Raw genomic sequence first — 54334 nt, 5'->3', positions numbered from 1 at the left:
GCGATGGGGTGCAACCTGGCGGCCTTCTTCACGGGTATTCCTCAGTTTTCCCTGCATGCCTGGTTTTTCGCCGTGGCGACCGCCATCGGTTCTTACTTTGGCGCGCGTTTTACGCTGCTGCCCATCTTCCGCATTCCGGTCAAAATGACCAAAGTCAGCGCCGCCTCACCGCTCACGCAAAAACCGGATCAGGCTAAGCGCCGTTTCCGTCTAGGGATGCTGGTCTTTTTCGCGATGATTGCGTGGGCATTGTGTACCGCATTTAATCAGCCAAAACTGGGGCTGGCGATGCTATTTGGCGTCGGTTTTGGGCTGCTGATTGAGCGCGCGCAAATCTGCTTTACCTCGGCGTTCCGCGATATGTGGATCACCGGGCGTACCATGATGGCAAAAGCGATCATTGCCGGGATGGCGGTCAGCGCCATCGGTATTTTCAGCTATGTGCAGCTGGGAGTGGAGCCAAAAATCATGTGGGCCGGCCCGAATGCAGTGATTGGCGGTTTGCTGTTTGGCTTCGGTATTGTGCTGGCGGGCGGATGCGAAACCGGCTGGATGTACCGTGCTGTAGAAGGACAGGTGCACTACTGGTGGGTGGGTCTCGGTAACGTCATCGGCTCGACTATTCTGGCCTATTACTGGGACGATCTCTCGCCTGCACTCGCCACTAGCTGGGATAAGGTCAATCTGCTGAACACCTTTGGTCCGTTGGGCGGGCTGCTGGTCACCTACGCCCTGCTGTTAATCACCTTTTTACTGGTTATCGCCCAGGAGAAACGATTCTTTCGTCGCACCGCGCGTAACACTGAAACACAGGAGAATGTGGCATGACGCAAATTGTCCCTGATTATCGCCTCAATATGGTTGGCGAACCTTGTCCGTACCCGGCCGTCGCCACCCTCGAAGCCCTGCCGCAACTGAGGAAAGGGGAAATTCTGGAGGTGGTGAGCGATTGTCCTCAGTCGATCAATAACATTCCGCTGGATGCCAAAAATCACGGCTATACCGTGTTAGATATTCAGCAGGACGGCCCAACCATTCGCTATTTGATTCAGAAGTAACGCCCCCCTGACAACGTTCCCCACCGGGAACGTTGTTCCCTCGCATTGCCGATGAAAAAACAACCAACACGTTGCGTTAGCTCTCATTTTCTTTTTATCGCGAAGAATACTGTATCCACAGTTTCCATGAGGATAATTTGATGAAAAAGTTACTGATATGTTGTCTGTTCGGCAATACCGCCCAGTCGCTTGCCAGGAAAATGCAGCATGCTGCTGATGCGCGCGGAATGAAACTGCTGATAAGCGCCGTCGGGCTGGATAATTTCGCCAGCGTCGCCCCGGCTTTTGACGCCTTCCTGGTCGCGCCGCATATTCAATATAAGCTTGAAGAATTACGGGCAGTGATTGGTGAAGGCCAGCCGATCACGGTTATCGAAAGCTATCCGTTTGCCTCACTGGACGGTGAGAAAGTGCTGGAGTTTGTACTTAAGCATATGCCGGAGCTGGTGGCATAGCGTTGATCAATGAAAACTGGCCGCAGTACGACCAGTTTTTTATAAGCGGTGAAGCGATCAGAAACGATAACCCGCCGAGAACATAAACACCCATGGGTCCAGGCGCGTATGGACGCTCTGCTGTTCGCCGCCAGCCTTGAAGCGCACGTCGGTGTCGATATCCATATACCAGACGGACATGTTCAGCAGCCAGTCGCGGTTGATCAGATAATCCAGCCCGACCTGCCCCGCAGCACCCCAGGAATCTTTCAGACTCAGATCGGAAAGACCATTCTCTTTACCCGTATCGTTAAACTTCTCGTCGAAGAAGGTGGTGTAGTTCACACCTGCACCGATATACGGACGCACTTTGCTGCTGGCATCACCGAAGTACCACTGCGCCATCAGGGTTGGCGGGAGCTGATGAACCGTTGCAATATTTCCCGTCGGACCGGTGCCGACTTTGTGGCGGAATGGCGTTGCCGCCAGAAGTTCAATACCGACATTTTCCGTTGCCATATAGGTGAACGTCAGGCCCAGTTGGGTATTGTTGCTGACGTTAAAGCCGCCCAGACTCCCCAGCACATTATCCGATCCCTCTGTCGGGCGAACCGTTGCCGAACCCGCACGAATAAAGAACTCGCCCGCTTCATGTGCGTACGCACCGCCAGAAATACTGCTTAAGATCAGGGCTGCCACTGCTAACTTTTTCATATCCGCTCCATCGTTGTGGTTTTATTGGCGCGGTGAATATACTCATAAATAAGTAACAAGTGATCTAACTCAGATCACACTTGGTCTGGTAATTTAACATTCATTGATCCAGATTAATTTTTGCCATGCAAACCGACACGCATATCCTCGTCTCAGGTCAATTTTGCAAAATGACCGAGGCTTTACAAAGATATGCTTTTCCATACAAGTCATGGTGCTGCCACGACAGAGTTATCCAGGGTACAATTGCCCGCTTATTAATACCTGCAATACTCAAGGAGAGTGCATGTCTATCACGGCGAAGTCCGTCTACCGTGACACGGGGAATTTCTTCCGCAATCAGTTCATTACTTTTTTACTGATCGCCTTGCTTTGCGCGTTTATCACGGTGGTGCTTGGCCATGCGTTTTCGCCGAGTGATGATCAAATTGCCACCCTGAGCCAGGGCGATCATCTCGCCGGCAGCGGCGGGCTGTTTGATCTGGTTCAGAACATGACGCCAGAACAGCAGCAGATTTTGCTGCGCGCCTCTGCGGCATCGACCTTCTCGGGTTTGATCGGTAATGCGATTCTGGCAGGCGGTGTCTTGCTGATGGTTCAGCTCATTTCTGCGGGACATCGCGTCAGCGCCCTGCGGGCCATCGGTGCCAGCGCGCCTGTACTGCCTAAACTGTTCATCCTGATCTTTTTGACCACCATGCTGGTGCAGATTGGGGTGATGCTGGTGGTCGTGCCGGGTGTACTGCTGGCAATTATCCTCTCGTTCGCCCCGGTGATGCTGGTGCAGGACAAAATGGGAATATTTACAGCCATGCGCAGCAGTGTAAAACTGGCATGGGCAAATATGCGCCTGGTGGCTCCGGCGGTGATCAGCTGGCTGCTGGCTAAAACCCTGCTGCTGCTGTTTGCACCGAACTTTGCGGTATTGACGCCAAACGTCGGTGCGGTGGTTGCAAACACGCTGAGTAACCTGATTTCAGCCGTGTTGCTGGTCTATTTATTCCGCCTGTATATGTTGATTCGCCAATAGTCTCCCTGAAAGCAGATAATGGAATCGAAGAATGAAGCAGTTTCTTGATTTTTTACCGCTGGTCGTGTTTTTCGCGTTTTACAAGCTCTACGACATCTATGCCGGCACAGCCGCGTTAATCGTCGCGACGGCCGTGGTGCTGATTTACAGCTGGGTGCGTTACCGTAAAGTCGAAAAAATGGCGCTGATCACCTTTGTACTGGTGGCGGTGTTTGGTGGATTAACCCTGTTCTTCCATAACGATGAATTTATCAAATGGAAAGTGACGGTCATTTACGCGCTGTTCGCGGGTGCGCTGCTGTTCAGCCAGTGGGTGATGAATAAACCGCTGATCCAGCGCATGCTAGGAAAAGAGATCACCCTTCCTCAGGAAGTGTGGTCGCGCCTGAATATCGCCTGGGCGCTGTTCTTTATCCTCTGTGGGCTGGCGAATATCTACATTGCGTTCTGGCTGCCGCAAAATATCTGGGTCAACTTCAAGGTCTTTGGCCTGACAGCGTTGACGCTGATTTTCACGCTGCTCAGCGGTGTGTATATCTATCGTCATATGCCTCAGGACGATAAGCACTAAAATTGAAGGCCAGGCAGCGTGCTGTCTGGCCTTTTCTCTTCCCGTTCGTCTGCTTTTCGTATTTCCCACCAGCTGTAAATCATAGTAGCATCCCGCCTGTCGTCTTCCGTAACGAGCTTAAGAAACAATGACAACAACGAATGACGCCCCTCAGGGTGAACTGGTTTTACGCACACTTGCTATGCCTGCCGACACCAATGCGAACGGTGACATCTTTGGCGGGTGGTTAATGGCCCAGATGGACATGGGTGGCGCGATACTCGCAAAAGAGATCGCACATGGCCGCGTGGTGACGGTCAGAGTCGACGGGATGACGTTTTTGCGTCCGGTCGCAGTGGGTGATGTTGTGTGCTGCTACGCACGCTGCGTCAAACGCGGTAACACGTCGATATCGATCAATATCGAAGTCTGGGTGAAGAAGGTCTCTTCCGAGCCGATTGGCCAGCGCTACAAGGCGACTGAAGCGCTGTTTATCTATGTCGCAGTGGACAATCAGGGCAAACCTCGCCCACTGCCACAGGTATAAAAAAAGCCTCCATCTGGAGGCTTTCTTGTTTATTCCATCTGCGCCCCGCCGTTCAGGCGGAAGACGATGTTAACGATAAGTCCATTCCCCGGCTTGCCAGGCTCGTAGCGCCATTTACGCATCGCGGCTTTCACTTCTCGCTCGAACATGTTTGCTGGTTGCGCCGAGAGCACTTCGACGTTATCGACACGGCCATCCGCGGTCACGTCAAACTTCACACGCAGACGCCCCTCAATGCGCAGGGCCTGTGCACGCGCAGGATACTGCGGCTGATTGCGGCTCATCGCGCGCGGGCCAGAAGGAGCAGACACCACCGGCTTCGCCGTTGTCGGCGAACTATTCATGACCGGTTTTGCGGGTGCGGTGTTCTGCGTTGACTGTACCGCGCGGGGTTCGACCGGACGCTCTTCACGCTTCGGACGCTCCTCGACCTTTTTCACCGGCTTCGGTTTGGGCTTCGGCTTAGGTTTTGGCTCCGGCTTGTGGATCACCACGGGCGCTTCTTTCGGCGGTTCCGGAACAACTTCAGGTTCTGGTTCTGGCTCAGGCTCGACAACCGGCTCCGGCGGAGGCGGAACCACCTGCGGCTCCAGGTCTGCTGGCGACACCATCGTCACAGAAATCGGCTGCGCAGGTGCTGGCATTTCAATAACCTGATGAACCGAAGTGTAGAGCAGCGCCGCCACGACAGCGCCGTGGATCACAACGGACAGTAGCGTCGGCCAGGGAAAGCGGCGAGGTAAATCGAGGGTCATCGAAGTCATAATCGTTACAGTTAAAAAACCAGATCCTGATTTTAAATGCAAATAGCAATCATATTCAATAAGACACTCCATCTTCTCGCGATTTAACTGCTCGCAAGGCCAAAAAAGGCGCATCTTTGTTATGGTTTTAACAAGGTCGTTATCTTTACATTGCAGTCATCGATGCTTTCACATAACGTAATTGACACTTTTTATGGCTAAGGAGCTCCGCCGTGCTTTACGTGATTTACGCTGAAGATGTTGCCGATTCTCTGGAAAAACGACTTTCCGTGCGCCCTGCCCATCTCGCGCGTCTGCAACTGTTACATGACGAAGGAAAATTACTGACCGCCGGCCCGATGCCCGCAGTGGATAGCAACGATCCAGGTGCGGCTGGCTTTAGCGGTTCTACGGTCATTGCAGAGTTTGAATCGCTGGAAGCTGCACAGTCCTGGGCCGAAGCAGACCCGTACGTCGCGGCAGGGGTTTATGAGAAAGTGACTGTCAGACCGTTCAAGAAAGTGTTTTGAGGTGAGGGGGAAGGCTCCCGCAGGAGCTTTTTGAAACGCTTCAACATAATGAAATAAAAGGATTTATTTCAGGTCATGTCCACAGATTGACCACATCGATTTAATAATCCCCGCGCATTTGCGGGGATTTGTCCCGATTTGCCACTTCTAGCGCTACTTGATAAATTTTGAGCTTACTATTCCAATTGGTATAAAATTCTACAATCCTCTATCTCAAATCTCGTCTTTAAAATTCCAGTTCTTGATTAAGAATCATTTAAGTAAATATATAATTACAGGGATGACATACTTTATTTATTAATATTTTTGTTGTTAAATTCTTAAATTAAAAAATTAGCTTTGGTGAGTGAGTGAGTGAGTGAGTGAGTGAGTGAGTGAGTGAGTGAGTGAGTGAGTGAATGAGAATGCTAAAACGAATTAATAGTTAAAATATGGGTGCGTAAAAATTCATAAAACCCAAGGAATAGCACCCATTTTAACAAGAGCAATTCGCTAAAATTACCTTTTAAAAATCCTCAAAATTTGGTAATGAAGGAAAAGTATGATTTGCATACTTACCAGTATAAGGCTTGCTCGTATTCATCGAGCACTGAAATAAATATAATTGTGCAACCTTACTCAAAATTGGTATTTCTATTGTAAAGGGAGATAAATTAACAATTTCCAAGGTTATTTTACCCACAAAGCCTGGTTCTATCTGCCCATCACAACACGTTACTTGAACAAATAATCTAGCTAAACTTCCCTTTGTTTGAACTAATCCAAAAACATTCCTTGGTATTGAATATTTTTCTTGGCTACAAGCTAGAATGCGCCCCATTGGCTCAAGTATCACTGGAGTTATTTGAGGGTCAACCATTTCATAACCGTCATCTAGCGCATCAGAACTTGAGCCATATACAATTTTGACTCCACTATTTTTAGGCCTGTAATAAATACTATTTGATAATCGTATCTGTATACAGTAATCCTCTATCAGCTCTTCTCTATCACATACGCCATTCGCTTTTGATAAAGATTTTAAATTTTCATCAATGATCATCATTTTCAGCGGCCTTTTTCCATCATAACTTCTTGTTTATGCTGATGATCATCAGCTAATTTTGAATTACTGTATGAGCCAAATGCGACATAAAGAGATAAAAGCGATATTATAATCGGCACTATTTTAAACCCATGATTTACAAGAACTTTCTTCAACCCAAGCCCGAAAGCCTCCATTCTTCCTTTTTTCTTAATATTTGTTCTTTCAGAATTTGAAGCATAAGTGTACTGTGGCGTATGTTCTGTTCTAAAGAAAATAACAGAAGCAATTTTAGCACCTTTTTTTATTATGACAGATGTATCTGAATAATTTACCAACCTTAATATAAGTACACCTTCATAACCGGGTTCAATTTTAGCTGCTGGTGACTGTACACCATGCTGTAAAAATATACTACCTGTAGAGATAACTAGTCCAAACATATTATTAGGAACAATGATTTTTTCTCTAATACTGACTACTACTGAAGCTTTAGGTTTAATGGTAATTGAGTCACCTTCAATCAGAAAAAGACTTCTATCATTGTAGGAATAGTTCTCATTCCATGACATTCCCAAGGTTATATCCAACGAGAAATCATCACTACCTACATCAGAATTATCATCTGAATTTAGAGCAAGTAATTTACTGTTAAATGATTTTTTTAAACACTCAAAATCACTTCTTTTATTTGTTATTGACTCTTTCAGGAAAATCACACTCATTATACTTGCGTCTCTGATATAGGTTGCGAAACACGAGCCCCATTCCACTGGCCTCTATATTCATTCACATCACCTTCGACGGTCATAAATACAGCAGTTGCAAATCTAGCGCCTTTTTCGACCTGCATAGCATTTTTGCTAAAATTACTTAGACTAAAAATCATATTGCCTTCATAACCTGATGACAAAATACTTGATTGAAAAATTATCCCACTTCTAAATAACGTACTCCGTGGGTAAAAATTGCAACATATATCTTTTGGAAGATTAAAAACCTCTTCTGTTTTAATTAAGTACTGTGTATTCGCTTGCAGTAATAGGCGTCCATCCTCATTAAATGAGATTAATTTTGATGGAGGAGTTTTTCTTTGCTCCACACCGAGCAAAGAATCGGCTTCTTGGATCTCATAGACCTCACCAATAGAGAGGTCTAATCCTACACCTTCAGAATTATTTATTTCCCGAGGATTCACATTTGATATATGTCCTTTGGAAATCAAATAATCAATATGGCTTTTAATAGAGAGTATCATAGTAAATTCAACTAGTTAGTCTAAACCAGACATTATTTTATATAAAAAACCACTTAGCAGCAACGTTTTTGCGTCATCTTAAGAAAAAATCACAACCCATTGATAAGAATAACAAATAGCCATCCGCGTCATGTATAAGATTCACTTTATACAGAAAAATCTCATATTGGCAACTAAAGATTATTGCAGGAGAAGTTATTAAACAACGTACTTAACATGGCTGGCAACTGATAATTATTAAAACAGTTTTACTGTAAGGCCTTAAAAAACACCATAATGTTACTGATGTTTTTATCAAAACAATTCGCACTTTATTTATTATGGATTTAGTTTATAAGAAATTGAAACGATAATTCTTTTATAGCCGAAATAATAAACAGCATATGTTACCAAATGCCCCGCACCTCAACATGCGGAGCTTTATTGTTGATCACATCCAGTTAATCTGATGCTGGCCAGACCTTGTCGGATGCGGCGGCGCTGGTACTACCTCACCCGGTGAAACGATAAACCGCTCGACCGTCTCAGTGGTAACAAACGTACAACTGCAGTTGATGTTTGTGCACTGATGATAGCGCTCTTTGGTCGTGTCAGAGAAATAGCGGCTAGTGCGAGCGTGGGCGGCGTAGTGGCATTTTGGACAATGAAACATGATGAGCACCTTTAAGCGTTTTCAATGCGGTTATTTTACTCATTTTAATCATGTAAAACAAATACATACATTAAATTCACTCGCCTATCTCATCCGCTTCATACTCCACGTCTGAGACCTTCACCTCAAGCTCTAGGCCCGTCGTGTAGCCGTTCCCATTTAGGCTATGCACCACCCGGCTGATGATCCACGCCTGCTCGTCTATGACGCGCTTAAAGCCTTTTACCGCAACCGGCGTTTCAGGAAATAAATCTGCACGGCCAATAGCCAGCGAGATTGAAAACTCCGCCACCCCGCGCTGCAGTTTATCCCACTTCGCCTGGGCCGCGCGCATCGCCTGCGCTTTTGTCGCGTAGATGGTTGTAAGCTCCAGCACGTTGTCAGCCTCACCGGCCATATACTCACCCTCTCGCGCCTCCTGCTCTTTTTTGGCTTTAGCCTTTGTGGTGGTTTTGGCCGCTTTCGGATGCTGCAGCGCACGCAGGTGCTGCACTTTAGGTTTTCGTTTGAGCTTCACCTTTTGCTTTTGCGGTTTCGGGTCTTTGATGTGCAGCCATTTCGCCTTGACGCCGGTGTAGGCTTCGCGGTCAGCAATCGCAAACTGATGACGGTCGCCGTCGCCACGCTCAACGGTCATTTGTGGGATAGGTTTGCCGCTGGCCGTCATCCCGCTACCGGCTTTCAGGAATAACAGTTTCCCTGCTTTTACTGAGACAGACGCCCCGTTACGATCCGCCAGCCGGGATAAAAACGCCGTGTCTGATTCCTGCGTCTGGTCAATATGCGGGATCGCAATGGCTTTCAGAGCATCCGCGACGCTGGCCGTCAGTTTGTTGCGCTGCGCGATGGTCTCAACAATCACCCCGAGCGTGGTGTCATGCCATGACTGCTCGCGGCGAGAGTTCAGCGTACCGCGAAAATCCGCACTGCGCCCCCGGATGGTCAGCGTATCGGGCGCGCCACGGTGCTCGATTTCATCGACCGTAAAACTCCCCTTATTCACAAGCGCGGAGTCCTGCCAGCCCAGCCACAGCGTCAGCTTTGCCCCGCGCGGCGGCAGTTCGACAAGTCCGTCAGTATCATCGAGCTCGATATCGAGCTGGTCGGCCTCAAATCCGCGATTGTCGGTCATGGTCAGCCCGATGAGCCGGTCGCTAAAATTCTGCGTGATATCCACGCCATCGAGCGTGAGCTTATACGCAGGCGCCATGCGCGCCCCGGCCTGCACGTTCATTCCCGTTATCATCCCGCCAGCCCTCCCAGCCAGTTACCGGCAGACGTGACCAGACTGTCAGCCTGCGTTTGCAGGTCGCCATAAATGGCTGCGAGCGAATCATCGATGCGTTTCAGCGACAGGCTAAACTCGATTTTGCGCGCCTGGCCATCGCTGAAAAGCTCGGTGTGGGTATGGGTCACTTTCTCGATGACATACATGCCGTGGATCATGCCAGTGCCGTCAATCAACGGCCACGCGCGCCCCTCATTCGCCATCAGCTCGATGGCCGTCAGCGACAGGCGACCGCCGGTGATTTCAGGGTAAAGCGTACCCGACAGTGTGCGCGAGGTTTCCCCCTCCCCGAGAAACTGATACGCCGGTGGCTTGCCGATGCGGTCGTTCGACGCCCAGCGGTAATCCTTCGAATACTGCATCGACTGATACGGCAGAGTGCGCCGTTCAAACACAAAAAAGCCCAGCACCATTAACATGCTTTCCCTCCCTTAATCGTTTCTCATACTGGATCGCTGGCGCGCACGTTTCTCACGGTCGACCTTTTCGACGGCGTCGCGGAGCTGGCGGTCGAGGTCACTGCCCGACCCGACGCCACCCTGCAGGGTGATGTTGTACTCGCTTTTGCTCTGGTCGATGTAGGACCGGCCAGCGGGAGCCGTCACTGGCTGATAAGCCTGATACCCCCCATACCCCGCGCTCGCCGGAATATACCCGCCACCAGTGGCGGTCTTATCCGCTTTCGCGGCGGTCTGGTCGAGGTCGCTGGATTCCTTTTTGATAACCCCGAGCTTTTCCAGCAGCCAGCCGACCTTGCCGCTCAGACTGTTGAAGATATTCAGCAGAGCCATCAGCGCATCGGCCAGCCCCTGACCAAAGGCCACCCCGACATTTTTGCAGCGCTCGAAAATATCCTGCAGGGATTTCACTGGCGCAAACAGGTCAGTGAACCATTTCCAGACCGCACCGAGCTTTTCCGCGATAGCGTCAAACACCGGCGACAGCGATGCAAAGGCCGTTTTAATCCCCGCCACCACCTCCAGGAATAAGGCGCTTATCGGCTCCCAGAATTTATAGATGAGCAATGCAGCACCTACGACAATCCCGACCACGGCCAACACCGGCAGACTGATTGCTCCAATGGCCGTGACAATGGCCGTCCCGGCCGTGGTGAAAATCACACTCAGCAGACCTGCAGCGGCGATGATGCCGTTAATCCCGGCGATGACCGGCCATGCAATCAGGCCAATCCCGCCCAGCACACCGACCAGCGCCAGCGCACCGGCGGTCACGCTGAAAATAGTCTGCGTCAGCTCAGGATTCGCTTTCGCCCAGGCGGCAACCTTGCCGAGCATATCGGTCGCGGAAACCGTCAGGCGGCGCAGCGCGGAGTTCTCTTTATCGAATACCTCAATCTGCAAATCTTCATAAGCCGACTGCAGGTTTTTCAAATCGCCGTCGAGGTTGTCGGTCTGGATTTTGGCGATCCGTTCCGTGGTTCCCTTTGAATCCCCGATTTGCTGGCGCTTGCTGGCAAGCGAGCCATCACCGGCAGCGGCGACGAGTTTAATTGCCCCCTTCATCGCCTCCTCACCGAAAATGACTTTCAGGTATTCGCCCTTCTCCGCCGTGCCGAGTTTGTTTTTCACAAAGGATTTATGAATATCTTTGAGGATTTTCTCGACCGGCAGCATGTTCCCTTTGCCGTCGCGGGTTTTCACACCTAACTCTGAGATAGCATCGACCGCTTTACCCATCGGTGCCTGCAGGCGGTTGAAAATGGCACTTGCCCCGGTCCCGGCCATCGAGCCTTTAATCCCGTTATCCGCCAGAATGCCGAGCATCGATGTCGTGTCTTCAATACTCGCCCCTGCAGCTTCCGCAATCGGCGCGACGTACTTCATCGCCTCGCCCAGCTCGACGAGGCCGGTATTGGATGACGTAAAGCCTTTGGTCATCACATCCGCGACACGCTCAATCTCGGTCGTCGACAGGTTAAACGCTGATTGCATGTTGGTAATGATGTCGGCGGCTTCGGCGATATCGACATCCGCCGCAAGGCTCAGGTTGACGGTCGAGCCGGTCGCAGCCAGCACGTCGTCAGCGTTATAACCTGAGCGCGCGAGCGTGGTCTGCGTGCGCGCCACGTCACCCGGTGAAAACGCGGTAGTCGCACCGATATCACGCGCCTGTTTGCGGATGGCCGCGAGTTTGTCATCGCCCTTATCAAGACCGAGGATCGCCTGCGTGCCTGACATCTGCTTATCAAAGCCGATACCGGGCGCGATAAACCGTGACGCCCCGTAAAGCCCGGCGGACGCCACACCCACGCCAACCATCCCGGCATTGCGCGCCCCGGCGGCGAGCTGTTGCCCGGATTCGTAGCGTTTTTTTACCGCGCTCAGTCTGGCCTGTTGCTGACTGACCCGCGCCAGCGCGTCACGCTGACGGTTAAGCTGTGCGGTTGTCTCGCTGATGCGCGACTTAAGCCCCTGCTCATCGGTCGACAGCTTGCGGGTATTAATCCCCGCCTGCGTGAGCTCGGTGCGCTGGCGCTGCACGGACTGGCGCAGGCCGTTATATTTGAGCTGCAGGTCGGCGGCGGATTTCTTTGCCGCTTCCAGTGCGCGCGCTTGTGCGAGCGTCGGGGTCTGGGTGTTTTTAAACTGGACGGCCAGCGCGGCCGCTTCCTGTTTCGCCTTGCTGAGTGACTGGCCGGTGACGGCAAGCTGTGCGCTCGCTTTCCTGAATCCGTCAATACGGGATGCCTGCGCGTTAAGATCGCGCAGGCTTTTCTGTGAATTACGGATATCACCGGAAAGGGATTTGCTGGCGTTCTGGATAGCCTTAAGCGGTCGGCTTGCCCGGTCGACCGCGTTCAGCAGCACCTCAAGTCTGACGTTATTGCTCATGATGGTTTCCGCTACGTTGCAGCGCCTTCTCGCGCCACGTGAAGAGCTCAGTCACGCTCAGGGAATAAAGCGATGACGGCGGCCAGTGAAATATCACGGCGATATCCGCCATCAGGTCATCGACCGACAGGTCTTTTGGGAAATTTAACGTTCCGAAGCAGGCGACAAAAAACCGACCACCTTACCGGCGAACGACAGCAGATCGGATGCATCAAGACGGGTGATTTCATGCTCGGTGAGTGCCGGGTACGTCATGCGCGGCAGCACCTTAATCAGCGCATCGACGTCAGACTGCGCCAGCGCCGCCAGCGACACGCCGCGCAGGGTTCCCGCGTTCGGTTTGGTCAGGGTGATTTGCCCGATTTTCTGCTCGCCGCGCATCAGCGGGGTATCGAGGGTAACGATGTTCGGGTTTTCGGTTTCGTTGGTATTTTTCATATTTCTCTCTCAACAAAGTGAAATGACCGGCCAGCCCCGCTGACCGGGTCAGGTTTTACATGCCAATCGCCTTGCGGTGCTCCGCCAGACGGTCGACGCCGTCCACTTTCAGCACCATGTTAATGACGTCAATCTCGATGACTTCTTTGCCGTCAATCGTGAGCTGGTAATAGGCGCACTCGGTCGACATTTTGGTCGTCCCGCTTTCGCCCTGTTTATTCTCGCCGCCGTCGTACTCTTTGTGACGGCCACGCATTACCACCTCAACGGCAGAAATCGCGCCGGTGTCGTCGCGCTGGTATGAGCCGGTGAATCGCAGCGGCACGCTGTCAGCACCCGGCGAGGCGTACTGAGCCCACAGCCCGATGTCAGGCAGACCGCCGAGCGTCCACTCAAGCGACAGCGCGTCATCATCGAGGCCGAGGTCAATCGACACCGAGCCCGGCATCCCGCCGCCGCGATACTTCTCAAATTTGCGGGTCAGCTTTGGCAGGGTGACGGACTCCACGACGCCCATGTAGCTGAGGCCGTCGTTGAACATGTTCAGATATTTCAGTTTGCGGGGTAGTACCATGCTTGCAGCTCCTTAGCGGTTGACCGTGGACGACAGGTTCGCCAGATAGGTATCGGTGATGCGCTGGCGCAGGGTCAGATTTTCCAGCGGCGGGACGGGCGTGTAGTCGTAGTCAATATTCATTTTCCCCGCCCTGAGGGTCGCGGTGTCGTTTGCATCCGGGTCGTACCAGCACGAACCATCGACGATATAGCCGTTGTTTTTCAGCTCGCGGAATTTGGCATTGATACCGGCGACGATGTCGCGGATGAGCGTCGGGGTGATGGGTTTATCCATCGCCCACGCGTGCGCCTCCGCCATCGTGTCGGCCAGCACCTGCGCGGTGCGGGTGTAGTTCTCAAACAGGAAAAGCGGATCATCCGAGCAGCAGCGGTTGCCCCAGAACTTAAAGCCGTCGTTGCGAATAAGCGTGGTGACACCGGCCTGATTCAGCAGGTTCGCGTCGGTCGCGGGCTCCTGCAAATCCCATGAGACCGGGGTGCTGACGCCGGTGACGCCGTTCACGCCAACGTTAGACAGGGTTTTATGCCAGCCGACCGTCTGGTCGATTTTGGCACGCAGACCCAGCGCGCGCGCCGTTGCCCACGCGGTTGTGGTTTCATTCGCCGTGGTGTCCCACGCCAGAAAATCCGGGAAGATCACCATCAGCTCGCGCTGGCTGAAATTCTTGCGGTAGTTGATAGCCTCGGAAAGGGTTTTGCAGTTCCACGCGCTGATATAGCCAAAGGCGCGCAGGCTCTGACAGGTCGCCGCGAGCGCGGTCGCCACTTCCTGCGAGTCCAGCCCCGGCACGCCGAGAATGCGCGGTTTAACGCCGGTGACGGTCTGCGCCGTCAGCAGCGCTTTCAGCCCGGTATATTTGCCGTTTTCGTCGGTCGTGCCGATGATGTTCGAGAGGGTGTGCCTGTGCGCCGCATCCGCATCGTCGGGGTCGTCGTCACCTTCGGCCACGCGCACCACCACAATGACCGGTTTGCACTGGTCAGCAATGGCCTGCAGGGACGCCGACAGCGTGCCCTGTTTGCCCGCCTTGCCGATGGCGTTTTGTACGCTGGTAATCAGCACCGGCTCATTCAGGGGAAAGGTTTTCTCGTCGGCATCGCTGGCCGTGCAGACCATGCCGATGATGGCCGTCGAGACGGTGGAAATGGTGCGCACGCCGTCGTTAATCTCGATGACCTGCACGCCGTGATGATAGTCGCTCATCCGTTAAACTCCGTGGTGAAGTGGAGCCACTATTTTCTGTTGTGTCCTCCTTAAGCGCACCGGATAGCGCTTCGGCCACCGGCGACACAACAAACAAAAAGCCCTCCGGGTGGAGGGCTTCGGTTATTCAGGCCGCTCAGGCCAGTCGGCATATTCAGGCCCGACCCTGTTCAGGAGTACGCTGTACTTCTCCCACGCCTCAAGCCGGGCTTTTTCCTCCCCGGTCGCAATGCCATATTTCACCGCCCGCGCCAGTGGCGCAATAACGTTTTCGGCGTCAGCCAGCAGGATTTGCTTTTGTTCGTCGAAACCCGCCACGGGGTCAATGTCCGGCTCAGGGGCATCGCCCCACGCGGGCAAGCCGTCCGCTCCGGCAATGCGCACTTTACCCGCCGGGGGAATGTCACCCGCAAACTCAAACCAGAGCGCCTCCTCAACCGCCACGACATCATCAGGAAAAGACCCGGCCAGAATATAGTCCTCCTTCATTCTGGCGGGATAAAACGCGTTAGCTGATGGACTGAAAAAATACATCTTTATGGCCTCCTAATGGCACACAATCATCCAGGTTCGGGGGGCCTTAATGCTCGTTTTGGTATAGTCCGCGCTGAGTATCAGGCTCTTTCCTGAAAAGTTAACGTAGGTCCCCATGTTGCCCTCGCTGGCAATCCCCTGATATTTCACCGCGGCAACGGCGGATAAAATGGCATTCGGCACGGCGGCGGGCAGCGGGACGGTATAGATCTGACCCGCCGTCAGTGCCGGTGTGGTTCCCCACTGAATGAGCAGACCGTCTGCGGTCTTTCTCCAGCCGTTAGCGGCGATGCTTATCTGGCTTTTCCCCTGAAAGCGCGCATCGGATTCCGCTTTGGTATAGGCCCCGATGTCCGCAGGGGTGGGCTTATTCGCAGCATCATACTGCTTTGTCCAGGCTGACCATGTGCCGGCATACAGCGTTCGAATGTAGGCGCGGGAATTGCTGTACACCCGGTAAATCTGCGTAATGCCTGCGTGCCTGTAAACCTCCAGCGAACCGGCGACCGCCTCCGGGTAATTCTTGCCCGTTGACGCCTGATTATTGGCGGGCTGGAAGTACAGCCCCGGCGTGGTATAGCTGTTCAGGTCGAGCGCATTGCCGATCCCCACCGCCTGAGTGTTGAAAATATCCTGCGCGGTGACGCTGATATCATCCGTCAGCTCGCGGCCGTTCACCTTGCGGCCAGAAGGGACGCGCCCGTTGGCGTTGTCATTTGCCGCCTTAACCGCTTTCGGCGTCGCGGCCAGTGTTTCAGACTCACTGTCGGTGGCGCTACTGAGCTGGATAATGCCCTTCTGTGCCGTGGTGGCGTCCTGAGCCGTATATTTCCCCTTTGCGAGGTCGTAGGCCGCTTTGACCGCGTTCGGCGTGGCGGCGAGCGTCTCAGACGTGCTGTCGGTCGCGCTACTGAGCTGGACAATGCCCTTCTGCGCCGTGGTGGCGTCCTGAGCCGTATATTTCCCCTTTGCGAGGTCGTAGGCCGCTTTGACCGCGTTCGGCGTCGCGGCGAGCGTCTCAGACGGGCTGTCGGTCGCACTGCTTAACTGCGTAAACCCTTTTTCTTTCAGCGTGGCGTCAGGATGACGGCGGGACAGCTCATGCTCCGCGAGCCTGTCGTCGATATAATCCTGCGTTGCCATCACCAGCGTGGTATCAATGGACAGTTCGACCGTGTCGATATCGCTCACCATGATCACCATGCGCAGCGTCTGCGCGCGCCCTGACCCTTCCGCCAGCTCGGGCTTGTAGCTCTCCGCCATATTGCCGACTGCAATCAGCGTGCCGGTGTCATCGTAAAGCCCCATTTCACGCAGCCAGAAGCCGCCGGTCTCCGGGGGAATAACCAGCTCCGCCACAACGTAGTTTTTATTTCGCTTGTCCTGGCTGATTTTATTCAGCGCACGACGCCAGACCTCCCTGACCAGTTTTGTCTGGCTGGCATCCGGCTCGGGCAGTTTGCCGCCGCCGTCGCCGACGGCCATCGCCACAAAATTGACTTTCTTCCCGTTCGGGAGCGTCGCCGCCGCCAGTTTTTCCGCACCGGCTCTGGTGATAACGGTTTTATATTTTACTGCCATGCTGTTCTCGCTTATCCGGGGTAAACCGTGATGATGTCGCCGTCCCAGGTCAGGGCTCCGGTGTAAAGATGCCCCGGAATGTCCTGAATAATATTCAGACCGATAAGATGGCGGCTGGCGGGCTTCGCGTCGGCAATCAGCCGCTCCATCTCGTAATACATTTCCTCGGTGATGCCGGTCTCTAACACGCCGATATCGAGGCGGAATGTGCCGGGCGAGTCGTTGGTTTCCCACCACTCCGTGACGTTAATCAGATACCCGAGCGGCTCGACCACCCGGCGCACCGCGCCAATCGTCCCTTTGTGCGCATGGATAAACCACGCCGCGCGGATCACCTCGCGTTTGGTCTCTTCCGGCCAGCGCTCATCCCAGCGGTCGACCGAAAACGCCCAGGCCAGCCACGGCAGCAAATTGGCCGGGCAGGTGTCGGCGTTCCACAAGCGGCGCAGCGGGACGGGGATCTTTTCGATATCCGCGCAGGCGCGCGCCGCCGCCACCTCAAGCGGCGAGGAGCCGACCGGCAGCAGACGGGTCTCACTCATCGTTGCCCCCGACCGTCACGCTGTACGCGGTGCAGTGCGATGCCTGCGTCTCATTGAGCACGATGTCGGCCACCGGCGCGGCCAGCTCGACGCGCTGCACGCCCTCGACGTGGAGCGCGGCATAGATGGCGGATTTGCGGATATCCCGCCCGAGCCGGTGCTGCGCGCTGATATAGGTCTGCAGCTTCGCTTTTGCCGCACTGATCACCGGCTCGCTTTCGGGGCCGGGGTACAGGTAAAGCGCCGCGTCGATGGTGTAGTCGACAATGGTCGCCGACTGGACGGTCACGCGGTCAGCGACCGGCCGCACGTCCTCATCGTTCAGCGCAGCACGCACCACGGCGAGCAGCTCGTCGGACGCCGCGCCGTTATTCTCCCGGGACAATACCGAAATGGTCACGCAGGCCGGTTCAGGGCTGATGACGGAAATATCCGCGACCCGTCCGTCGGCGCTGCGGCCATGAAACTGATAAGCGCCGGTTGAGCCTGCGGTGCTCAGACCCTCGGGGGCTTGCTGAATGCGCAGGCGATAGTCGGTGTCCGACTCCATCACGGCAGGCGTCGGCGGCAGCGTGGTCTCGTCTGCAGGCGTGATGACGAGGCGCTCAACGCTGGAATTCGCCCCGAGCTGGTCGAGATAAGCACCGGCGGCATAGGCCAGCATGACCGCACGCGCGGCCTCATTGACGCGCTGACGCCAGATGACTTCACGGTAGGCGTTCTCCTGCAGCAGCTTCACCATCGGCTCAGATTCAAGCGTCAGCGTGCGCGCGACCGCCTCCTGCAGGTCTTCGGGATAAAGCGAGACGAGCGTCGCTTTTCGTTCGCTCAGGATGGTTTCAAAATCCAGCTCCTCCACGACATCGGGCGCGGCGAGCTGGCTCAGGTCAACAATGGTAGCCATAGCGTTTAACTCAGTGGAATGGTCAGTGAAAAGGGCTGGCCCGACATCGGGCGCGTCCCGGTGATATCGACATACAGCGCGCCGTCAGCCTCGCCACGCTCAAAGGTGATGGTCGACAGACTGACGCGCGGCTCCCACTTCTGGATCGCCGAATAGCACGCGGCCATAATCTGCAGGCGCAGCGCCGGGGTCTGCGGCTGGTCAATCAGCGCTGACAGCAGGGAGCCGTATTCACGGCGCATGACCCGCGAGCCGACCGGCGTGACCAGAATGTCGCGCACGCTCTGCCTGATATGGTCGGCCTCAGAAATACTGAGCCCGGTGTGGCTGTTCATTCCCAGATAACGCACCGTCATTGTGTGTCCACCGTTCTGTCATCGCCGCGCTTCACGCCGCCGTGGTCGTGGTCATCCGCCTGCACGCCGTTGGAGGTAAATTTCCCGCCGGAGTGCTCGATGTCGCCGTACATTTTCCCGCCTTTCTGCACTTCGAGTGAGCCGGTGATGAGCTTGTTAGTACACACCACCTCGGGTGTATCGAGGGTGATGCGGGTCGAGGCTTTCACCAGCACCACCGGCACGGTGGCGGTAATGGAATCCGACGCGGTGACGTCGGCGGTTTTGATACCGGACACGGTGAGCGCCCCGCATTCAGGCTCGTATTCGATAACCGCGCCGTCAGGAAAAGCAATGTGAAGCGCATCAGGCGAGGCTGACGGTGCGGGATGGTCATCCGAGAAAATGCCGGGCAGCACAAACGCGGTGTCGAGCTCGCCGCCGATGGCAAGAATGAGCACCTGCTCACCAACGGAAGGAGCCCACCACACCCGTGAGCGACCGGCGCGAGAGGTCAGCCAGTTAAGCCAGGTGGTTTGCATCCCGCCGGTCTGGACGCGACAGAGTCCCCCGACGGGGTCGACGTCGGTCACGATGCCGGTGCGGACAAGGTTGCGGATCGCGCGAGCGATATCCTGCAGAGAATTTAAATTATCCATGCGGAAAGGATGCCGCCGGGCAAAGCCCGCTACAATCGAACAAGGTTTGCTAGGATATGAAACAACAAATGCTCCATAATTCAAACCTCCTTTGTTCGACATGAAAAGCTCAGCAGTAGCTTTATAGGTGTAGTGAAAATACACTCCCGATTCCGCATACATTTACGGCTGATATATTTGAAGACAGTTCCCCCCCCTTGATTTAGTAGCAGTGACGGGTTATTTTCTTGCATACTACACCCCTTAAAACATCATCATTAATTCAAGGAATTGTCAAAATGGTCAACTCACAAGAGAATGACTTAGGAACACTGCGTCTTTCCAGCCCGTATTCCTTCCCTGTATGGTCTATAGTTCACTATCTAAATCGGTTATCCATGACATACTTCAAACTTGTAACCATTCAGCGAGTTTGCGAAGCATTAAGTGAAGGTTGCGAGGATGGCGACCTTATTATTGCTGAAGAATCAGCTAAGCTAGTATCAAATGAGAGTTTCACTTATAACGGCTCTAAGCCTCATAAAATCCTTGTTAATAAAGGAGATGATTTTTACAAATTCTGGGATATCATTAAGACTCATCATCGGCCTGTTGTTTTTCGTCGCGGCGTAGATGGTTTTCACCCCCTATTTGATATCAGTCGTGATGACTTATTAATAAATCGTTTAACAGTAACATCCCCTCCTGACATAACAGTTACGGGTATAAGTACAGCAATAACAGATTTATACTATGCGGCAGAAAGAGAAGAACGCTCAAGACATGAACATCAAAACAACCAGATTGGGCAAACCGTAAGAAACTTAAGTGAAATAATTACCACACAATCTATGCTACAAGATTCAAATCTTAGCCCTGGTGTGAAGGCATATGCAGAAAATATGCTACAATCATTAATGCAACGACAAGCAGAATTAAATCAAGAGATGGGCATAACTTCTCTCCAAATTAATATTAGAGTGTAACCATCTCATTTCACAACCAACCCTGACTGCGACAATTTCATGCCACAGTCAGGATTGTCAGCCCAAATAAACGTGAATCATAATAAACTTCGAGCCAAATACCCAACAACAGACTCTTTTATAAAATTATAGTCTTCAACATTAATACCGAGCAAAGGACGCACTGGATATTTGACCCAGTGACGATGTGGTTTTGATCGTTCTTTTAACCCAAAATGATGAATCTCTGCAATGCGCTGTACCTTGCCGGTAAACTCGACCACGGCAGCATCATTGCGGCCGCTGGCTTTCATATAACGAGCCGTGCGCAACTTCTGAAACATCGCGCGCTTAATTCGCCCCGATTTTCCCCTGAGCGGCTGACGCTTTCGCGCCTGATAGGGTGAGCCATCCGGGGCTTTTTGCTGTTTGATGCGTTGCTGTTGCGATTTACGCAGTTCCTTCGCTATCTCAGCGGCCAGCTTACGCCGTCCCGCCGGTGACAGCGCCCCAATCAGCCCGGCCAGCTTGTCGTCAAAAGGTTTAAGCTCACTCATCCCATTTGCTCACCAGCTCGCCATTGATATACAGCTCAGTCGGACGCGTGACCGGCTCGGGCAATGGCGGCTCAGGTGCATAGCTGACGTGCAGCGCACCGCTATCCTCCCTGACCAGCGTGCGCTCGGTGAGCTGCAGGCTGATACTGATATCCACATTATCCCCGTCGTTCAAATCCATCTGGAAGCGATAGCCCTTTTTGCGGCCCTCATCGGTGGTGCAGATATCCGGCTGGTTCTCACGCAGCCACGCCGCCACCGGCACAAAAATCAAATCCGGGTCGCCGACAAAGTCACACACGATCACATTCAGGGTGTAAATCTTTTCGTGTGACAGCGAGGCCGCGAGGCGCGCGTCGATATTCCCCTCATCTGCAAAGATACGCATCATTTCGGGATTGGTTTTTAGCTGCGGCACGGCGTCAGTAAGCGCCTTGCGCAGGCTTTTCATTTTCTGCATCGGTTTTATCCTGACAGTCTTTGATGGTTTCAACCTTTAAGGCGCAGGTGGTAAGCGCATTCTCAAGCCTGCGAATATCGGCACTCAGATCGCCGTTAGTGAGCGGCTCGCTTCCCGGCATCGGGCAGAGGCTCACCTTCGGGCAGGCGTTGTAAACAGTGACCGGCGGAGGCGCAGGCCTTGCGGGTGTGCAACCGGCGCACAGCATCAGGCAAGTCAGCGCGATACCAGCGGCGTAATTCCTCGTTTTCATTCAGCAGCCTCGTAATCGTTTGTTCTCGTCTCGCCGCCAGCTCACCGGCGGCAGTCAGCTCGTCACTGAGCCTGACCTGCGCGCGTTCATTCGTCCTGGCAATGCGCTGCGACACGGCAAGCTGATTTTTCAGCATCCCGATTGTCGTCTTTTGCTCGCTGGCGACCCGGTTCGCTCGCTCAAAGGAGCGGGATAAATTCGCGTTGTCATGGCGCAGCCACAGCGCCACGGCGAGCAGCCCGGCCAGCAGGATCATCAGCACTTTCATGGCATCCCCTTCATGCAATAGGCCCGTTCCCGCGCGCGGCGGTTTTCCAGCCCTTTGTTTCTGACGCCGTTCACGAACACCCAGCGGGTGAGCTGGTCGCACGCCTGCGACCACTGATGACGTTTGATAAACGACACCAGCGTCGAGCGGCAGGCCGCGCCGGTTCCCACGTTGAAGGCAAAACTGACCAGCACGTCATAGACGCGCGGCGGCATCGCCACCGGCACACAGACCGCGAGCCGTTGCTCGGTATTCAGCACATCCGCGACAAGGTTCGCCGCCGCCTGTCGTTCGGTGATGTCCCCTTTCGGGGTGACACCGGCAGTGTGGCCGATGCCTGACGTCCACACGCCCGCGCTGCACTGGTAGGGCGTCAGGCGACACCCTTCGAGGTCGGCAATCAGCGCCAGCCCTTCGGGAGAGGTATTCAGCAGACGAAAGTCAGGCATCAGGACCGCGAGCGCCAGCACGGCGGCCACGCTGCAGCGTTTAATGATTGAGCTCACGGATCGCCCCCTTATCCAGTCCGAGTGAGGTCAGATAGCGATACGTTTTGCGCTTAAACCAGTAATTGGTCAGTGCGGTAAAAATGGCGCAGCCACTGCCGACATACAGCGCCAGCTTTTCGGGCGACATCGCCCCGAACCAGGCCACCCCCACGGCCAGCCAGTAGGCGATAAACGTCGTGATTTTTTCCATGCTCAGTCCCATAGATTCACCGTTTCAGTTTTCGGCGCGCTGTCGGTCTCGGGCAGCTCTATCACTGTGCCGTGCGGCAGGATAACGCCCAGCTCCGACAGCCCCGGATTGGCCTGCAGCACCGTCTCGACGACACCCTCCGTGCGCCCGTAATAGCGCGCGCATATCGCGTCAAGGGTGTCGCCCTGCATCGCATACGCTTTCATCAGATTTGACCCACGATGCAGCGCGCTTTGTCCTGAATGCGGGCCACAGACCAGCGCATATCCCGCCACATCTCATCAATAGCGCTGTCGATGCTGTCGGCCTTTTTGTCTCCCTTGCTGGTCGCATCCACGCCGCGATAACGCTCAAACAGCGTGGCGGTCGTCATCGAGCACACGGCGTTAAAGTAGTGGAAGCAGCGCACGCTCTCGCCGTCGAGCTCGTCGGTCGGGACATCCGCGAGCGTGGCGTGACCGGCGTCAATCTGACGGTCGCGCCAGTCGCGCAGCTCCGCATTGGTCTCCGCGATGGCGGTCTTAATCGCCCGGCGCAGACGCACAGGGGAAACGGTCTGCTCAAGGCGCATTTCTTCGCGCACGCGCTGCGGGTCTACGTCAGGAAAAAAGCCCGTATTTTTAATCACCGGCTCACTCACGCCCGGTGGCGGTATCACCACGCCCGGCACGTCCTGCGGCGTTGTTCTGGGCTCAATAATCAGTGTCGTCATGACAACCTCGGAAAATAGGTGGGCGGTGGACGCCGGTCGCAGTCAGGGCAATCAATACCCGCGTTGACCGGCGTGCCGCCCGGCTCGGGGAGCGTTCGGTTAACCTGCGGCTTTTGCCGCCTTTGGTGGACGCCCGCGCCGTGCCGCCGGTTTAGCAGCAGGCTTGCGCGTGCGGGGTTTGTTCGTTTTCGGTGCGGGTTCTGGCTTCGGTTTAAGCTGACGCTCAAGCTGTTCGATATCCTTTTTCACGCCGACAGCTCGCTCCAGCTGAATGGCACGCTGCAGGTGCGCCAGTGCCCCGGGCAGCTCGCCTGCGTCACGCAGCACGTAGCCGGTGATTTTGTGCAGCTTCGCACGCACGATATCGGGCATATCCGCACGCTCAGTCAGCGCGAGGGTATCGAGCAGCAGCGCCAGTTCTACCGGCTGTTTAGCGTCACGCAGACGCTGCGCGGCAAGCGCCACCTCTTCGGCCAGCAGATACGGCGTGGTGCGGCGATGGCCGCCGACCGGCATCGTCAGGCCAAAGGTCATCGCGTAACGGGCAATTTCCAGCGCACCGGCAATATCATCCGCATCGAGACGCCAGAGCATGACGGTCATGACAATGTCATCCTGCGCGCCCTTGCCATTCGCAAGGACACCCGCCACCCACGGCAGATAGAAGGGCAGCAGCTCGCGCTTTTTATCTGCCTTGCGCTCATTGGATCGGATTTGTTTTAACGTGCGACAGTCTGCGGCCAGCTTAACGAGCATCTGCTCATAGGCAGTTGCATTGCGCAGCGGGGCAGCGGCCCGCCGCACGGTTTCAGAGGCCGAGACCCGCATCATGTGAAGCGCTGCGGGGCTCGTCATGTTTTACTCTCCGTCGTTCTGGTCTGCTTGCTCATCAGGGCTTTCAGATTCAACCTGAGCCGAAGCGTTTTCAGGCGCAGCCAGAGCAGAGGCGCTTTCAGGAGCAACCGGGGCAGCGAATTTGCCTAGAGTGATGTTTTCAATCAGGCAACCGGCGGCGTAAGCCTCGACCACATAATCAATATTCATTGATTCGTAGTTTTCGATACGGTCCTTTTTCGGCTCCTCGATGATGGCGCGGCGGTGCGCGTCGTCCATGAAGTAAATCGACAGGTTATCGAGGCGCGTTACCATCAGCGCATTCGCCGGGAAGTACGGCACGCGCACGGCTGGCAGGTTGCCGATGCGCTTCTGGCTGATGATGATGTCAGCGGCCAGCGTCTCGCTGTTTTCCTGGGTCTTGTTGACGATCGGGAAATACTTGTCAGCCAGCAGCTTGCGACCGGTGATGACGACGAGCTCCGGGTCATCCTGATAAATCTCGTCAATCAGGTTGGTCGTGGCATCCATCACCAGCGCATCGAGGTTGGCATAGTCGCCGTTTTCACCGACGCGGATCGCAGCGGAAACGACATGCCCGCTTTCATCGGTGATTTTCGACATCACGCGCGCCGGGGCTTCATTGCGGTATTTCTGCAGCCAGCCCACCGCGACATCCTGCAGCATCGGATGCGTTTTGCGGCTGGAGGTTTCCGCGCGCTCAGTGCCGTTGAAACCGGCCATGATGAAATCGAGCGACTGACGTTTGATGATCGCGTCACGGATTCGGGTCTGGAAGTCCTGGAATCGCGCCCACAGGTCGAGCTGTTTGTAACGGATATGGAAATCGAAGTTGATTTGCGCACATTCGTATTTGTTGGATTCCAGCGCCGTAAAATCGGCGGTCTTGCGCTCGTCATCCCCTGCAGTATCGGCGGTGCTCGCAATCGTGCCGTTAACGCCCACGCCGACCTTTTCGCCCTTCAGCTCGTCGACCGGCACGATGTTAATTTTGGTCAGAAATGCGGATGACAGCTGCAGGGTGTTCATCAGGGTCTGGGTCACGGACGGCTCGACGGTGAATTTCTTCGCCACGTCGTCGGTCTCGACGCCGTTCAGCTCCGCCACGCGGGACAGGTAGGCATTAAATTTAAAGCGGGTTTCTTTACGCATGGGTAATCCTGTTTTTCAAAATAGGGTTCTGGCCGGGCAGCGCGCCCGGCGCGTTATCAGCAGTTGGTCAGCAATTCGTCGCCGGTTCCGCCCTTCGAGAGTTCACGGCGCGGCTGGCGCTGGCTTTCGGTGTTATCGAGGGAGCTTTTCAGGGAGGTAAATGCCTGCGCGTTTTCTTCGGTCTGGCGGGTGACGTCCTGCTGCAGCTGCGAGAACGCAGTTTCCATATCAGCCAGGCGCTTTTCGTTGGCGCTCAGGCTGGTCTGCACCTGCTCGGAAACTACCGTCACCGCTTCATGCACATCCGCCAGACGCGCGTCGTCGCTGACCTGCTTGCGACTGAAAATGGCTTTAACTTTGTCGGTCAGACTGTTGAGCACGGTGTCGGGGACGTCCTCGAATTCCAGCTCAGCCAGCGTGGCAACGGAAAACAGGTCGTCGGGATGGGCTTTTTTACCGGCGAGCGGGTTCTGCGTCGCCCGGCTGCAAAATTCGAGGTATTCCGTGCCGAGGCTTGCCGGGTCATCGGTCACCGCCAGCCCCACGAGGTAACATTTGCCGCTGTTGGCGAAGTTCGGGCGGATCTCCATCGAGGTGTAAACCTTCTGACCGGCGCGCACCATGCCGACCAGCTCATCGAGCGGCGCGATTTTGCCAAACAGCGCCTTTTTGCCGTTCAGCGCAGAGTCATCGCTGATGATTTCCGCTTTCACTTCGGTCACGTCGCCGTAACGCTTGAGCACGCTGTCGGGCAGAATGCCGCGCAGGTGTTCGAGGTTGATGCGACAGCCATAGACACGTGGGTCAAAGGTGTCGGCCATATCCTGAATATCATCCCCGCTGATGACGCGGCCATCGCAGGTGTCACCCTCGACGCCGATGCGAAACCATTTAGAAACTTTCTTTGCCATTGTTCAGGTGTCCTGATGTTGGGTTTTCGGTTCGGGTGTAGTTTCCCGACTCCGCCCCGCGTCAGCCACCGCTTGCAGAAGTGCAACCCCTGACACAACAGGGGCTTAGCGAAACCCTGCGCCGATTTCCTTAGCCTTGCTCCGTATACACCGACACGAGGCAACCATGACCATCTCAACCGACCTCTCCCTGTTACACGACCCGCGACGACAGGCGCGCCTGCTGTTCTGGCAGGGATTTTCTGTGCCGCAAATCGCCGACACGCTGCAGGTGAAGCGCCCGACGGTGCAGAGCTGGAAGCAGCGCGACGGATGGGAGGAAACCGCGCCGCTCAACCGCGTGGAAACGACACTTGAGGCGCGCCTGATTCAGCTCTACGCCAAGCCCGACCTGACACCGCATGACTTCAAGGTCGCTGATTTTCTGTCGCGCCAGATGGAACGGTTTGCGCGTATCAACCGCTACGGCCAGACCGGAAATGAAGTGGATTTAAATCCCAACATTGCGAGCCGCAACAAAGGGGATCGCAAAAAACCGAAACGTAACTATTTCAGCGATGAGGCTATCGAGAAGCTGGAAGAGATTTTCCTCGACCAGTCGTTTGAGTATCAGCTCAACTGGCACCGGGCGGGCATCGCGCACCGCATTCGTCACATCCTCAAATCACGCCAGATTGGCGCGACGTTCTACTTTGCGCGTGAGTCACTGCTGCGCGCCCTGAAGACCGGCCAGAACCAGATATTTTTGTCAGCCAGTAAGACGCAGGCATATGTGTTCCGGAAATACATCATCGCCTTTGCGCGGCTGGTCGACGTTGACCTGTCGGGCGACCCGATTGTCATCGGCAACAACGGCGCAGAGCTGATTTTCCTCGGGACCAACTCCAACACTGCGCAGAGTCACAACGGTGACCTGTACGTCGATGAGATTTTCTGGATACCCAACTTTCAGCGGCTGCGCAAAGTGGCGTCGGGGATGGCCTCGCAGTCGCACCTGCGCACCACCTATTTCTCGACCCCGTCCACGCTGGCGCACGGCGCGTATCCGTTCTGGTCTGGCGAGCTGTTTAACCGGGGACGCAGCAACCGCGACGAACGGGTCGACATCGATATCAGCCACCAGGCGCTCGCCGGAGGCGTGCTGTGCCCGGATGGCCAGTGGCGGCAGATTGTCACCATCGAGGACGCCCTCGCCGGGGGATGCACCCTGTTCAATCTGGATCAGTTGAAACAGGAAAACAGCGCTGACGATTTCCGCAATCTGTTCATGTGCGAGTTCGTCGACGACAAGGCGTCGGTGTTCCCGTTCGAGGAGCTGCAGCGCTGCATGGTTGATGCGATGGAAGAATGGGAGGACTTCGAACAGTTTGCCGACCGTCCGTTTAACTGGCGTCCGGTCTGGATTGGCTATGACCCGTCACACACTGGCGACAGCGCAGGCTGTGCGGTACTGGCTCCGCCACTGGTTGCCGGGGGCAAGTTCCGCATCCTTGAGCGTCACCAGTGGAAAGGGATGGATTTCGCGGCGCAGGCCGAGGCCATTCGTTCGCTGACAGAGAAATACACCGTCGACTATATCGGCATCGATGCGACCGGCATCGGCCAGGGTGTTTATCAGCTCGTGCGCTCGTTCTTCCCGGCGGCGCGCGCCATCCGCTACACGCCTGAAATGAAAACCGCGATGGTGCTGAAAGCGAAAGACACCATCCGACGTGGGTGTCTGGAATATGACGCCGGTGCCACCGATATCACGCAGTCGTTTATGGCAATCCGTAAAACCATGACCAGCAGCGGGCGCAGCTCGACCTATGAAGCGAGTCGCAGTGAAGAGGCCAGTCATGCGGATATCGCGTGGGCGACTATGCACGCCCTGTTAAACGAGCCGCTTTCCGCCGGGAGCGGGATGCATTCAAACTCTATTCTGGAAATTTACTAAGATGGCAAAACATAAACCTACTCAGCAGGCAGTCAGCAAGCCACAAAAAATGGAGGCGTTCACTTTTGGTGAGCCCTCCGCCGTCATGGATCGCCGCGATATCCTTGACTACGTCGAGTGCATTCATAACGGAAAATGGTACGAGCCGCCGGTCAACTTCTCAGGGCTGGCAAAAAGCCTGCGCGCCGCCGTGCACCACAGCTCACCGATTTACGTCAAACGTAACATTCTGGCAAGCACCTACATCCCGCACCCGTTGCTGTCGCGTCAGGATTTTAGCCGCCTTGTGCTCGATTATCTGGTCTTTGCCAACGGCTACCTTGAGAAGCGAATGAGCGTGACCGGCCAGCTCATGAAGCTAGAAGCCTCCCCGGCGAAATACACCCGCCGTGGCGTCGAGGATGGCGTCTACTGGTACGTGTCGAGTTTTACGCATACGCACGAATTTGCCCCCGGCTCAGTGTTTCACCTGCTTGAGCCTGATATCAATCAGGAGCTTTACGGGATGCCGGAATACCTGAGCGCACTCAATTCCGCCTGGCTGAATGAATCCGCCACCCTGTTTCGTCGCAAGTATTACCAGAACGGCGCGCACGCGGGTTACATCATGTACGTCACCGATGCGGCACAAAGCAGCACCGACGTGGAGTCGCTGCGTGATGCGATGCGAAATTCGAAGGGGCTCGGGAATTTCAAAAACCTGTTTTTCTACGCGCCCAACGGTAAACCGGACGGCATTAAGATCGTGCCGCTGAGTGAAGTTGCCACGAAGGATGATTTTTTCAATATCAAAAAGGTGAGCGCCGCTGACCTGCTCGATGCGCACCGCGTGCCGTTCCAGTTGATGGGCGGCAAACCTGAGAACATCGGATCAATGGGGGATGTCGAGAAGGTGGCGCGGGTGTTTGTGCGTAACGAGCTGACGCCGCTGCAGGAGCGATTTAAAGAGATTAACGACTGGCTCGGGATGGAGGTGATCCGGTTCAAAGACTACGTTCTCGACAACTGAAGCTAAGCCGCCATTAAGGCGGCTTTAATTTAACTAGCCTTTGGTGGATTTAGGATCATCTTTTCTTTGGTAAGTTCTTTCCTCTTGAATCTTACCGTCAACATTATGAATTTTGACTGACGCTTTCTTGTCAGACATAAACTCTTGTGTCTGCTTGATCATTTCGGCTTTCGTGTCTGCCGTTTTGCTAGGTTTCGTGTTCCCTTCTTTCTGCAATTTCCACTTATAACCGTCTTTAGTAATGTGATAGTTGTCCATCAATGACCTCCAACCGTTAGTTAGACACAGGGCTTGTCAACCGGATTTTATCCAAAGCGAAACGGCAGATTTGTGAAAGAGATCTCATCCCACATTAATCATGTCCCCCACTCCAGCGCGCAATGCTTTCCCCGCCACGCCTGCCCGCTTGATGGGTCGGTTTTAATGCAGGTGCATTCTAAGTGTTTAGCCTGCACTATCGATGCTTTGAGGCAACTAAATTGGCAATCAATCTCTTGAAAACTTAATGCAATTTCACTCATATTAATGCGACAAAAGATTTCTTTCTGCATGCTTCAAAACTGAGCACTAGCATCTAGCGGAATGATTCAACCAACCCTAAAATTGATTTTAAAAGGATTCACATGGCTCAACCATATGACTTGACACAGCTTGATTCACATTCTTTTGAGCACTTAGTAAACTTTCTTTCGTTAAAAACCCTTGGTAATGGCGTTACTGGATTTGCTGCGGGTGCAGATGGAGGGAAAGATGGATATCTTCGTGGTAGAGCTCCTTATCCGACAGACCTAGATAGTTGGGAAGGAATTTGGTTTCTTCAATCGAAATTTCATAAACCACATTTGAGTAGCGACTCCCAGAAATGGTTGATAAAAGAAGTTGCCAAAGAGATTACTCAGTTCAAAACTGGCAACAGAAAACTACGACCAAACAATTGGATAATAGCAAGTAACATTGAACCATCAGGCGTACCCGAAACAGGTGCATTTGATAAAATAAAAGAAATGGTAAATGAATTTGATCCTGACATAAATGTTGACATTTGGGGAGGGAGAAAAATATTGGATCTTTTGGCCCATCACCCAGAAGCTGTTGCATACTATGGCCATTTCCTCACTCCGGGGCATGTAATAACTGAATTATACAATCATTTGAATCAACATAAAAAAAATATTAAAGATATCATCGATCATTTAATCGTGAATCAGTTTCATGAATTTAGCTACACAAAGCTGGAACAAGCAGGTTCAGGTAGCGACCAACGACCTAAAATATACGAGCTATTCAGGGACCTTCCCATTCACGCTCAAAATGATGAAATATACTTTATATTGAAGTCCTTAGTTTCAGCAGCAAACAACGTCCAAAGAAACTCTACTTGGAATAACTTCGGACACGGATGGCAGGAATGGTCAAAAAACCCAATTCGAGCGAGAATCATTCTTTTAAAAGGTGGACCTGGCCAAGGTAAATCGACTGCCGGGCAATACTTTGGACAATTGCAAAGAGCAGCATTTATTCTTTCCGATGATGGCCCTAGAGTTACTCCACAAATAAAAGAAATAGCCAATGAATTAAAAAGACAAGCTATGGATGAAGGTTTTTGGCCATCGGTCCCTAGAATTCCGTTATTTGTAGAATTGAAAGATTTTGCCAACTGGTATTCATTAAAAAGCGAAGGAGAGCCTAGAAATATTGTCGCATATATTTGTGATAAAGTTAAAATTAAAACATCTAAAAATGTCACTGCGGAAATGCTGCATGATTCATTCAGCTTATCATCATGGTTCATTAATTTTGATGGGTTAGATGAAGTACCAAATGATTTAAAGGATAACGTAGCAAATGAGATTATTATTTTTGCAAATGAATTGATACCTCAGTTGGATGCAGACTTCCTCATTCTTTGTACAACTCGTCCTCAAGGCTATTCAGGACAATTTGAAAACCTGTTTTCTTCAACAGTCACGTTAACTCCACTCCCACCAGACATAGCCTTAGCCTGTGCTTCAGCCGTAGTAAAATACAATCGTACAGAACAAGAATATGAAGAATCAATAAATATACTTAAATATGCAATGGAATCAGATCAAGTAAAAGAACTGATGACCACTCCTCTGCAATCACATATCATGGCCGTTGTTGTTAGAGATGGAGGTCGCCCTCCTGAAAAAAGATGGGAATTATTTAAAAACTTTTATTCAGTCATGAAAAAAAGAGAAAGTCAGAAAAACTTTCCAGACGTACGCATATCTGCTCTTCTACGAGAAAGAGATCAATTACTTAAAACTATACATGATCGGCTAGGTATATGTTTACACACCAAGTCCGAGATCAGCAAAGGAGCAGAAGCTACTTTCGATAAAAGTGAGTTTAAACAATTGGCAATTCAAACCACTGCCATGCAAATCGATGGTGATACCGATGAAGTAGTTGATACACTAATGGAGGCTACAACAGAAAGATTAGTTTTCGTAAACACCCCTGAAAGCAGTGATTCCGTCCGATTTGATATTAGGCAATTACAAGAATTTTTCGCAGCAGAATTTATTTACAATGCCGTTTCTAATACTGAGCTTAGAAATCGTCTAGAAATAATTTGTGGTGATGCCCACTGGCGTGAAGTTGTTCACTTTTTATTGAGCGCTTTGGCACATAATACAATATTAAGTGAGCTTTCGGTTGCTGTTAACTTGCTCCAACAATTGGATGATGATGGAGAAAATTATAGAGTTAAAACTTTTAAAAAGAGGATGGGGACCGGATCTCTTTTAACGCTTAGATTGATAGAGGAAGGCGTACTTGAACAAGATAAAAGAATTAGATTTCAGTTTAATAACGCCTTAACACCTTTATGGTCAAATATAGAACGCGATATATTAAGCCGAATAACATCAATTAAAAAAGAGCAATCTAGAAGCTGGGTCATTAACAATATGATTGAAGCATTCATAGATCTAGATTACAGCGAACATATAACTGTTGGTTATTTACTTGCAATAATGCTACCTATTGAACACCCGCGCATAGAAGAGGTATTAAAAAGATACTTGCAAGCTCCTGAATATTATTTCAATGCAATTTTTGAGCTTGATATAATTGATGCTTTTGGTAGCCATCGCCGCAAAAATGCGATTCGAAATTGTTATCAACCTTGGTTTATAGAATTTATCACTTCTACCATCTCCTCGACTTCTGTCTTAAGCAATACAATTCAATGCGACATGCTTAATTTTGCAGTTAAGCATTTTCAAAAAGAATTATTACTGAAAAGTAATTATAACATCCCGAAAGAAACGATTGAGATTTTGGAATTTTTAAATATTGAAGAAAAAAAAGACACAGGTTCTATTGATACCACAGACAATTTGGATGAAATTTACTGTTTCGTCTCACCTAAAACCCACGACATCAATTGGAAAACAGCACACGCACAAGACGGCGAAATAATACCTAAGCTACATATATCTGATGATATTAGCTCAAAACCCCTAAATTTAATAAAATCCGCTCTAAAATTTCACTATAATAAAAACATTGTCAATTATAAGCTTTTCCTTGATGAGGTTAAAAAAAGCGATTACAACACCGATATAATCCCTTCTCAACTTAAAGCAATGATCCCTTTGAATTTTGATTGTGATGACCTTAAAAAACACATTGATTGCTTGGAGCATATGGAAAATGAGGAAATCAACTCGATAATTCATAATGGTTGTTTCGAAGATATAAAAATAATCCCATCATTTCAATATATTAAAATTACCGATTCTGCTTTCAATAAAAAAGGGTGGGCTAATTTTTGCAAAGACTATCCCGCATTAGCACTCAATGTTTGGTCAGGGCCATTTATTGATGAGGAAGCTCTTGAGAAAATTAAAATAGAACACAAATTTGAATTTTTCGGGCCAATTCTAGAAATTTCAAAAAATCATGCTGAGTCATTTTCAGCGTACTTCTTTCTCTGGCAAGAGCTGTTCGATGTTTATCCAGAACAGGAATCAGAACTTCGAAGCATGCTCATCAAGTGCTCACCAACAACTACCCGAATGGGGTTCAACAACTTTAAAAAACACAATTCATTCATAAAGATAAATATTGCTACGGAAAAAGAATTCATCGTTCATTTCGCTCACGCACTTTTAATTGGAAGAGTAAGCAATATCATCAGACATGATTCAAACTATAGGCCAATTAGTACTAATTACAATGAAGAGCTCTTGTCTAAAATGGGAATACCGAGCGCCTCACTTGTTGAGATTATAAAAGATAAAAATGAAGACAATACAATAAGAACAGCATCTCTTTGCTGTTACATAGCGCAAACATCGCCAAGTAAAAATGATTTTATAACCAATTTTTTTGATGAAAAATATGACGAGATATTTTTAAGCCTTTTAGTCACGGAAAATCAAGATTTATTGATCAACGCTCTTTATACATTCCTTTTTGATATTTCAACCTATGATATAAGACTGATGAATTTCCTCGGGAATGTATCTATCTTAACAAAGGAAGATTATACCGCGCGACTAATATTACAAAATATATACCAGAGATGGCGTGAGCGTTCATTTGCTCCCGTCAATAAAAGCCAAGCTCTCCAAAGTTGGTTAGATTATTCATATTAACATTCTTTTAGCACATGCCTCGTTTGGAGGCATGTGCTCCAATCATATGAACCAATACAATTTAATTAAGTATTAGACTAAAACGGGCTCCACTGAGTGTCTTTTCCTATTTTTATTGTATTTGTTTTAGAACAGTTACTTCACTCATCGAAACTACGCTCGATTTAATCAGCTCTCTTGCACTATTTATACATGCATTTCTTTTCTTATATCTAAATCCACAGTTATTGACAGGACTCCGAGGCGCGGCAATGCCGCTTTTTAAAGTCAAAGGCTCAACGGCCAAAAGCTTTGGAACGATGCGCCATTCGGCTGTCCGGGTCACATGTACCAGCTCAGAGCCCAAGTGCGGAGCGTAGATGCCCACGACTCTCTCAATGTCCTCTTCGTAGGCATTGACCTCGTCAGTCACGTGACGAGCCACACGGACGGTCTGACTATCACGTGGAACATTCGCTCCACCCTGCGCTGCGATATAACGGTCAAATTCACCTTCATCAGCTGCAGCTCTGGCCGCTTCAACACGCTCATCGAATTCATCAGCAATGCTCACCCCACGAGGTAGTTTGCGCAGCTCGCGATAAGCACCCATCGTTGGAAGACCAATAGATTTAAATTGCGGGATACGCCATGTTGACGCCCATGCGGTTACAGCTGCGGCGGTATCGGTGAGAGGCTTGCCGGTGTCGTGATCGACCTGACCATCGAGTGCGTAACCGTCAATATTCTTCGCAATGTATTTTGCGATGTAACCGGCTGCGCCACCTCGATTGAGGTGCTTCGCTTCAAAGCGCTGTGCTGCTGCGCCCTTTTCATTTCCATCCTCCTTTAAGGCATAACGGCGCATGATTTCAGTGATGTGCTTGCGTTGCTCTGGTTTGCAAAAAAGCATCATGTGCCAGTGCGGCGTTCCGTCGTGATGCGGTTCAACAACACGCATCCCGTAGACCTGTAGATCGTTATCTTTAAAAGCAGTACGCATCAGGCTCCAGATACGGCACAAATACCGCTGTCCATCCTTCGGCGTAAAGGCGTTTTCATTCCATCCGTGATTAAGTTGCACCGTTTTTTTATCGCCCTTTCCGACCTGACGCGTCGGGTGATACCTCGATGGCGTGGTGATAGTGATAAACATCCCGACGTCACCCTGACCGGCCGCATAGCGTTCAATCCCTGCGATGGTGTTCATCAGTTCCATACGACGAATTTCGGGGTTTGAAATACTCCCCATGACTTTGCTGATGAGATCGATGCGCTCGCCGGTTACTTTGTTTTCCAGTTCACATGATTTGAGGTATTCGAGATTACCCAGGCGGCGAGAATGAACTTCGCGGATCGCCGTTTTGCTGGCATACGGGGAGCGGTCTTTATTCACCTCACCGGCGGCAATCAGCAAGGCCTCGTGCCAGCGCATACGCTGCGCCTTAAACTGGTTAATCCACCATTCATCGTTAATCAGACGAGCAATAGCGGAAAATGCCTGACGGATCGTGATCTGACCTTTGCGGTATTTCTTCCAGAACATCGGAGTGATGTTGAATGCGCGAGCTGCACCGGCAACGTGACCATATAAATGCGCCTGCGCCTCATCGGTGAAAAGAGTCTCTTTACCGCCATGAGCATCTGCCCATGCGTCGCTAAGTTCCTCATAAGCGACATATAGCTGCGATGCGATACGGGCAGCAAACTTTTTGAGTGCCTTGTCACTCATACCCGCTAAATGTGAATAGCTTTCGCGCTCACTCAGGAAGAGAAGCGTTGCCGTCTCGTTCATTCCGTTTAGCTGATTCACCCGCTCAAGACGCGGCCCCACCTTTTGCTCGATGGTGTTCTTGAGGAAATAAAAACCATGAAGTGGGCTTTTAGTACGGCGGATGAAGTCATACCGGGAGTTAAACAACGTTTTTAAGACGTATGGCAGGCGATTTACTTTACCTAAAACGCCTTGCACCTGACGGAATTCGCCACGTGTAAGGGGTCTGTCACGGCCAATTGCAGAGCGTGGAGCATTCCAGGGATAAGTACCGACGAATGTCTCATCGGTGTTTTTCGAGAACGGAGGCGGTGGCGAGGGGGCAATACGCCCCCGAGGTTCAACGGCCATTTGAAGTGAAGGCATCCAGACATTGCTTCGCTATGCGCTCAATCTGATTTTCAAGCGCTGAGAAACGAGTTGCGTCTCCCGTTAAAAGGTCATGCAAGGCAAGACCTGAGACGAGCTTAGGAATAGTTGGGTAGTAACCCACAACATCCAGCCATTCCTTGCCTTCGTTCTTCCCGGTGGTGGCGGTTTTCTTTTCCTGCAAAATAAACTGATAGCGGTCGCTGGTAATGACGTACTGCTGATTTATCTCGATACGGATGCTCATTTTTGCTTCCTGTTAAAAGTTAATAGCCAACTCAGCCTGAAATTGAGTTGTGCAACTTCTCGGACTCTTGCCCCAGAAGCTCGATAATCTCGGTGCGGTTTAGCTCAGATTTACTGATATGAGCGATAAGCCCATCAAAGTGTGACGAAATCCGAGTTGCCGTATCGCGCTGGGCTTCACTTATGGCCTGCGCCAGAAGTGCTGAAAACATGCCCCGCTGCGCTATATTTTGTTTTTGCATTTGCCTATCTCCAGACAAAAGGAGTCCCCACGCTGTAAGGCGCGTAATAGAACGAATCCAGATTAATTAATGTAAATACTGCTCAGGTTTTACCGAGGTTAAGATGGTTGGCGCGTACTCAAAAAGGCTAAATAGTTCTCGCAGCGCGCGGAAAAGTTTGTCCCGCCAGTAGCAGTCTTCATCATTTAAACGCCAGTGCGGCATACTGAATTCCTGCTCTGTAAGCCCAGCATGAAGAAATAGCGATCGCCTTTGGCTTACTGTTAGGCGGCTTATGAAAGTTGCTTTTGTCGCGCCGAGCTGGCGGAATCGAGTGAATGCAAATCGCATTTCATCAAGCGCGCAAACGAGACGCTCACGATCTGCTTCATCCATTTCCTCTAACCGCATTACTGAGTGACGCTGCTTTAACTGAGCGTGAAAACAAACGGTCAGTCGTTCCCGCTCCATCATCTGATTGTAAAAATCGCAGGTGTCTTGCCAGCGAGGTTGAGCCAGGTACTTACAGACCAAGCCACGAAGTGCAGCCGGTTGTTTCTGGATCACATTAAGAGTCATAACGGTCATAACCACAGCCCTCTTGATTTAACAAGGCGGCGAAGCTTCTCAATAACACTAGGTTTACGGGTGCGGATGATGATGCCCTTGCGGCCGCGACCATGAGTGATGGTGAAATTAATCTGGTTAGGGCTTTCTCTACGTAGCAATTGAGCAATGCAACGTGGTTCATTCTTCATGCTGACTCTCCTAATCCGAGCCACATCAGCCAACCGTCGCGAATTTCTTTCGGGCGGCTGTCATAGGCCATTTTCATGCCTTTGTTCCAGGCAGGCAGGTATACCCAATATTCCCCAGCTCTCCCGCTTGTAGACTGCGGATCGGTCATTTCAACCACAGGCAGCTTGCCCTTCTCAATCATCCCTTTGACAGCTGCAGGAGTTTTGCCAATAAGACGCGCGAATTCCTGATAAGGGACGGCGTCGCTCGCACTCTCAATAACCCTATTCATTTGTGACTATTCCTCGTTAATGTTTTAATTGCTCCTAATGGCTTTTAATTGCCATATTGGAGCCATTAATATGCGATAACGAAACAAAGATTACTCCGTTATCGTTTTTCTATCAATAGTGGAGTGTTAATTACGATGATACCCGTCAACGAGAAACTTGCCATCATGCGCGAGTCGGAACGCATGAATAGAAAAGAATTCAGTGAGTTAACTGGCGTTCCCTATAGCTCTCTTTCGAGTTACGAGAAGGGTGTAAAAGATATGGGCATACAGGCGGTGATGAAGATTTTGAATCATCCTCAGTTCAAAAAATACACTATGTGGTTCATGACAGAGACGATATCACCTGAAGCTGGGCAAATTGCACCGGCTCTCGCGCACTTTGGGCAGCAGACAACAATGTCACCCCACTCAGACCAGAAAACTGGCTAACCATTTACGGCGCTTATTTGTGCAGTCAATGCACAGTGAGTTTTTGTTATTTAAATCAGGAAATTGAAGTACGCAGTAACATCATCGGGAGGCTTTATGTCTATTAAAAAGCTCGATGATGGTCGATATGAAGTGGACATTAGACCGACCGGGCGTAACGGAAAACGCATCCGTCGGAAGTTCGACAAGAAAAGCGAGGCGATGGCTTTTGAAAAGCATACTCAATATAACCATCACTCAAAGGAATGGCTTTCAAAACCAACGGACAAACGCCATCTGTCCGAACTGAAAGAGTTGTGGTGGAAACTAAAAGGTCAGCATGAGGAACACGGCCAATCGTATCTCAATAAAATTGAGCGATTTGAAAAGATGACCGGCAACCCATGCGCCTTTCAGATCACCAAAAGTCTGATAACGCAGTATTGCGCACAGCGACGGGGTGATGGCATTAAGCCAACCACCATAAACCGTGACCTCATCACGCTGGGCGGTATGTTCACCACCCTGATTGAGTCAGAGCTGTATAACGGTGAGCATCCGTTCAGAGGGTTTAAAAAACTGAAAGAGCAGACTGCCGAAACGGGCTATCTCACTCTTGATGAGATTGACGCACTTCTGGCGGCGCTATCGGATGGAAATCGCAAGATCGCGGTTTTGTGCTTGAGCACCGGTGCGAGATGGGGCGAATCAGCGCGACTGAAAGCGGAGAACGTGATTCATAACCGGGTGACTTTCGTGAAGACGAAAACCAACACACCGCGCACGGTTCCGATCTCCGAAGAAGTTACGGCTTACATTGTCGGTAATACGCGAGGATTTCTGTTCCCTGATGCTAGCTATAAAGTATTCAGGAAAATCCTCAAAGCGGTTAAACCTGACTTACCCGCCGGGCAAGCAACGCACGCGCTGCGACACTCTTTTGCAACGCACTTTATGATTAACGGAGGCAACATCATTACACTACAGCGGATTCTGGGTCACACGAAAATTGCACAGACAATGGTCTATGCGCACTTCGCTCCGCAGTACCTGCAGGATGCGATTTTGCTCAACCCGTTAAAGGGTGAAAGCGGTGGACAGAACGTCCACATAACGTCCACACCCTAGGTGCTTTTTATGGCTTTTGACTGCTAGTAGTAAAACGTGAAGCCTTGTCTGGCGCGGCTTTCCAGTTTCGCCAGGCATAAAAATGGCTCCCGCTGGCGCTTTTCCTATACCGTCATCAATATTGCATTGATACCAAAAGCCCCGCCAGTGCGGGGCTTTTATTTTTTACATGACTCAACAGGGCAGGAAAAAAGTAATACCCCTCTCCTCATTCACTCCCCGCGCATACCAAAACCGGCTCTGCGGAAGTCTCGATATACTTCGGGATTGGTGAATGCCGGGAACTTAGCTTTCTGGGCTGCGGATTTGAGTGCCTCGCAATAGGCTTTATTGCCGTCGCTGGTCGATATATTTAACGCCGTGCCATCCTCTGCAAACTGGATGTGCAACCTGCATTGCTTGCCTTTCCAGCGCTGAGGATCCACAAGTTCGGTATTAATAGCATCTCTGATGGCTCGCGCCTGTGCGCCCCACTCATCCTTGTCATCCCAGCGGCCGGAACTGCAATCACCCGTTGCGGTGGTTTTATGGCATCCGGACGGATGTAACGGTGCGCAGCCCGAGACCAGGCTTATCAGAATGGCGAGCATAAAAATCTTATTCATGTGAAACCTTTAATATCATCCTGCCAACCGCTTTCACGTTTGGCGGGATGATGGTTCTCAATGTAATGACGCGAGTCGCGCCGCAAAGCCCACAAACAGCAAACCGATCAAGCCATTTCCCAGCTTCGCCAGTTTCTTTTTGGTTTTCAGGTAGCGGGTGACAAACGCGCCGGAGAAGATCAGGAAACTCATGTACATAAAGCTGATAAGCTCAAGAGTGGTCGCGAGGATCAGGAAAGAGGTCCCGGTGTTTTTCGCGCTGACGTCGATGAACTGCACGAAGAATGAGACGTAGAACAGAATCGCTTTAGGATTGGTCAGGCTCAATACCAGCGAGCGCTTCATGATCATGCTCGCGGGTTCCGTTCCCCCGGCTTGCGCGCTATTTTTATGCGTCATCACTGACCAGAGCATTTTGCCACCCAGCCACAGCAGATAGAGCGCACCGAGATAGCGGACGATATTGAATAACACCGGTGTGGTCTGGATCAGCGCAGCGACTCCCGCCCACGTCAGAAACATCAGTACCGCATCACCGATGAAAACCCCCGTGGCGGCGAGATAACCTTTTTTCACCCCGTGGCCGATGCCAGTTTTTAAAACAAACAACGTATTTGGGCCAGGCACCAGCACAATAAAGAAAGCACCCACAACATAAGTCCAAAAATTGAGAACACCAAACTCCGCAAACACCACCCGCTCCTTTTATCAAATAAATGAAAATGCCGCAGCTAAGCGGCATTTCAGGGTTAACTTTCGCTATTGTACGCCGTTATACCCGTCAAGATAAGACGCTGCCAGCTCATTCCCGAACAGCTTCGCATCTTTCTCTTCCATATCAGATGACCACTGATCGCTCTTATTACCCGTAAAGCTGTTATTAGTTTTGACGCCTTTCAGCACCTCATCGCGGATACTTTGCGCATACTCATTGGCTTCCACCAGGGTGCGCCCCGCTTTGCGGTCCGTTTTGCCCTGCTCGTAGAGCTCGCGGAACTGCGGCACATTCAGACGATAATTGAGCTGTTGGCTATTGGCGAAATTTCCACCGACAAAATTCGATTGATGAGAAACGAAGTAATAAGCGTGTCTTTCAGGTGCGGTTTTGCTGTTGGCGCATCCGACGAGGGCCGTCACGGCCATGAGTGCGGCGAGGTATTTACTGTTCATCCCTTTTTATTTCCCTTTTATATGTTCCACTGCATCATCCAGGCACCGACAAAATCAACCAGCCCTGAAAATGATGACAATCCCAAACTTTCCCTGAGCGCATCCAGCGCAAAAAGCACAACCAATACCCACAGGAATGGATTCATCTGTTTTTATTCAATGCGTTATGTAGGTGAATTATATCTGAACAGCAGGGGGCGAAGGATACTGCGAAAATTGATAGTTATGCGGGAAACATCAGGCACCTGTCACGGTGCCTTCAGGGTACTCAGAGATCGCGAACGGCAAACACCAGTGCATTACGGTGATGGCTTAGTCCACATTTTCTGATGGCGTGGATACGCATATTGCGGCGGGACTGAGCCTCAAGCCAGCGGGCTTTACGACGACTCATTTGTCGCAACATGCGCCAGCGCCCTACTTCCGTTCTGCTGCGCTTCATGTCTACAACTCTTTCCTTAACAGAGACGCCATTATAAACCCCTGCCCACGGTAAACCAGCGCTTTTACCCACCCTTTTTATTTGCCAGATCAATTCTGATGCGTACACTCATAACAATACGCTTTCAAAAGGATTTTTTATTTATGACAACCTTCTACACCGTGGTGAGTTGGCTGGTCATTCTGGGATACTGGCTGCTGATCGCAGGTGTGACGCTTCGCATCTTGATGAAACGCCGGGCCGTCCCTTCTGCCATGGCCTGGCTTTTGATCATCTACATCCTGCCGCTGGTAGGAATTATCGCGTATCTCTCCTTTGGTGAATTGCATCTGGGTAAGCGCCGCGCCGAGCGCGCGCGCGCCATGTGGCCGTCGACGGCAAAATGGCTGAACGACCTGAAATCCTGCAAACATATTTTCGCCCAGGAGAACAGCAGCGTCGCCTCGTCACTGTTCAAACTTTGCGAACGTCGTCAGGGAATTGGCGGCGTCAAAGGCAACCAGCTGCAGTTACTCACTACCTCCGACGATGTGATGCAGGCGCTGATCCGCGATATCCAGCTCGCCCGACATAATATCGAGATGGTGTTCTATATCTGGCAGCCCGGCGGAATGGCCGACCAGGTAGCCGAATCGCTGATGGCGGCATCGCGCCGGGGTATTCACTGCCGTCTGATGCTCGACTCCGCCGGCAGCGTAGCGTTCTTCCGTAGCCCCTGGGCGACCATGATGCGTAATGCCGGCATTGAAGTTGTCGAAGCGCTGAAGGTAAATCTGCTGCGTGTGTTCCTGCGCCGCATGGATTTACGCCAGCATCGTAAGATGATCATGATCGACAACTATATTGCCTACACCGGCAGCATGAACATGGTCGATCCACGCTTCTTTAAACAGGACTCTGGCGTGGGTCAGTGGGTCGATTTAATGGCGCGTATGGAAGGCCCGGTTGCCACAGCGATGGGGATTGTTTACTCCTGCGACTGGGAAATCGAAACCGGCAAACGCATTCTGCCGCCGCCGCCCGACGCTAACATCATGCCGTTTGAGCAAGAGAGCGGCCATACCATTCACACCATCGCATCGGGGCCTGGATTTCCTGAGGATTTAATCCACCAGGCGCTGCTCACGGCAGCGTATTCTGCGCGTGAATATCTGATCATGACTACGCCCTACTTTGTCCCGAGCGACGATCTGCTCCATGCGATTTGCACCGCCGCACAGCGCGGTGTGGATGTCAGCATTATTATGCCGCGTAAAAACGATTCGGTTCTGGTGGGCTGGGCCAGCCGGGCCTTCTTTAGCGAACTGCTGGCAGCGGGTGTCAAAATTTATCAGTTTGAAGGGGGCTTGCTGCATACCAAGAGTGTGCTGGTCGACGGCGAACTGAGCCTGGTCGGCACGGTGAATCTGGATATGCGCAGCCTGTGGCTCAACTTTGAAATTACACTGGTGATTGATGACGTCGGTTTTGGTGGCGATCTGGCGGCAGTGCAGGACGATTATATCTCCCGCTCGCGCCTGCTGGACGCGCATCTGTGGATGAAACGTCCGCTGTGGCAGCGGATCACCGAACGACTGTTTTACTTCTTTAGTCCGTTGCTGTAAAACGTGCCCAACGATGTTTTAACAGGTAATCATCATGGAAATGGATCTGAACAATCGCCTGACTGAAGACGAAACCCTTGAGCAGGCCTACGACATTTTTCTCGAACTGGCGATGGACAATCTCGATCCCGCAGACGTGATCCTCTTCAATCTGCAATTTGAAGAGCGCGGCGGCGCAGAGCTGTTCGACCCGTCCGAAGACTGGGCCGAGCACGTCGATTTCGACCTCAACCCGGACTTCTTCGCCGAAGTGGTGATTGGGCTGGCCGATACTGACGGCGGCGAGATTAACGATATTTTTGCCCGCGTGCTGTTGTGCCGGGAAAAAGATCACAAACTGTGCCACATCCTCTGGCGCGAATAACAAAAAGGCTGCGATGGCAGCCTTTTTTATTTAGTCCGGTAGTTCACTCCCACAGTGATTACAAAACCGCGCGCTATGCTCATGGCTCGCCTGCTGGCATGTCGGGCACTTACGCTGCTGCTGACGATTCTGAAATGCTGCGCTCATGTGGGTGGTAATAAGCCCGGTCGGGATAGCAATCACCGAGTAACCAATCAAAATCAGCACTGATGCCACGATCCTGCCGAGCGGCGTGTGGGGGGTAATATCCCCGTAGCCCACGGTCGTCACGGTGACAATCGCCCAGTACACCGACGCATTCAGCGTGGTGAAACCGTAAGTCGGCCCTTCAATCAGATACATCAGCGCGCCGAAAACAACCATCACAATCGCGATAAACGAATAGAACAGGATCAGCTGATGGCGGGCGCTATAAATGGCTTTCCAGAACACGCGCAAAGACGGCATAAAACGCAGCAGTTTCAGGACGCGCAGCACGCGGATGGCGCGCATCGCTCGCCACGCAAAAACATAATTGATGCTGATTTCAGGCCACAGCCACATTACATACAGCGGCAGAATCGTCGCTAAATCAATAATCCCCCAGAAGCTGAACACATATTTCGCCGGATTCGCCCAACTGAACAGGCGCAGGAAATACTCCAGGGTAAATATCAGGGTGACAAACAGCTCCAGCCAGACGAACAGATGCCATTCATCGAGCGTAAGGTGATACTGCGTCCCCAGGCCGGATTCAATAAAGATGATGAATACGCTGAGAAGCGCAAACAGGCCGCACAATCCTTCGAAGCGACGCCCGGAGCGGGTGTTAGGATCGAATAGCAGGCGATAGGTCTTACGCCGTACAGAAGAAACGGATATCGACACATTAACCTCGCAAAAGAAGAAGGGCTGACATCATGTCAGCCCTTGCGATTATAACGGGTCTACTTTCAGGCAGGAAACCGCATGTCGGAAACTTCCTTCCAGAACAGGCCGGGTTTGCGCACATTCCGGCCCCGCCATTGGGCAACGCGTGCGGAACACGCAGCCAGACGGCGGGTTGATCGGCGAAGGCAGCTCCCCTTCCAGAAGCTGGATCACTTTATTTTTTTCCAGGTCCGGGTCGGGAACCGGCACCGCAGACATCAGCGCTTTGGTATACGGGTGCAGCGGGTTGTGATAGACCTCATCATAGGTGCCCAGCTCCACCGCATGGCCAAGATACATCACCAGCACGCGGTCGGAGATGTGTTTCACCACCGCCAGGTCGTGGGCGATGAAGATCAGCGACAGCCCCATTTCACGCTGCAGTTTCTGCAGCAGGTTCACCACCTGCGCCTGAATCGACACGTCCAGTGCTGAAACCGGTTCGTCACAGATAATCAGCTTTGGCTCCAGAATCAGCGCACGGGCAATGCCGATACGCTGGCACTGACCGCCAGAAAACTCGTGCGGATAGCGGTTGATAAGGTTCGGCAGCAGGCCCACTTTCATCATCATCGCTTTCACGCGGTCGCGAACTTCCTGACGCGGCATTTTCGGATGATAGGTGCGAAGCGGCTCAGCAATAATATCTCCAATGTTCATACGCGGGTTCAGGGAGGCCAGCGGATCCTGGAAAATCATCTGGATGTCGCTGCGCACCGCGCGCCACTCTTCCTGTTTCATTCCTAGCAGGTCTTTGCCAAGCCAGGCCACTTTGCCGTCCGTCGCTTTGACCAGGCCGATAATGGCGCGGGCAAAGGTCGACTTTCCGCAGCCGGACTCGCCGACCACGCCCAGGGTCTCCCCTTCATAAAGACGCAGGGTGACGCCATCGACGGCTTTCAGGGTTTTCGACGGCTGCCAGAACCACTGCTTGCCGTCTTTGATGTCGAAATGCACTTTTAGGTCAGCGATTTCGAGCAGGACATTTCTTTTTTCGTCAATGGCGTTCATACCAGCTCCTCATGCGGCTTAAAGCAGGCGCGCAGGCGGCCTGGTGCAAACTCTTCCAGCGGGGGTGCGCTGTTGCAGATTTCCATCGCGTACTGGCAGCGAGGCTGGAACGGGCAGCCTTTCGGCAGACGCAGCAGGTTTGGCGGGTTGCCGGGAATCGTCAGCAGTGATTCGCCTTCCGCATCGAGACGCGGAACCGCATTCAGCAGGCCGATAGAGTACGGGTGCGCAGGATGATAGAACACATCCCGCGCCCTGCCGTACTCCATGGTACGACCGGCATACATCACCAGCACTTTGTCACAGATGCCGGCCACGACGCCGAGATCGTGGGTAATCATGATGATGGCGGTGTTAAACTCACGCTTCAGCTCGTTCAGCAGGGTCATGATCTGTGCCTGAACGGTCACGTCCAGCGCGGTGGTGGGTTCATCGGCGATCAGCAGTTTTGGCCGACACAGCAGCGCCATGGCGATCATCACGCGCTGGCGCATCCCACCGGAAAACTCATGCGGGAACATGCGCATGCGTTTACGCGCTTCTGGCATTTTGACTGCATCCAGCATTCTCACCGACTCTTCGAACGCTTCTGCTTTGTTCATGCCTTTATGCAGCATCAGGACTTCCATCAGCTGCTCGCCCACACGCATGTACGGGTTCAGCGAGGTCATTGGGTCCTGGAAAATCATCGAAATCTGTTCTGCGCGCAGCTTGTTCAGCTCGTGCTCAGGCAGATTCAGAATGTTATTGCCGTTAAAGGTCGCGGTTCCTCCGATGCGGCCATTCGGTGCCAGCAGCCCCATCAGCGCAAAGGCGGTTTGCGATTTACCGGAGCCGGACTCACCGACGATACCCAGCGTTTCACCGGCCCGCAGATCGAAATTCAGATCGTTGACGGCAGTAACATCGCCATCCGGGGTTTTAAAGGTGACGCGCAGATCTTTGACATCCAGCAGCACGTTTTGCTGCTTTTGCGCCTGTGGCGCAGCTGCCGTTTCAATAATAGTCATCGCGGCACTCCTTAACGGTCTTTCGGGTCGAGGGCATCACGCAGGCCATCGCCGATAAAGTTGAAACAGAACAGGGTTACCACCAGGAAACCAGCCGGGAATAGCAGCAACCACGGAGAGACTTCCATGGAGTTTGCGCCATCGCTTAACAATGCGCCCCAGCTACTCAGCGGCTCCTGGGTACCCAGACCGAGGAAGCTCAGGAAGGATTCAAACAGGATCATGCTGGGTACCAGCAGTGATGCGTACACCACAACCACGCCGAGCACGTTTGGCACGATATGACGCACAACAATCCCGCTGACGGAGACACCGCCCACCTGTGCTGCTTCGATAAATTCTTTACGCTTCAGGCTCAGCGTCTGGCCGCGCACGATACGCGCCATATCCAGCCAGGAAACCATCCCGATAGCCACGAAGATCAGCAGGATGTTTTGTCCAAAGAAGGTCACCAGCAGAATAACGAAGAACATAAACGGGAAGGAGTTCAGGATTTCCAGCAGACGCATCATCACGGAATCCACTTTGCCGCCGAGGTAGCCGGAAAGCGAGCCGTAAAGTGTGCCGACGATCACCGCCACCAGCGCCGCAGCGATACCGACCATCAGAGAGATACGGCCACCGATCGCCACGCGCACCAGCAGGTCGCGCCCGGAGGAGTCCGTACCAAAATAGTGGCCGGAAACCATATCGGGAGCACTGGACATCATGCCCCAGTCAGTATCGAAATAGGTGAACTGCGACAGCATCGGGGCCAAGGCCACGAACAGGGCAATACAGATCAAGACGACCAGACTGGCGACGGCCGCACGGTTATGCATAAAGCGACGGCGGGCGTCCTGCCACAGGCTGCGCCCTTCGACTTCAAGTTTCTCAGTGAAGTTTTCCAGCGCCTCGCTGTTTTTCTTACTCAACATCATGGCGTGCTCCAGCGCTAGTAGCGAATTTTCGGGTCGATAACGGCATACAGCACATCGACAATGGCGTTAAAGAGAATGGTCAGTGCACCGACCAGGATCGTAAGGCTCAGCACCAGCGAGTAGTCACGGTTCAGGGCGCCATTCACGAACAGCTGACCGATACCCGGCAGGCCGTAAATGGTTTCAATGACCATGGAACCCGTGATGATCCCAACGAACGCAGGGCCCATATAGGAGAGCACAGGCAGCAGCGCAGGTTTTAACGCATGACGAAGAATGATGCGGTGCATCGGCAGGCCTTTCGCCCGCGCGGTACGAATAAAGTTGGAGTGGAGCACTTCAATCATCGAACCACGGGTAATACGCGCGATACTGGCGATATAGGCCAGAGACAGCGCCACCATCGGCAGAATCATGAATTTTAGCGCCCCGCCGTTCCAGCCGCCTCCGGGCAGCCATTTGAGCGTGATGGCAAATATCATCACCAGTAACGGTGCCACCACAAAGCTCGGGATAACCACCCCGGTCATGGCGATCCCCATTACCGTGTAGTCCCATCGGGTGTTTTGTTTCAGCGCGGCGATGACGCCTGCGGTGACCCCCAGGACAACGGCCAGAATAAACGCCGCTGCGCCTAACTTAGCCGACACGGGGAAGCTCGATGCGACGAGGTCGTTAACGGAATAGTCTTTATATTTAAACGAAGGACCAAAATCACCCTGCGCCAGCTGCTTCAGATAATTGAAGTACTGCGTGGAGATAGGATCGTTTAAATGGTATTTGGCTTCGATGTTCGCCATGACTTCTGGCGGCAGTGCGCGCTCGCTGGTAAACGGACTACCTGGTGCGAGACGCATCATGAAGAATGAAATCGTAATGAGAATAAAAAGCGTCGGTATCGCTTCAAGACAGCGACGTAGGATAAATTTCAACATTGCCCGTACCTTCTGGCGTGTGCCTTTTACACAAGCTCGTTCAGTCGTTCCTGAAAGATGCCGTGTATATTGTGCGATGAATTAAGACACGGTGGGGCAAATGACTTTGCCCCACGGTTTGCCATTAATGCTTAATGATGTACAGATCTTTGGTGTAGATGTTATCCATCGGATCTTTGCCGGTATAACCGCCAACCCATGGTTTCACCAGACGCGCGTTTACATAGTAGTAAACCGGTACAATCGCAGAATCCTGACCCAACTGCTGTTCCGCTTTGTCGTACAGTGCAGTACGCTGCGCTTCGTCAGTCACTTTCAGCGTATCTTTCATGATCGCGTCAAAGGCCGGGCTCTTATAGTGCGCGGTGTTCATGGAGCTGTCAGACAGCATAGTGTTCAGGAAGGAAGTCGGTTCGTTGTAGTCCGCACACCAGCCCGCACGCGCCACGTCATAGTTGCCCTGATGACGGGTATCCAGGAAGGTTTTCCACTCCTGGTTCACCAGCTTCACATCCACACCCAGGTTTTTCTTCCAGATGGAGGAAGCCGCGATGGCCAGTTTTTTGTGCAGATCGGAGGTGTTGTACAGCAGGTTAAACGTCAACGGTTTATCAGCGGTGTAGCCTGCTTCAGCCAGCAGTTTTTTCGCTTCTTCGTTACGTTTTTCCTGAGTCCAGGAGAACCACTCTGGTTTGGTCAGTTTCGCACCGTCAGTATATGGCGGGGTATAGCCGAACGCAGGCAGATCGCCCTGTGCTTTTACTTTGTTCACGATGATGTCGCGATCCAGACCCAGCTTCAGCGCGGTACGTACGCGAGCGTCATTGAATGGCGCTTTCTGGTTGTTGATTTCGTAGTAATAAGTACACAGATACGGGTCAACGTGAACTTCGGTCGGGATCTCTTTTTTCAGTTTCTGGAACAGTTCGATCGGCAGGTTGTTATAGGTCATGTCGATCTCACCGCTGCGGTAGCGGTTTACGTCGGTGACTTCAGACGAGATCGGCAGATAGGTAATCTGATCGACGATGGTTTTCGCGTTATCCCAGTAGTTGGTATTACGCTCCATCACGATACGCTCGTTAACCACCCAGTCTTTCAGCTTGTAGGCACCGTTGGTCACGATGTTCGCTGGCTGAGTCCATTTCTCACCGAATTTTTCGATAGCGGCTTTGTTGACCGGTGACATGGCCGGGTTAACCAGCAGTTTATAGAAATACGGAACAGGTTCGCTCAGGGTCACTTCCAGCGTGTGGTCATCAACCGCTTTTACGCCCAGCTCAGAAGGTTTCTTTTTGCCGTCGATGATTTCATCAACGTTCAGGATGTGACCATACTGCGGATAGCTGGCGTACGGGGAGGCGGTGTTTGGATCCACCAGACGCTGCCAGCTGTATACGAAATCTTGTGCGGTGACAGGTTCACCGTTGGACCATTTTGCGTCTTTACGCAGGTGGAATGTCCAGACTTTAAAGTCTTTATTATCCCAGGATTCAGCCACGCCCGGGATCGGGTGACCGTCTTTGGTGGAGGTAATCAGCAGGCCTTCAAACAGGTCGCGGCTGATGTTTGCTTCAGGAACGCCTTCAATTTTGTTCGGATCCAGTGACTGTGGCTCGGCGCCATTGTTGCGGATCATGGTTTGCTTTTCTGACAGTGTGACACCTGCAGGTACATCAGCAGCCATTGCCATATTACCTGCGATTAGCGCAGTGAAAATTCCTGCGGCAATCAGACTTTTTTTTGTGATGATGGACATTGTGTTGATACTCCACTCATTATAATTACTGGTTTTAATGCCAGCCTGTTTATTTCCCCTAAGGGGTCCTGAACAACGCAGGAGTTTAGCTGCTGTCAGGTCGTTTACTTCTTGCTATCACCGACTGTACTTATTACTGGTGGCTCGTTTGGCCGCCTTGCGTCGATTCTTAACACGCCTCCCCTGTTTTGAGGCGTGTGATGTCTCGTTGAGATGAGCGTTATATTTGAAAATCATTCTCATCTGGAAAAGTGCGTTGGCAAAATATAAGGCCGGAAAGTACCAAATGGCTTAATTTCGCGCCAATACATTTTGCAAATTTGTTAAGCAATTCTCTTTTACGGGGAGTCCCGTTTGTCTGGGGGGCGTCCTGCCACACATCAAAGGTAAAGAAACTACCAAATATTCAATGTGATAGAGAGTTTCCTCTCGCCAACCGCTGTGCTGTGGTCACCTCGGTGGGTTTTTGTACAAAAATTTTACAACTGATTATTATTTAGCACATTCGTCTAGGGGAATGTTGAAATTACTAATATCATTTCAGTTATCGCACAGCAAGCCCCAGAGTATCGTGTGAGTAAAATAACAGAGTGTTTGCGCGGTTTATGTTCAGGTCGTGTGAAAGGATAAAACTAAGTTACTGAAATGTAAGAAAAGTGATTTATTAGCAGAATTTATTATGTCTTGTGAAGTTTTCAACTTTATTTATATGATTTGTTGATAATCACGAAAAAAACGGAGCCACTGGCTCCGCTCTTTCAAATGAAAACGTTAATTTAGTAACCCAGGGAAAATACTTTTTAGCCCGGTCACAATAAATTCGATCCCAAGCGCCATCAGCAACAGGCCCATAATACGGGTAATAACGTTAATTCCGGTCTGCCCCAGCAAACGCACCAGCCAGGGTGCAATTCGGAAAACGCCCCAGCAGCAGAGGGCAAACAGCGCAATCGCCACCGAAAAGCCAACCAGATGCACCCAGTTGTGGTAGCGGGTTCCCCAGACGATTGTCGAGCTGATTGCCCCTGGCCCGGCCATCAACGGCAACGCCAGCGGCACAACGCCAATGCTTTCGCGCACCGCCGTTTCTGATTTTTCCTGCTTGTTCTGTTTATCCTCACCCAGCTTACCGCTGATCATCGACATGGCGATAGTCACCACCAGGATGCCGCCTGCGATTCGGAAGGAGTCGATGGAGATGCCAAAGATTTGCAGAATCGAATCACCGAGGAAAAGCGACGTGAGCAAAATGATGGCCACCGACAGGTTTGCCGTCAGGTTGGTCTTATTTCTGGCAACCGCCGTCTGGTAACTGGTCATGCTAATGAAGACAGGAATGATCCCGACCGGGTTCACCAGCGCGAACAACCCGATAAAAAACTTAAAATAAGTAGAAAAATCAAAGAGCAATGGGGTCACAGTTAGCTCCGTAAATCAGCATGGCCCAGGCGACAGAATAAAGGGATAAAAACCGCGCTGAAGATACGCTTTTTATCAGCATACTTCACCAGAAATCTGCGACAAAACGCTATGATTTTCATGTGTTATGTATTTGTGTAAGCAATGATAGTTTTGATTCCATTACTTTTGTAATTATTTAACACTTGATATGATTGTGCGAAATACCCGTGCTGAAAGGTATCAGCTTCGGTGTAAATTGATTTAGATCATGTTTTTCGTACTCAGAAGTGAGTAATCTGGGTGACACCAAAAGGGAGAGAAAGAAACAAAAAGGGATGATGCTAAAGTCAGGCTCTTTTAGTAAGTTAGTGCAAAGCGTTAACAGTAAACGAGACTAAACCTTTGTTTTACTGTGTGTTAAGCAAGTACTGGCACCTCGTCTATAATGTTGTCGTATCGAGCGCTGGTTTACTAAAAGAGTTTAAACATTATCAGGAGAGCATTATGGCTGTTACTAATATCGCTGAACTGAACGCACTCGTCGAGCGCGTCAAAAAAGCCCAGCGTGAATATGCCAATTTCACCCAAGAACAGGTTGATAAAATCTTCCGCGCCGCCGCACTGGCTGCTGCAGATGCTCGAATCCCTCTCGCTAAAATGGCCGTTGCCGAATCCGGTATGGGTATCGTAGAAGATAAAGTGATCAAAAACCACTTTGCTTCTGAGTATATCTACAACGCCTATAAAGATGAGAAAACCTGTGGCGTGCTGGCTGAAGACCACACCTTCGGTACCATCACCATTGCAGAACCTATCGGTATCATTTGCGGTATCGTTCCGACAACTAACCCGACTTCTACTGCGATCTTCAAATCTCTGATCAGCCTGAAGACGCGTAACGCCATCATCTTCTCCCCACACCCACGTGCTAAAGATGCGACTAACAAAGCCGCTGACATCGTACTGCAGGCAGCCATCGCTGCGGGTGCACCAAAAGATCTGATCGGCTGGATTGACCAACCTTCTGTTGAACTGTCAAACGCACTGATGCATCACCCGGACATCAACCTGATCCTGGCGACCGGTGGCCCAGGCATGGTTAAAGCAGCATACAGCTCTGGTAAACCAGCAATCGGCGTAGGCGCAGGTAACACCCCTGTTGTTATCGACGAAACGGCTGATATCAAACGTGCTGTTGCTTCTGTCCTGATGTCCAAAACCTTCGATAACGGCGTTATCTGTGCTTCTGAGCAGTCCGTTGTTGTAGTTGATTCTGTTTATGATGCGGTGCGCGAGCGCTTCGCAAGCCACGGCGGCTACCTGCTGCAGGGCAAAGAGCTGAAAGCGGTTCAGGACATCATCCTGAAAAATGGCGCACTGAACGCCGCCATCGTTGGTCAGCCAGCATACAAAATCGCTGAACTCGCAGGTTTCACCGTACCCGCTACCACTAAGATCCTGATCGGTGAAGTGAAAGTGGTTGACGAAAGCGAACCTTTCGCACACGAAAAACTGTCCCCTACTCTGGCAATGTACCGCGCGAAAGACTTCGAAGACGCTGTGGTCAAAGCAGAGAAACTGGTGGCAATGGGCGGTATCGGCCATACCTCTTGCCTGTACACTGACCAGGATAACCAGCCAGAACGTGTGAAATTCTTCGGCGATAAAATGAAGACCGCACGTATTCTGATTAACACCCCGGCTTCTCAGGGTGGTATCGGTGACCTGTACAACTTCAAACTCGCGCCTTCCCTGACTCTGGGTTGTGGTTCATGGGGTGGTAACTCCATCTCTGAAAACGTTGGTCCTAAGCACCTGATCAACAAGAAAACCGTTGCTAAGCGAGCTGAAAACATGTTGTGGCATAAACTTCCGAAATCTATCTACTTCCGCCGTGGCTCTCTGCCAATCGCGCTGGATGAAGTGATTACTGATGGCCACAAACGTGCGCTCATCGTGACTGACCGTTTCCTGTTCAACAACGGCTATGCAGACCAGATCACCTCTGTTCTGAAAGCGGCTGGCGTTGAGACTGAAGTCTTCTTCGAAGTAGAAGCTGACCCAACCCTCACCGTTGTTCGTAAAGGTGCGGAACTGGCGAACTCCTTCAAACCAGACGTGATCATCGCGCTCGGTGGCGGTTCCCCAATGGACGCCGCGAAAATCATGTGGGTTATGTACGAACACCCAGAAACGCACTTCGAAGAGCTGGCGCTGCGCTTTATGGACATCCGTAAACGTATCTACAAGTTCCCGAAAATGGGCGTGAAAGCGAAGATGATCGCCGTCACCACCACTTCCGGTACCGGTTCTGAAGTGACTCCGTTTGCGGTTGTTACCGACGACGCAACCGGTCAGAAATACCCACTGGCTGACTACGCGCTGACTCCAGACATGGCTATCGTTGATGCCAACCTGGTGATGGATATGCCGAAATCACTGTGTGCATTCGGTGGTCTGGATGCGGTGACTCACGCCCTGGAAGCTTACGTTTCTGTACTGGCATCTGAGTTCTCTGATGGTCAGGCACTGCAGGCTTTGAAACTGCTGAAAGAAAACCTGCCAGCGTCTTACAACGAAGGGTCTAAAAACCCGGTTGCTCGTGAGCGTGTGCACAATGCCGCGACTATCGCAGGTATCGCGTTTGCTAACGCCTTCCTGGGTGTATGTCACTCCATGGCGCACAAGCTGGGCTCTCAGTTCCACATTCCTCACGGTCTGGCGAACGCCCTGCTGATTTCCAACGTTATCCGCTATAACGCGAATGACAACCCAACCAAGCAGACTGCATTCAGCCAGTACGACCGTCCAATGGCTCGTCGTCGCTACGCTGAAATCGCAGACCACCTGGGTCTGAGCGCTCCTGGTGACCGTACCGCTGCGAAGATCGAGAAACTGCTGGCATGGCTGGACAGCATCAAAGCTGAACTGGGTATTCCTAAGTCAATCCGTGAAGCGGGCGTTCAGGAAGCTGACTTCCTGGCACACGTTGACAAGCTGTCTGAAGATGCCTTCGATGACCAGTGTACAGGTGCGAACCCGCGCTACCCACTGATCTCCGAGCTGAAACAGATTCTGCTGGATACCTACTACGGCCGTGAGTTCCACGAAGACAACGCTGTTGCAGTGAAAACTGAAGCACCTGTTGTTCTTAAAGCTGACAAGAAAGTGAAGAAAAACGCTTAATTGCTTAGCCCAATAAAAAA

General features: G+C 51.8%; 65 protein-coding genes and 1 pseudogene (1 of these 66 cut by a window edge). 17 read left to right on the top strand and 49 right to left on the bottom strand.

Annotated elements, in window-relative coordinates:
• From yedE to ETG88_RS03875, 3 genes are all read left to right on the top strand, one after another.
• Positions 1-828 carry the 3' portion of a selenium metabolism membrane protein YedE/FdhT gene (yedE, locus tag ETG88_RS03885; protein WP_129034727.1) on the top strand. The gene continues 384 nt to the left of window position 1, outside the view, so only the last 828 of its 1212 coding nucleotides appear in the window; its start codon lies beyond the left edge, outside the window; its stop codon occupies positions 826-828.
• A complete protein-coding gene (gene yedF / locus ETG88_RS03880) occupies positions 825-1058 on the top strand; it encodes a sulfurtransferase-like selenium metabolism protein YedF (protein WP_129034725.1) in 234 nt (77 codons plus the stop codon). The genes yedE and yedF overlap by 4 nt, the downstream gene beginning before the upstream one ends.
• A gap of 140 nt (positions 1059-1198) precedes the next feature.
• Positions 1199-1513 carry a PTS sugar transporter subunit IIB gene (locus ETG88_RS03875; protein ID WP_107703440.1) on the top strand — a complete coding sequence of 105 codons (315 nt, stop codon included), beginning with the start codon at positions 1199-1201 and terminating at the stop codon, positions 1511-1513.
• A 57-nt stretch (positions 1514-1570) separates the two neighbouring features.
• Here ETG88_RS03875 and ompW read toward each other — a convergent pair whose 3' ends face one another.
• Complete coding sequence (ompW, locus tag ETG88_RS03870; protein WP_100779954.1) at positions 1571-2206, bottom strand: outer membrane protein OmpW; 636 nt, start codon at positions 2204-2206, stop codon at positions 1571-1573.
• A 174-nt stretch (positions 2207-2380) separates the two neighbouring features.
• Here ompW and ETG88_RS03865 point away from each other — a divergent pair.
• From ETG88_RS03865 to yciA, 4 genes and pseudogenes are all read left to right on the top strand, one after another.
• A pseudogene (locus ETG88_RS03865) lies at positions 2381-2467 on the top strand (YkgJ family cysteine cluster protein); the annotation flags it as partial.
• 25 nt (positions 2468-2492) lie between these two features.
• Entirely contained in the window at positions 2493-3236 is a 744-nt protein-coding gene (locus ETG88_RS03860) for a YciC family protein (RefSeq protein ID WP_100779953.1), read from the top strand.
• A gap of 31 nt (positions 3237-3267) precedes the next feature.
• Positions 3268-3807 carry a septation protein A gene (locus tag ETG88_RS03855; RefSeq protein ID WP_100779952.1) on the top strand — a complete coding sequence of 180 codons (540 nt, stop codon included), beginning with the start codon at positions 3268-3270 and terminating at the stop codon, positions 3805-3807.
• A 127-nt stretch (positions 3808-3934) separates the two neighbouring features.
• Positions 3935-4333 carry an acyl-CoA thioester hydrolase YciA gene (yciA, locus tag ETG88_RS03850; RefSeq protein ID WP_100779951.1) on the top strand — a complete coding sequence of 133 codons (399 nt, stop codon included), beginning with the start codon at positions 3935-3937 and terminating at the stop codon, positions 4331-4333.
• A gap of 29 nt (positions 4334-4362) precedes the next feature.
• On the opposite strand, the gene tonB is transcribed toward yciA, so the two are convergent.
• Complete coding sequence (tonB, locus tag ETG88_RS03845; protein WP_129034728.1) at positions 4363-5088, bottom strand: TonB system transport protein TonB; 726 nt, start codon at positions 5086-5088, stop codon at positions 4363-4365.
• Between the two features lie 221 nt (positions 5089-5309).
• Between tonB and ETG88_RS03840 the strand changes: the two genes are divergently transcribed.
• Positions 5310-5606 (top strand): YciI family protein, encoded by a 297-nt coding sequence (locus ETG88_RS03840; protein WP_100779949.1) that lies wholly within the window; start codon positions 5310-5312, stop codon positions 5604-5606.
• Between the two features lie 505 nt (positions 5607-6111).
• Here ETG88_RS03840 and ETG88_RS03835 read toward each other — a convergent pair.
• The 17 genes from ETG88_RS03835 to ETG88_RS03755 form a co-directional block, all read right to left on the bottom strand.
• Entirely contained in the window at positions 6112-6651 is a 540-nt protein-coding gene (locus ETG88_RS03835) for a dCTP deaminase (protein ID WP_129034723.1), read from the bottom strand.
• 2 nt (positions 6652-6653) lie between these two features.
• Positions 6654-7355, bottom strand: coding sequence for a dCTP deaminase domain-containing protein (locus ETG88_RS03830; RefSeq protein ID WP_129034721.1), 702 nt, complete (start codon positions 7353-7355; stop codon positions 6654-6656).
• The gene (locus ETG88_RS03825) at positions 7355-7888 is read right to left on the bottom strand and encodes a dCTP deaminase (protein WP_129034719.1); all 534 of its coding nucleotides are present in this window, start codon (positions 7886-7888) and stop codon (positions 7355-7357) included. Before ETG88_RS03825 ends, ETG88_RS03830 begins: the two co-directional genes overlap by 1 nt.
• Before the next feature lie 430 nt (positions 7889-8318).
• Positions 8319-8540 (bottom strand): DNA-binding transcriptional regulator, encoded by a 222-nt coding sequence (locus ETG88_RS03820; RefSeq protein WP_129034717.1) that lies wholly within the window; start codon positions 8538-8540, stop codon positions 8319-8321.
• Positions 8541-8616: 76 nt separating this feature from the next.
• Complete coding sequence (locus tag ETG88_RS03815) at positions 8617-9786, bottom strand: phage late control D family protein (protein ID WP_129034715.1); 1170 nt, start codon at positions 9784-9786, stop codon at positions 8617-8619.
• The gene (locus tag ETG88_RS03810) at positions 9783-10247 is read right to left on the bottom strand and encodes a phage tail protein (protein WP_129034713.1); all 465 of its coding nucleotides are present in this window, start codon (positions 10245-10247) and stop codon (positions 9783-9785) included. Before ETG88_RS03810 ends, ETG88_RS03815 begins: the two co-directional genes overlap by 4 nt.
• Positions 10248-10259: 12 nt before the next feature.
• The gene (locus ETG88_RS03805) at positions 10260-12680 is read right to left on the bottom strand and encodes a phage tail tape measure protein (protein WP_129034711.1); all 2421 of its coding nucleotides are present in this window, start codon (positions 12678-12680) and stop codon (positions 10260-10262) included.
• Positions 12670-12792 (bottom strand): GpE family phage tail protein, encoded by a 123-nt coding sequence (locus tag ETG88_RS03800; protein ID WP_129034709.1) that lies wholly within the window; start codon positions 12790-12792, stop codon positions 12670-12672. Before ETG88_RS03800 ends, ETG88_RS03805 begins: the two co-directional genes overlap by 11 nt.
• A gap of 32 nt (positions 12793-12824) precedes the next feature.
• The gene (locus ETG88_RS03795; RefSeq protein ID WP_129034707.1) at positions 12825-13118 is read right to left on the bottom strand and encodes a phage tail assembly protein; all 294 of its coding nucleotides are present in this window, start codon (positions 13116-13118) and stop codon (positions 12825-12827) included.
• Positions 13119-13173: 55 nt separating this feature from the next.
• A complete protein-coding gene (locus ETG88_RS03790; protein ID WP_129034705.1) occupies positions 13174-13692 on the bottom strand; it encodes a phage major tail tube protein in 519 nt (172 codons plus the stop codon).
• 12 nt (positions 13693-13704) lie between these two features.
• Entirely contained in the window at positions 13705-14898 is a 1194-nt protein-coding gene (locus ETG88_RS03785) for a phage tail sheath protein (RefSeq protein WP_129034703.1), read from the bottom strand.
• Between the two features lie 123 nt (positions 14899-15021).
• The gene (locus tag ETG88_RS03780) at positions 15022-15432 is read right to left on the bottom strand and encodes a tail fiber assembly protein (RefSeq protein WP_129034702.1); all 411 of its coding nucleotides are present in this window, start codon (positions 15430-15432) and stop codon (positions 15022-15024) included.
• 12 nt (positions 15433-15444) lie between these two features.
• Positions 15445-17013, bottom strand: coding sequence for a phage tail-collar fiber domain-containing protein (locus ETG88_RS03775; protein WP_233446090.1), 1569 nt, complete (start codon positions 17011-17013; stop codon positions 15445-15447).
• A gap of 11 nt (positions 17014-17024) precedes the next feature.
• Positions 17025-17555, bottom strand: a complete 531-nt coding sequence (locus tag ETG88_RS03770) for a phage tail protein I (protein WP_129034701.1) — start codon at positions 17553-17555, stop codon at positions 17025-17027.
• Complete coding sequence (locus ETG88_RS03765; RefSeq protein WP_129034699.1) at positions 17548-18459, bottom strand: baseplate assembly protein; 912 nt, start codon at positions 18457-18459, stop codon at positions 17548-17550. Before ETG88_RS03765 ends, ETG88_RS03770 begins: the two co-directional genes overlap by 8 nt.
• Before the next feature lie 5 nt (positions 18460-18464).
• Positions 18465-18815, bottom strand: coding sequence for a GPW/gp25 family protein (locus ETG88_RS03760; protein WP_129034697.1), 351 nt, complete (start codon positions 18813-18815; stop codon positions 18465-18467).
• Positions 18812-19453 carry a phage baseplate assembly protein V gene (locus ETG88_RS03755; protein ID WP_129034696.1) on the bottom strand — a complete coding sequence of 214 codons (642 nt, stop codon included), beginning with the start codon at positions 19451-19453 and terminating at the stop codon, positions 18812-18814. The genes ETG88_RS03760 and ETG88_RS03755 overlap by 4 nt, the downstream gene beginning before the upstream one ends.
• Before the next feature lie 278 nt (positions 19454-19731).
• Here ETG88_RS03755 and ETG88_RS03750 point away from each other — a divergent pair, with 278 nt between their 5' ends.
• Positions 19732-20418, top strand: coding sequence for a hypothetical protein (locus tag ETG88_RS03750; protein WP_129034694.1), 687 nt, complete (start codon positions 19732-19734; stop codon positions 20416-20418).
• A gap of 77 nt (positions 20419-20495) precedes the next feature.
• Here the strand turns inward: ETG88_RS03750 and ETG88_RS03745 are convergent, their stop codons facing one another.
• The 11 genes from ETG88_RS03745 to ETG88_RS03695 form a co-directional block, all read right to left on the bottom strand.
• Complete coding sequence (locus ETG88_RS03745; protein ID WP_129034692.1) at positions 20496-20954, bottom strand: phage virion morphogenesis protein; 459 nt, start codon at positions 20952-20954, stop codon at positions 20496-20498.
• Complete coding sequence (locus tag ETG88_RS03740; protein WP_129034690.1) at positions 20947-21414, bottom strand: phage tail protein; 468 nt, start codon at positions 21412-21414, stop codon at positions 20947-20949. The genes ETG88_RS03745 and ETG88_RS03740 overlap by 8 nt, the downstream gene beginning before the upstream one ends.
• Positions 21377-21622 (bottom strand): Rz1-like lysis system protein LysC, encoded by a 246-nt coding sequence (lysC, locus tag ETG88_RS22375; RefSeq protein WP_129034689.1) that lies wholly within the window; start codon positions 21620-21622, stop codon positions 21377-21379. Before lysC ends, ETG88_RS03740 begins: the two co-directional genes overlap by 38 nt.
• Entirely contained in the window at positions 21510-21935 is a 426-nt protein-coding gene (gene lysB / locus ETG88_RS22410; RefSeq protein WP_129034687.1) for an Rz-like lysis system protein LysB, read from the bottom strand. Before lysB ends, lysC begins: the two co-directional genes overlap by 113 nt.
• On the bottom strand, positions 21932-22441 hold the full coding sequence (locus ETG88_RS03725; protein WP_129034685.1) for a lysozyme: 510 nt from the start codon (positions 22439-22441) through the stop codon (positions 21932-21934). Before ETG88_RS03725 ends, lysB begins: the two co-directional genes overlap by 4 nt.
• The gene (locus ETG88_RS03720) at positions 22425-22646 is read right to left on the bottom strand and encodes a primosomal protein (protein WP_129034683.1); all 222 of its coding nucleotides are present in this window, start codon (positions 22644-22646) and stop codon (positions 22425-22427) included. The genes ETG88_RS03725 and ETG88_RS03720 overlap by 17 nt, the downstream gene beginning before the upstream one ends.
• On the bottom strand, positions 22637-22840 hold the full coding sequence (locus ETG88_RS03715; RefSeq protein WP_129034681.1) for a tail protein X: 204 nt from the start codon (positions 22838-22840) through the stop codon (positions 22637-22639). Before ETG88_RS03715 ends, ETG88_RS03720 begins: the two co-directional genes overlap by 10 nt.
• Positions 22840-23346 (bottom strand): head completion/stabilization protein, encoded by a 507-nt coding sequence (locus ETG88_RS03710; RefSeq protein ID WP_129034679.1) that lies wholly within the window; start codon positions 23344-23346, stop codon positions 22840-22842. The genes ETG88_RS03715 and ETG88_RS03710 overlap by 1 nt, the downstream gene beginning before the upstream one ends.
• Positions 23347-23445: 99 nt before the next feature.
• Positions 23446-24201, bottom strand: coding sequence for a phage terminase small subunit (locus tag ETG88_RS03705; RefSeq protein ID WP_129034677.1), 756 nt, complete (start codon positions 24199-24201; stop codon positions 23446-23448).
• Positions 24202-24204: 3 nt separating this feature from the next.
• The gene (locus tag ETG88_RS03700) at positions 24205-25353 is read right to left on the bottom strand and encodes a phage major capsid protein, P2 family (RefSeq protein ID WP_233446089.1); all 1149 of its coding nucleotides are present in this window, start codon (positions 25351-25353) and stop codon (positions 24205-24207) included.
• Positions 25354-25409: 56 nt separating this feature from the next.
• Positions 25410-26264 (bottom strand): GPO family capsid scaffolding protein, encoded by an 855-nt coding sequence (locus ETG88_RS03695; RefSeq protein WP_129034675.1) that lies wholly within the window; start codon positions 26262-26264, stop codon positions 25410-25412.
• A 166-nt stretch (positions 26265-26430) separates the two neighbouring features.
• Here ETG88_RS03695 and ETG88_RS03690 point away from each other — a divergent pair, with 166 nt between their 5' ends.
• Both ETG88_RS03690 and ETG88_RS03685 read left to right on the top strand, forming a co-directional pair.
• On the top strand, positions 26431-28200 hold the full coding sequence (locus ETG88_RS03690; protein WP_129034673.1) for a terminase ATPase subunit family protein: 1770 nt from the start codon (positions 26431-26433) through the stop codon (positions 28198-28200).
• Between the two features lies 1 nt (position 28201).
• The gene (locus tag ETG88_RS03685; RefSeq protein WP_129034671.1) at positions 28202-29209 is read left to right on the top strand and encodes a phage portal protein; all 1008 of its coding nucleotides are present in this window, start codon (positions 28202-28204) and stop codon (positions 29207-29209) included.
• 33 nt (positions 29210-29242) lie between these two features.
• On the opposite strand, the gene ETG88_RS03680 is transcribed toward ETG88_RS03685, so the two are convergent.
• Complete coding sequence (locus ETG88_RS03680; protein WP_129034669.1) at positions 29243-29467, bottom strand: DUF2188 domain-containing protein; 225 nt, start codon at positions 29465-29467, stop codon at positions 29243-29245.
• A gap of 365 nt (positions 29468-29832) precedes the next feature.
• Here ETG88_RS03680 and ETG88_RS03675 point away from each other — a divergent pair, with 365 nt between their 5' ends.
• Positions 29833-33840: an NACHT domain-containing protein gene (locus tag ETG88_RS03675; RefSeq protein WP_129034667.1), complete on the top strand. Its 4008-nt coding sequence runs from the start codon at positions 29833-29835 to the stop codon at positions 33838-33840.
• A 112-nt stretch (positions 33841-33952) separates the two neighbouring features.
• Here the strand turns inward: ETG88_RS03675 and ETG88_RS03670 are convergent, their stop codons facing one another.
• The 6 genes from ETG88_RS03670 to ETG88_RS03650 all read right to left on the bottom strand — a co-directional run bounded on the left by ETG88_RS03670 (position 33953) and on the right by ETG88_RS03650 (position 37459).
• Positions 33953-35944 carry a replication endonuclease gene (locus tag ETG88_RS03670; protein ID WP_233446088.1) on the bottom strand — a complete coding sequence of 664 codons (1992 nt, stop codon included), beginning with the start codon at positions 35942-35944 and terminating at the stop codon, positions 33953-33955.
• On the bottom strand, positions 35934-36209 hold the full coding sequence (locus ETG88_RS03665) for a DUF5405 family protein (protein ID WP_129034665.1): 276 nt from the start codon (positions 36207-36209) through the stop codon (positions 35934-35936). The genes ETG88_RS03670 and ETG88_RS03665 overlap by 11 nt, the downstream gene beginning before the upstream one ends.
• A gap of 31 nt (positions 36210-36240) precedes the next feature.
• Entirely contained in the window at positions 36241-36450 is a 210-nt protein-coding gene (locus ETG88_RS03660) for a DUF2732 family protein (protein WP_129034663.1), read from the bottom strand.
• 66 nt (positions 36451-36516) lie between these two features.
• Entirely contained in the window at positions 36517-37017 is a 501-nt protein-coding gene (locus tag ETG88_RS03655) for a replication protein B (protein WP_129034661.1), read from the bottom strand.
• Positions 37014-37187 carry a hypothetical protein gene (locus tag ETG88_RS22250; RefSeq protein ID WP_164971760.1) on the bottom strand — a complete coding sequence of 58 codons (174 nt, stop codon included), beginning with the start codon at positions 37185-37187 and terminating at the stop codon, positions 37014-37016. The genes ETG88_RS03655 and ETG88_RS22250 overlap by 4 nt, the downstream gene beginning before the upstream one ends.
• Complete coding sequence (locus ETG88_RS03650; protein ID WP_129034659.1) at positions 37184-37459, bottom strand: regulatory phage cox family protein; 276 nt, start codon at positions 37457-37459, stop codon at positions 37184-37186. The genes ETG88_RS22250 and ETG88_RS03650 overlap by 4 nt, the downstream gene beginning before the upstream one ends.
• 135 nt (positions 37460-37594) lie before the next feature.
• Here ETG88_RS03650 and ETG88_RS03645 point away from each other — a divergent pair, with 135 nt between their 5' ends.
• Together ETG88_RS03645 and ETG88_RS03640 are read left to right on the top strand one after the other, a co-directional pair.
• The gene (locus ETG88_RS03645) at positions 37595-37891 is read left to right on the top strand and encodes a helix-turn-helix domain-containing protein (protein WP_129034658.1); all 297 of its coding nucleotides are present in this window, start codon (positions 37595-37597) and stop codon (positions 37889-37891) included.
• A gap of 96 nt (positions 37892-37987) precedes the next feature.
• The gene (locus tag ETG88_RS03640; RefSeq protein WP_129034656.1) at positions 37988-38998 is read left to right on the top strand and encodes a phage integrase; all 1011 of its coding nucleotides are present in this window, start codon (positions 37988-37990) and stop codon (positions 38996-38998) included.
• Between the two features lie 212 nt (positions 38999-39210).
• Here ETG88_RS03640 and ETG88_RS03635 read toward each other — a convergent pair whose 3' ends face one another.
• The 5 genes from ETG88_RS03635 to ETG88_RS03620 form a co-directional block, all read right to left on the bottom strand.
• Positions 39211-39603, bottom strand: coding sequence for a cell envelope integrity TolA C-terminal domain-containing protein (locus ETG88_RS03635; protein WP_232731009.1), 393 nt, complete (start codon positions 39601-39603; stop codon positions 39211-39213).
• Positions 39604-39660: 57 nt separating this feature from the next.
• Positions 39661-40296, bottom strand: a complete 636-nt coding sequence (gene leuE, locus ETG88_RS03630; RefSeq protein WP_129034654.1) for a leucine efflux protein LeuE — start codon at positions 40294-40296, stop codon at positions 39661-39663.
• 66 nt (positions 40297-40362) lie between these two features.
• Complete coding sequence (locus ETG88_RS03625) at positions 40363-40773, bottom strand: Exc2 family lipoprotein (protein ID WP_129034653.1); 411 nt, start codon at positions 40771-40773, stop codon at positions 40363-40365.
• A 17-nt stretch (positions 40774-40790) separates the two neighbouring features.
• Positions 40791-40919, bottom strand: a complete 129-nt coding sequence (locus ETG88_RS22565) for a KPN_01571 family protein (RefSeq protein WP_213015980.1) — start codon at positions 40917-40919, stop codon at positions 40791-40793.
• A 122-nt stretch (positions 40920-41041) separates the two neighbouring features.
• A complete protein-coding gene (locus tag ETG88_RS03620) occupies positions 41042-41215 on the bottom strand; it encodes a YciY family protein (protein ID WP_087892605.1) in 174 nt (57 codons plus the stop codon).
• A gap of 143 nt (positions 41216-41358) precedes the next feature.
• On the opposite strand from ETG88_RS03620, the gene cls reads away from it, so the two are divergent.
• Both cls and ETG88_RS03610 read left to right on the top strand, forming a co-directional pair.
• Positions 41359-42819, top strand: coding sequence for a cardiolipin synthase (cls, locus tag ETG88_RS03615; RefSeq protein ID WP_100779946.1), 1461 nt, complete (start codon positions 41359-41361; stop codon positions 42817-42819).
• A 34-nt stretch (positions 42820-42853) separates the two neighbouring features.
• Positions 42854-43183 (top strand): HI1450 family dsDNA-mimic protein, encoded by a 330-nt coding sequence (locus ETG88_RS03610; protein WP_100779945.1) that lies wholly within the window; start codon positions 42854-42856, stop codon positions 43181-43183.
• A 30-nt stretch (positions 43184-43213) separates the two neighbouring features.
• On the opposite strand, the gene ETG88_RS03605 is transcribed toward ETG88_RS03610, so the two are convergent.
• From ETG88_RS03605 to ETG88_RS03575, 7 genes are all read right to left on the bottom strand, one after another.
• Positions 43214-44050, bottom strand: a complete 837-nt coding sequence (locus ETG88_RS03605; protein ID WP_129034651.1) for an ion transporter — start codon at positions 44048-44050, stop codon at positions 43214-43216.
• Positions 44051-44098: 48 nt separating this feature from the next.
• Positions 44099-45103 carry a murein tripeptide/oligopeptide ABC transporter ATP binding protein OppF gene (gene oppF / locus ETG88_RS03600; protein WP_100779943.1) on the bottom strand — a complete coding sequence of 335 codons (1005 nt, stop codon included), beginning with the start codon at positions 45101-45103 and terminating at the stop codon, positions 44099-44101.
• Complete coding sequence (locus ETG88_RS03595; RefSeq protein WP_129034649.1) at positions 45100-46113, bottom strand: ABC transporter ATP-binding protein; 1014 nt, start codon at positions 46111-46113, stop codon at positions 45100-45102. The genes oppF and ETG88_RS03595 overlap by 4 nt, the downstream gene beginning before the upstream one ends.
• A gap of 11 nt (positions 46114-46124) precedes the next feature.
• Positions 46125-47033, bottom strand: coding sequence for an oligopeptide ABC transporter permease OppC (gene oppC, locus ETG88_RS03590; RefSeq protein WP_102103881.1), 909 nt, complete (start codon positions 47031-47033; stop codon positions 46125-46127).
• Between the two features lie 14 nt (positions 47034-47047).
• Positions 47048-47968, bottom strand: a complete 921-nt coding sequence (gene oppB, locus ETG88_RS03585; protein ID WP_100779940.1) for an oligopeptide ABC transporter permease OppB — start codon at positions 47966-47968, stop codon at positions 47048-47050.
• Positions 47969-48092: 124 nt separating this feature from the next.
• On the bottom strand, positions 48093-49727 hold the full coding sequence (gene oppA / locus ETG88_RS03580; RefSeq protein WP_102103882.1) for an oligopeptide ABC transporter substrate-binding protein OppA: 1635 nt from the start codon (positions 49725-49727) through the stop codon (positions 48093-48095).
• 771 nt (positions 49728-50498) lie between these two features.
• Positions 50499-51146 (bottom strand): YchE family NAAT transporter, encoded by a 648-nt coding sequence (locus ETG88_RS03575; protein WP_100779937.1) that lies wholly within the window; start codon positions 51144-51146, stop codon positions 50499-50501.
• A gap of 486 nt (positions 51147-51632) precedes the next feature.
• Here ETG88_RS03575 and adhE point away from each other — a divergent pair, with 486 nt between their 5' ends.
• Complete coding sequence (adhE, locus tag ETG88_RS03570; RefSeq protein ID WP_100779936.1) at positions 51633-54314, top strand: bifunctional acetaldehyde-CoA/alcohol dehydrogenase; 2682 nt, start codon at positions 51633-51635, stop codon at positions 54312-54314.
• The last annotated feature ends 20 nt before the right edge of the window (positions 54315-54334 follow it).

Origin of the sequence: Lelliottia nimipressuralis (assembly GCF_004115925.1) — a bacterium.
Classification (GTDB): domain Bacteria; phylum Pseudomonadota; class Gammaproteobacteria; order Enterobacterales; family Enterobacteriaceae; genus Enterobacter; species Enterobacter nimipressuralis.
This window is presented reverse-complemented; position numbering and strand designations above follow the sequence as displayed.

What these genes read in the sequence shown, in the direction of transcription:
- yedF (WP_129034725.1), top strand. Translation starts at nt 825, where the DNA reads ATGACGCAAATTGTCCCTGATTATCGCCTCAATATGGTTGGCGAACCT.
- ETG88_RS03875 (WP_107703440.1), top strand. Translation starts at nt 1,199, where the DNA reads ATGAAAAAGTTACTGATATGTTGTCTGTTCGGCAATACCGCCCAGTCG.
- ompW (WP_100779954.1), bottom strand. Translation starts at nt 2,206, where the DNA reads ATGAAAAAGTTAGCAGTGGCAGCCCTGATCTTAAGCAGTATTTCTGGC.
- ETG88_RS03860 (WP_100779953.1), top strand. Translation starts at nt 2,493, where the DNA reads ATGTCTATCACGGCGAAGTCCGTCTACCGTGACACGGGGAATTTCTTC.
- ETG88_RS03855 (WP_100779952.1), top strand. Translation starts at nt 3,268, where the DNA reads ATGAAGCAGTTTCTTGATTTTTTACCGCTGGTCGTGTTTTTCGCGTTT.
- yciA (WP_100779951.1), top strand. Translation starts at nt 3,935, where the DNA reads ATGACAACAACGAATGACGCCCCTCAGGGTGAACTGGTTTTACGCACA.
- tonB (WP_129034728.1), bottom strand. Translation starts at nt 5,088, where the DNA reads ATGACCCTCGATTTACCTCGCCGCTTTCCCTGGCCGACGCTACTGTCC.
- ETG88_RS03835 (WP_129034723.1), bottom strand. Translation starts at nt 6,651, where the DNA reads ATGATGATCATTGATGAAAATTTAAAATCTTTATCAAAAGCGAATGGC.
- ETG88_RS03830 (WP_129034721.1), bottom strand. Translation starts at nt 7,355, where the DNA reads ATGAGTGTGATTTTCCTGAAAGAGTCAATAACAAATAAAAGAAGTGAT.
- ETG88_RS03825 (WP_129034719.1), bottom strand. Translation starts at nt 7,888, where the DNA reads ATGATACTCTCTATTAAAAGCCATATTGATTATTTGATTTCCAAAGGA.
- ETG88_RS03820 (WP_129034717.1), bottom strand. Translation starts at nt 8,540, where the DNA reads ATGTTTCATTGTCCAAAATGCCACTACGCCGCCCACGCTCGCACTAGC.
- ETG88_RS03815 (WP_129034715.1), bottom strand. Translation starts at nt 9,786, where the DNA reads ATGATAACGGGAATGAACGTGCAGGCCGGGGCGCGCATGGCGCCTGCG.
- ETG88_RS03810 (WP_129034713.1), bottom strand. Translation starts at nt 10,247, where the DNA reads ATGTTAATGGTGCTGGGCTTTTTTGTGTTTGAACGGCGCACTCTGCCG.
- ETG88_RS03805 (WP_129034711.1), bottom strand. Translation starts at nt 12,680, where the DNA reads ATGAGCAATAACGTCAGACTTGAGGTGCTGCTGAACGCGGTCGACCGG.
- ETG88_RS03800 (WP_129034709.1), bottom strand. Translation starts at nt 12,792, where the DNA reads ATGGCGGATATCGCCGTGATATTTCACTGGCCGCCGTCATCGCTTTAT.
- ETG88_RS03795 (WP_129034707.1), bottom strand. Translation starts at nt 13,118, where the DNA reads ATGAAAAATACCAACGAAACCGAAAACCCGAACATCGTTACCCTCGAT.
- ETG88_RS03790 (WP_129034705.1), bottom strand. Translation starts at nt 13,692, where the DNA reads ATGGTACTACCCCGCAAACTGAAATATCTGAACATGTTCAACGACGGC.
- ETG88_RS03785 (WP_129034703.1), bottom strand. Translation starts at nt 14,898, where the DNA reads ATGAGCGACTATCATCACGGCGTGCAGGTCATCGAGATTAACGACGGC.
- ETG88_RS03780 (WP_129034702.1), bottom strand. Translation starts at nt 15,432, where the DNA reads ATGTATTTTTTCAGTCCATCAGCTAACGCGTTTTATCCCGCCAGAATG.
- ETG88_RS03775 (WP_233446090.1), bottom strand. Translation starts at nt 17,013, where the DNA reads ATGGCAGTAAAATATAAAACCGTTATCACCAGAGCCGGTGCGGAAAAA.
- ETG88_RS03770 (WP_129034701.1), bottom strand. Translation starts at nt 17,555, where the DNA reads ATGAGTGAGACCCGTCTGCTGCCGGTCGGCTCCTCGCCGCTTGAGGTG.
- ETG88_RS03765 (WP_129034699.1), bottom strand. Translation starts at nt 18,459, where the DNA reads ATGGCTACCATTGTTGACCTGAGCCAGCTCGCCGCGCCCGATGTCGTG.
- ETG88_RS03760 (WP_129034697.1), bottom strand. Translation starts at nt 18,815, where the DNA reads ATGACGGTGCGTTATCTGGGAATGAACAGCCACACCGGGCTCAGTATT.
- ETG88_RS03755 (WP_129034696.1), bottom strand. Translation starts at nt 19,453, where the DNA reads ATGGATAATTTAAATTCTCTGCAGGATATCGCTCGCGCGATCCGCAAC.
- ETG88_RS03750 (WP_129034694.1), top strand. Translation starts at nt 19,732, where the DNA reads ATGGTCAACTCACAAGAGAATGACTTAGGAACACTGCGTCTTTCCAGC.
- ETG88_RS03745 (WP_129034692.1), bottom strand. Translation starts at nt 20,954, where the DNA reads ATGAGTGAGCTTAAACCTTTTGACGACAAGCTGGCCGGGCTGATTGGG.
- ETG88_RS03740 (WP_129034690.1), bottom strand. Translation starts at nt 21,414, where the DNA reads ATGCAGAAAATGAAAAGCCTGCGCAAGGCGCTTACTGACGCCGTGCCG.
- lysC (WP_129034689.1), bottom strand. Translation starts at nt 21,622, where the DNA reads ATGCTGTGCGCCGGTTGCACACCCGCAAGGCCTGCGCCTCCGCCGGTC.
- lysB (WP_129034687.1), bottom strand. Translation starts at nt 21,935, where the DNA reads ATGAAAGTGCTGATGATCCTGCTGGCCGGGCTGCTCGCCGTGGCGCTG.
- ETG88_RS03720 (WP_129034683.1), bottom strand. Translation starts at nt 22,646, where the DNA reads ATGGGACTGAGCATGGAAAAAATCACGACGTTTATCGCCTACTGGCTG.
- ETG88_RS03715 (WP_129034681.1), bottom strand. Translation starts at nt 22,840, where the DNA reads ATGAAAGCGTATGCGATGCAGGGCGACACCCTTGACGCGATATGCGCG.
- ETG88_RS03710 (WP_129034679.1), bottom strand. Translation starts at nt 23,346, where the DNA reads ATGACGACACTGATTATTGAGCCCAGAACAACGCCGCAGGACGTGCCG.
- ETG88_RS03705 (WP_129034677.1), bottom strand. Translation starts at nt 24,201, where the DNA reads ATGACGAGCCCCGCAGCGCTTCACATGATGCGGGTCTCGGCCTCTGAA.
- ETG88_RS03700 (WP_233446089.1), bottom strand. Translation starts at nt 25,353, where the DNA reads ATGCGTAAAGAAACCCGCTTTAAATTTAATGCCTACCTGTCCCGCGTG.
- ETG88_RS03695 (WP_129034675.1), bottom strand. Translation starts at nt 26,264, where the DNA reads ATGGCAAAGAAAGTTTCTAAATGGTTTCGCATCGGCGTCGAGGGTGAC.
- ETG88_RS03690 (WP_129034673.1), top strand. Translation starts at nt 26,431, where the DNA reads ATGACCATCTCAACCGACCTCTCCCTGTTACACGACCCGCGACGACAG.
- ETG88_RS03685 (WP_129034671.1), top strand. Translation starts at nt 28,202, where the DNA reads ATGGCAAAACATAAACCTACTCAGCAGGCAGTCAGCAAGCCACAAAAA.
- ETG88_RS03680 (WP_129034669.1), bottom strand. Translation starts at nt 29,467, where the DNA reads ATGGACAACTATCACATTACTAAAGACGGTTATAAGTGGAAATTGCAG.
- ETG88_RS03675 (WP_129034667.1), top strand. Translation starts at nt 29,833, where the DNA reads ATGGCTCAACCATATGACTTGACACAGCTTGATTCACATTCTTTTGAG.
- ETG88_RS03670 (WP_233446088.1), bottom strand. Translation starts at nt 35,944, where the DNA reads ATGGCCGTTGAACCTCGGGGGCGTATTGCCCCCTCGCCACCGCCTCCG.
- ETG88_RS03665 (WP_129034665.1), bottom strand. Translation starts at nt 36,209, where the DNA reads ATGAGCATCCGTATCGAGATAAATCAGCAGTACGTCATTACCAGCGAC.
- ETG88_RS03660 (WP_129034663.1), bottom strand. Translation starts at nt 36,450, where the DNA reads ATGCAAAAACAAAATATAGCGCAGCGGGGCATGTTTTCAGCACTTCTG.
- ETG88_RS03655 (WP_129034661.1), bottom strand. Translation starts at nt 37,017, where the DNA reads ATGACCGTTATGACTCTTAATGTGATCCAGAAACAACCGGCTGCACTT.
- ETG88_RS22250 (WP_164971760.1), bottom strand. Translation starts at nt 37,187, where the DNA reads ATGAAGAATGAACCACGTTGCATTGCTCAATTGCTACGTAGAGAAAGC.
- ETG88_RS03650 (WP_129034659.1), bottom strand. Translation starts at nt 37,459, where the DNA reads ATGAATAGGGTTATTGAGAGTGCGAGCGACGCCGTCCCTTATCAGGAA.
- ETG88_RS03645 (WP_129034658.1), top strand. Translation starts at nt 37,595, where the DNA reads ATGATACCCGTCAACGAGAAACTTGCCATCATGCGCGAGTCGGAACGC.
- ETG88_RS03640 (WP_129034656.1), top strand. Translation starts at nt 37,988, where the DNA reads ATGTCTATTAAAAAGCTCGATGATGGTCGATATGAAGTGGACATTAGA.
- ETG88_RS03635 (WP_232731009.1), bottom strand. Translation starts at nt 39,603, where the DNA reads ATGAATAAGATTTTTATGCTCGCCATTCTGATAAGCCTGGTCTCGGGC.
- ETG88_RS03625 (WP_129034653.1), bottom strand. Translation starts at nt 40,773, where the DNA reads ATGAACAGTAAATACCTCGCCGCACTCATGGCCGTGACGGCCCTCGTC.
- ETG88_RS22565 (WP_213015980.1), bottom strand. Translation starts at nt 40,919, where the DNA reads ATGAATCCATTCCTGTGGGTATTGGTTGTGCTTTTTGCGCTGGATGCG.
- ETG88_RS03620 (WP_087892605.1), bottom strand. Translation starts at nt 41,215, where the DNA reads ATGAAGCGCAGCAGAACGGAAGTAGGGCGCTGGCGCATGTTGCGACAA.
- cls (WP_100779946.1), top strand. Translation starts at nt 41,359, where the DNA reads ATGACAACCTTCTACACCGTGGTGAGTTGGCTGGTCATTCTGGGATAC.
- ETG88_RS03610 (WP_100779945.1), top strand. Translation starts at nt 42,854, where the DNA reads ATGGAAATGGATCTGAACAATCGCCTGACTGAAGACGAAACCCTTGAG.
- oppF (WP_100779943.1), bottom strand. Translation starts at nt 45,103, where the DNA reads ATGAACGCCATTGACGAAAAAAGAAATGTCCTGCTCGAAATCGCTGAC.
- ETG88_RS03595 (WP_129034649.1), bottom strand. Translation starts at nt 46,113, where the DNA reads ATGACTATTATTGAAACGGCAGCTGCGCCACAGGCGCAAAAGCAGCAA.
- oppC (WP_102103881.1), bottom strand. Translation starts at nt 47,033, where the DNA reads ATGATGTTGAGTAAGAAAAACAGCGAGGCGCTGGAAAACTTCACTGAG.
- oppB (WP_100779940.1), bottom strand. Translation starts at nt 47,968, where the DNA reads ATGTTGAAATTTATCCTACGTCGCTGTCTTGAAGCGATACCGACGCTT.
- oppA (WP_102103882.1), bottom strand. Translation starts at nt 49,727, where the DNA reads ATGTCCATCATCACAAAAAAAAGTCTGATTGCCGCAGGAATTTTCACT.
- adhE (WP_100779936.1), top strand. Translation starts at nt 51,633, where the DNA reads ATGGCTGTTACTAATATCGCTGAACTGAACGCACTCGTCGAGCGCGTC.